The following is a 42,449-nucleotide window of genomic DNA, read 5'->3' as shown; positions in this document are numbered from 1 at the left end:
CAGTTAAAATTAAAGCCCAAAACATTCGTTTTTGGGCTTTTTTCGTTGTTTAGCTTATATCCAATTACCTCTTTTTCCATCTTTTTACATACCATCAGGACACTTTTAGGACATTTTTAGGACACTTTTAGGACATCACTTTCTTTCAACAAATCATTCAATAACTCAACCTCAGAATGTAAGTTCGTTTCCTTATCATTAGCATAATGTTTCTGCGTAGTCACAACTGAAGAATGACCTAGCAATCTTTGTATATGTTCAACCGGTACCTTTTTGATTGTTAACATTGTTGCAAACGTTGATCTAAATTTATGAGGATATGCCCTCGATTTGATTCCACATTCCTTTGCTGTTTTTTTGCAAATTTCCAGTGTTGTTCTTTCATTTATAGTTTTGTTTAGTTTGTTAACAAAAAGATATTCTGATATTGCATTTTTTTTCAGTTGATATAGTACTGTTGAAAGTTCTTCACAAATAGGTAGTATTCTATTCGAACTTTCTGTCTTTAAAGCATGTGTTGATTTATTTTTTACTTCTAAAAAACCTGTTTCCAAATCAATATCATCCCAGGTTAAGTTTGCAGCTTCACCAAATCTTAATCCAGTGTACAATAAAGTTTTAAAAAAGCAATCATATGGATAAGGAATCGAAACTGAGAAAAATTTCTTCAACTCATCTGCAGTGAAAAAATCAGGTTGGATCTTGTTCTTTCTAACCGGTCGTAGATGTAATACAGGACTTCGTGTTAAATGATTCTTATTAACCTCCTCATTAAAGAAAGATTTTAGTGTCTGAACATAAAAATTAATTGTGCAAACACTTAACCTTTTATCTTTCTCTTCTTCATTCATTTGACTATTTGCATTATTGAGTAAAAAATTATAATAATTAGTACCAAGGTCATTTGTGAATTGGTCAATATACAGTACAGAATTAACATGGCAGAATATTTTTATCTGACTTACAACGCCAGCATATTTTTTATAACTTTTTGGTCTTAACATTTTCTTTGATAATAAATACTCATCTAATTGTTTTTCGATTAGATATATCTTTGGTTTAATTCCATGTTTAATTCTTTGTGCTTCAATTTTCTCATTCTTGAATTTTACTTCCACAGCTTCAGCATCTTTTCTTGTATAAAATCGGATACGGACTTTATTACCGTATTGGTCTACTGTATAAAGTAGATATTTTCCGTTTTTAAGTTTGTGAATTGCCATTTTTTACTCCGTTAGTTAACATTCTTGCGATTTCGCTTATATGAATTTTTATCAAACTTCCGTAAGGAATCCAAATAATTAGTCCAGATTTGCAATATCTATTTATCATTTGATAACTAACTCCCAATAGTTTAGCGGCTTCCATTTGACTAAATAGAATTTTATTTGGATAACATTCCCCTATTATTTTTAAGTTTTCTTCATACCTATTTGTCTCGGAACCCAATTTTTGAATTGGGTTCTTTGCTTCAGGTTTATCTACCCTTCTATTCGACCTACATCCGTGGGTATCGATAACCATCTTTGAAAAGTCAGCTTTCCGAGACATTATTCTTATACCTAAGATTTATTAATTGATTTAAAGGTTAGTTTTAATCCGTTTGAAGCAAAATCATAACTTTTGCTTTTATTGCTTTTCAAATAGATATTTAAACAGTTAACAAGGAATGTTTTTAGAGTTTTCCTTATTTGTTTATGTCTGTTTATAGCTGTCGTTATAAATCCAGCTTCATCACTTTTTTGAATAAAATCCATTAAGGGCTTTAACTCTTCTGCATCACCTGCTTCTAACTTTGCACTAAGATCAAGAAGTTGTTTTGAATCTACTACATACTTATTCAATATTGAATTGAGCTTACGCTGCAAAACGTGTGGATTTTTTCGAATGTATTCCATGCTTTCAGCTTTCATTCTTATTCTTTCCTTACGTTTACTATGGACCGCACCTCTTAATCTTGACTTAAATGACTTATTATTTTTGCTTAATTGATCCGTTAGTTCGAATTTCTCCGTTTTTAGATCTTCTAATTCTGCTTTTAAGGCCATCTTTTGAAAGGTTTTAAGTTTAAGCTGATTATTTCTTGCGGTTCGCATTTTAGAATTTTTTGGAGCTAATTGAGATTTAATATCATTCATACGTTTATTAATCTCGTCTAATCGAAGATATTTATCATTGATTTTTTGATGAAGAGTTTGAGACTTTCCAAGGGTAACTCCTGGCACTTGTACTACTACTTGTGTTTTTTTTGTCCCCATTTCTTCAGAATTAAATTCCTTGGAACCATTTGGGTTCGAGTAAGGTTTTGAATTAGTTTCAGTACTAGTTTGTTTTTTGCGCGATCTCATTTGAGACCTCCTAAGTTTGTTTAAGAAATAAATTAATGTCTTATAAAAGACACCGAAATGAAGTCTCTGAGATTCTTAGATATGGAAAGAAAAAATCTTATAAATTGGTTTTTATAAGATTTTTATTGAAGGGTTTTTTACTACTTACTTCGAGTATTTTTTCTGAAGTATTGATATATAATTGTCACTTAATAATTTAACATCGATGTTAAATTTATCCGCATTGATTAAATATTGAATGTTTTTATTATTCTGTTTCAAGTTAGGAGTAAATGTTACTTTGGTTGAACTCATTTTAAAATGATCTTTTACGAAATCTTTTAGCCGACTATCAATATTCTTTACTCCCTCTCCCATAATAGCAGAATGAATGGCAGCATAATCCAGCTTTGGCTCAATTTCGTTATTTATTCTCTCAATTATTTTCTGCTCACTATCTTTTCTTTTAAGATACTCGTTCGCAATTATGAATAAATGTGTGTGATCAATTCCTTTATTAAACAATTGCCAATATTTTAACACAATCATAATAATAAATAATGATTTCTTTACTTCACCTTTTATATAATTTTTACCTAAAGAGATTTGAGCATATTTATCCTTAGTTACATCGTAAATTATTTCAATGGTAATCTTCTCTATTTCGGAGGAATTGCTGGTCTTGCTCTTCGGATTATCAATAAGTTTCAAATGTTTGCGAAAAATAAACCAATCCTCAATTGAAGAATAATTAAATTTATTACCCTGCAATAAAGCATGATTAAGTGAATCAGATATACTTTTTATATTAATCTCTTCTGTTACTTGTATCAAATCCCGGTAATAATTTTCTCGTATTCTTTTTACGGTATTATTTGAAACAGGTGTTTTAGATCTTGGTGGGATTAACTGATGAAAAATCAGCGAAAGCCTTTTCTTAACTACTGAACTATCATAATTCCATACTTTAAAAGAATTGAGATTTATTAATCCGTTCTTAGGGACTTTTGTGTCGATAAATACTGTCTTCTTGACTAGCGTTTTTTTATCTACCACTTTATTCCATAGTTCTCTTTGATTTTTATTCTCAAGTTTATTAAAATTAATGAAAATGTTAAGATCATCATTTAAGTACTCAATTCTTATCCCATCACTCAGATCATGTTCTGTAAATTTTAACTTTTGTTTAAGTTCCTCAATTATCTTCGTACAAATAAATTTATCATCACAAATCAAATATGCATAGTTTTCGGTGGTATTAGAATCAAACAACACATTTAATACTTCACTCAATTTAGGGTCAAGAGCTTCGGTAAAATCTAATTCATATTTTTGTCCTTCCTCAGAGTCAATGTTTATAATATCCTTGATAAGGTAATAATCCTTATCATACTTTATGGATGAGTTCATATCAATTATTCCGCAATTCCCGTTTCTAATAAACTCATCCTCAATATTTTTTGATAGATCATTGACTATAAAACATATTTCTTCTCGATTTATATTTTCATTATATAACAAGTTTGATCTCGATCTTATATCAACTTTAGTTTGACGGATAGTCTCAATATTTTCAATATATATTTCCCCGCCCTTTAGATATTCATTTTGAATTAGATTAAATATTTTAGTTAACTTTATATTTCTATCTTCATCCAGCATATATGTATTGGTCAATTGCTCCATTAATAAATAAAGATTGGAAATCACAAAAAACGAACAATAATTATCCCAAGTGTTAGAAGATGACTCTATCAAATCCTCACTTTCAAATATTTTTTTACACCCATATTTTTCAAGGTAAACTTTCTCTTTTCCTTTCTCGAACTTTTTCACGATATCAATAAATTTATTTGACCAGATTATTTCGACAGATTCAATATTATGTTTCTGTTTATAAATCTTATCTAAGAAGAACATCGTTTTAGTCAATAGAAAGAATCCATGGACAAGACTATTAATTACCTCATCTTTTTTTATTGTTTCCTTTTTGCTCTCGGTGTCAAGTTCTGGAAAAGATTCCCCGTGATTCAATTTGAGAATTGCATTCTGGATAAAGTTCTTTATATTTTCATCTATAAAATCCCGTGAATTAATCAGTCGTTCAAGAGCTTTTTTCTTAAATATATGTTTCGCCTCTTCTGAGTCAAGAATTAGATTCTTTAAATCAATTAAGATTGATCCTATGCTAAAAGTATCATTTATTATTTTCCCCTCACTTACAAATTCCATATTTGCTTTTTGATTACAGTAATTTTTATAAGAATTATTCATCAAAACATATAATTCATCAATATTCAAAATCTGATCTAAGAAAACGACTAATTTCATAAAACCCACCTTTTTAGATTAAGAGGTTACTACTTTTAAAAATTTACGCACAATTAGTGTTCATTTATTCAAATAATTAAGTATTTAGTCATAAGTTTTTTCATTTTTTGTATTTTTACTGGCAACTTTGAACTCATTTTTTTTCATTCCACAATATAATCCGCAAATAGTTCTGCTTGTTTTAATACAGTATCAATAGCTTTTTGTTGTTTATCTGGCGGGTAACCGTATTTAGATAAAGTTCGCTTTACCAGTACCATTATTTTAGCGCGTGAACTTTCTCTGATTGTCCAATCAATTGTGGTGTTCTTGCGTATCTTATCAGCAATCTCTCTAGCAATAATTTTTAATGTATCATCCCCTAATACTTTTACAGCACTATCATTCACTTCAAGGGCTTCATAAAATGCAACTTCATCCTTTGTTAAGCCAAGCTTTTCTGATTCCTTATCAGATTCTCTTATTTGTTTAGCAATGCTGATTAGTTCTTCTATTATTTCGGCTGTCGAAAGAATATTGTTAAGATATTTCTTAATGGTGAGTTCCAGCATTTCGAGAAATTTCTTACTCACTACAAAGCTTGTCCTTGATCGCAATTTCAATTCATCATTGAGCAGTTTTTTAAGTAGCTCAATCGCAAGATTTTTGTGCTTCATTCCTTGGACTTCTAACAGAAATTCATCGGAAAGGATTTCGAGGCTTGAAATTTCCGGTTTATCTAAACCTGCAGCCTCAAATATGTCAATAACTTTATCTGAGCTTATTGCCTGATCTATTATCTGCTTAATTGCAGTGTCAATTTCTACCCTACTTTTACCTCCCCTTTGTGAATCGAATTTTGCCAAACGAGCTTTAACAGCCTGGAAGAAGGCAACTTCTTCTTTTATTTTGACTGCTTCTAGATGCGGCATAGCGAGTGCAAATGTTTGGCTCAAATACGTCACTTCCCTTATGTATCTTGATTTACCATCTTGCAATCCAAGAATATGTTCCTCAGCTTGCAGAATTATCGATAACTTTTCTTTTGCGTCTGCTATAAAAAATCTTGGGTAATTAAATTTATATGTCCCCATATAGTATGCAGCGGGTTCTTCTACAAGTATCGCTTTATGTGTTCTACTTTCCTCATTAAACATTTGTTGAACTACTTCCAGCTTCTCTTGCATAAGCTCAACAGCCTTAGCAATTGTTTCTGTCGGATCACCTTTACCGCCAGAATCTGAATAAAAAGAGAGTGCCTTTTTCAAATCGCTGGCAATTCCAAGATAGTCTACAATCAAACCACCCTTTTTATCTTTGAATACGCGGTTAACCCTTGCAATTGCTTGCATAAGAGTATGTCCACGCATAGGTTTATCAACATAAAGTGTGTGTAAACAAGGAACATCAAAACCAGTTAGCCACATATCACGTACAATAGCAATTTTTAGCGGGTCATTAGGATCTTTTATTCTGTCGGCTAGGTTTCTTCGTTGTTCTTTTGTTGTGTGGTGCCTTGCTAATTCCGGACCATCTGAACTTGAGGAGGTCATCACAACTTTGATAACTCCTTTGGCTAAATCGGAATCGTGCCATTCCGGTCTAATAGCAATTATTTCATTATATAGATCAACAGCAATTCTTCGGCTCATTGCAACAATCATAGCTTTACCATCAAAAACACTCGTGCGCTGTTCAAAATGGTTCACCATATCTTTAGCGAGGTTCTTAATACGGGGTTTATTACCAACTATTGCTTCGAGCCGAGCCCATTTAGCTTTTGCAACTTGCGTCTCTGTAACTTCTTCCTGTTCTAATTCATTATCAAACTCTTCAATTAAGCGTTTACCTTCCTCATCAAGGTTTACTTTTGCAAGTCTGCTTTCGTAATATATCTTTACGGTAGCACCATCTTCAACAGATTTAGCTATGTCATAAATATCTACATAGTTGCCAAACACTTGTGGTGTGTTTACGTCATTACTTTCTATCGGCGTACCTGTAAAACCAATGTAGGTAGCATTAGGTAAAGCATCCCTTAGATACTTTGCTAAACCATAAGCTAAACGTTTACCAATTATTTCTTTTGTTTCTTTATCACGAAGGTCTTTTAGTGATGCTTCAAAACCATATTGAGTGCGGTGAGCTTCATCTGCAATTACAATAATATTTCTTCTATCCGAAAGAAGCTCGTATTCTGCTTTTCCATCTTCTGGAAGAAATTTGTGAATTGTAGTGAAAACAATTCCACCACTGGCAACTTTAAGAAGTTCTTTAAGATTCTGGCGGCTGTCTGCTTGTACTGGTTCTTGTCTTAAAAGTTGTGTAGATGCAGCAAAAGTACCGAAAAGCTGATCATCCAAATCGTTTCGATCAGTAAGTACAACTATAGTAGGGTTCTCAAGTTCCGGTTGTGTTATTAGTAGACCTGAATAGAAAACCATACTTAAACTTTTCCCGGAACCTTGTGTATGCCAAACTACACCACCCTTCCCGGTTTGTGTTATTACAGAGGCCTGGATAGATGAGGTTACAGCTTTTTTAACTGCATAATACTGATGATAGGCAGAAATTATTTTTTCTGTATGAACTTGTGTAATTCCGGTTTTTGAATCTTCTTTTTTTGTTTTTTGAAATAGAATAAAGTTGCGGACAATATCGAGGAAGGTTTTGGGGTTTAGCATACCATGAATTAGAACTTCCAGCTGAGGTGCAAATCTAGAAGCATCTTTTTCTCCATCAGAAGACTTCCAGGCCATGAAGCGGTTGAATCCGGAAGTAATTGTACCAGCTTTACTTTCTAACCCATCAGAAATAACACAAAAAGCATTATACGTAAAAAGGGAGGGTATAATTTCTTTATATGTTTGAATCTGTTGATAAGCATGAAAGAGATCGGCCTCCTCATCAGCAGCATTCTTTAGTTCTAATACGACTAACGGTATTCCATTAACAAATAATATTATATCGGGGCGTTTATTCTGATTCTTCTCAACTACTGTAAATTGGTTAACGACTAAAAATTGATTGTTCTCCGGATGTTCAAAATCAATTAGAGCAACTTCGTGGCTTCTTTCGTAACCATCTTGATGATAGGGTATTTTGACTTTTTCTATTAATTGTGAATGAAACTCTTCATTATTGTGAATTAGCGCTGGTGAAAAGATTCTTTGGATTTTTGAAATTGCTTGTTCTAATGCTGAGTGGGGAATGTTTTTATTGATAATTGTAATAGCTTTTTGCAATCGAGAGGTAAGAATAATTTGCTCAAATGAGGAACGTTCTTGTTCCTCTGCACCAGGAGCTATTGCATATCCATGTATGTAATCCCAACCAAGAGATTTAAGTAGTTCGATTGCAAAGGATTCTATATGATCTTCAGTTATGGGTTTCATTTTTACCAAGTTGATGGTTTAACTAAAACATAACCATCTTTTTTTGTTATATGATCTTCCAACTGATTGTCTTTTAGTGTTTTTCGACCGATTGTAAAAGAACCTTTAGCGACACTAGCTATGCTCATATTGTGTCTTCTCGGCGGGAAAGCAACTACAACGGATTTGTTTGCGAAATTATTATGCACCGCCCTAATAGGACCAATTAAATCACTATCACCCGAGATAAGAATTGCTTTATCATAGTTATTGCTAAAAGCATCAACTAAAAGATGTGTTGCAATATTTACATCCGTCATCTTTTCATTAGGAGAAGGCCAAATGTGCCCGCATTGATAGCATTCTACCGTTAACAACTGATAATGACCATAAATAATTTTCGCACCCTTTTCAATTAGAGCCTCAATGTAAGTTGATTGACGTTTTTGTTTTTGAGGATCGTTGCTAACACGCGAAGTAAAATACTTTACCTCAGATAGCTTTTCGTCTTCTTTAAGAAACTTAGAAGCCATGTTAACAATATTGAGCCAGCGAAAAGTATCAAATCCACTTTCCATCATCCCAAAGTATAAGTTGAACCCATCGACATAAACATTAACTTTGCTCATTTTTCACTTGACATTTATTATGTAGAAAACTTAGATTTGTATTCAAGAACAGCACTTGGGATAGTATCCCAGGTCCGACGCAACGACAACGTTGCGTTTCTTTTTTAAATTGTGGTAACAAATTTCTCCTTTAACAGAAATATGCCTTTCCACTCCACAGTTAATATATTCACCACCGAGGGATTGGAGTTGCTCGATTGCAAACGATTCAATATGATCTTCAGTTATGGGTTTCAATATTATTTGATTCCTCTCAAATAACCAATTAAATGTTGGAACATTTTTCTCCAATGCTTTTGTTATTCAATTACTCTCCCTAAATCCATAGCATATTTTGCCAATCCACCAATTTTCGTTTCTGGACTTAAGGAAGAACAGAACTTGTAATCTCCAAGAATAATCAATGAACTCCTGGCTCTTGAAACTGCAACATTTAGTAAATATGGAGCTCCATTATTAATCCAGTTTATTTTTCCTTGTTTTGTTCCTTTGGACACAACCATACTGAATATTATTATATCTTTCTCATCACCTTGAAACTTATGAACATTATCGATTGCAATTCTATCGTAATACCTATTTGGTATTTTGGTCCTTATTCTTTCTATTTGATTAACGAATGGAGTTGTTATTCCTATCGATGCTTCAGCATACTTCTCATAGAGCTCAATTGCAAGTTCAACGGCCTTATTAATTTCAGCTTCGTTTATGTTAGAGTTGTCCCTAAGCAGGGGGCTACAATGAAACCAATTTAATCCCTTTGGCTCATACTTAAATCCGCTAACATTTGTCATGACTTCCAATGATTGACCTACTGTTGGCAAGTAAAACATTCGGCTTGAATATTCAATTATATCCTTATGGCAGCGATAATGTTTATCAAGAAACACGCTTTCACAATTGGAGTTAACAGCTAAATCAAAGCAATAATCGTATAATGAATTATCTCGGTATTTTAGTTGAATCTCATTAACAACACCAATCTTCTCCGCAATAAAATCTTCCTCATAGTTTTGGACATTTGAAATATGTTTTAATTGATTGGGATCACCTATAACAACTAAGGTTTTTGCCCTAAATATTAAAGGGATTGCTGAAGCAATATCACATTGAGAAGCTTCATCAAATACAAGCATATCGTAAACCTCTTCCTTGAGAGGAATTGAATTTCTTATAGATAAATTAGAGATGGCTGTAATATTAAATAGTCTTAGAAAATCATCAATATAATCAAAAGCCCTTGGAGTTCTTGTATCCAGCGGTAATACACCATTATAGTTATTAACAACTGATGCAGATGTAGTAGCTAATTTGTAAGCTATAATTTCGTTTATATATTTAATAGATTTTTCTGTTAAAATTGATTCGCTTTTTTTAATACATCTTTCAAGTACTTTTTGCCTTTCTTTTAGTTTTGCTCTTTTTTCATTTAATTCTAAAACAAGATTGTGAATCCTATTCCTTTCAAGTAGCTTACTTTCATTTTCTTCTCTTAATTTACCTCCAAGTTCTAATACATTAAAAACTCTTACCAAATATTTTATTAAATCATCTCCTCTATTATAAATTTCATATTCTTCAAGAGGAGTATGTTTTTTTATTATTTGTTTGATAGTTGCACTGAACCCACTAATAGAATTTTGCACTTCAAAGTAGAAGTCCTTTTTATCAAACAAATTAAACTTAACTTTTCCAATTCCGCTGTACTTCAACTTCAGTTTATTTAATAAAAATGTGATGATTGACTTGCACCCAGCAATTTCTTCATCTTCTAACAATAGGAATTTATCTAACTTTTCTTTCTTCTTTATTGAGATCCAACTTTCATAAGTATTATCAATACTTTCCAGAAGGACAATCGTTTTTTCAATCTCTTCTTTCAAAGACGTATCTAATTGTAAATTACTTTCATATTCCTGTTTGTCAGAAAATATATTGTCAATATCTTTTTTTGCAGCGTCAAGTGTGATTTTATTGTTCGAATAACTTTTGTGCTGAAGTTTAGTTACATAAGTACTGAGAATTGGTTTTAGTTTATTTTGTATATCATCTTTACTACCAAACCTAATAAAGAAGTCTTTATCTAATAATATTTCATCCATTCGTTCTTTGACGTTATCTACCGCCTTATTGTTTTTACTTGCGAACAATATCTTTTTATTAAGAATGATTCCGTTGGCTAAAATATTTAATATTATTTGTGTCTTCCCGGTACCTGGAGGCCCAGTAATTACGGTCAAAGGTTGTGTAAATGCAAGCCTTATGGCTTCTTCTTGTCTCTCATTTAGTGCAGTAATTTTTAGTAATTTATTTACTGGTGATGCCGGTCCTTGGAATTTACCTCTCAACAAATATTTATATAGTGTTGAGTTTACTTTTATAGGGTTATTATTTTCAATGTCGAGCAACTCTCTAAGAAGCTGTGCAACGAATAAGCTTTCTTCACTAAACCCAATTATTATTCGATTAGAAAGAGTAATTTCGCCCAATAATTCTTTAAGGGAGTGTAATTTACTTTCGAACGTCAAGTTTGCTGCTACTGATGAAGAAAGTTCCAACAACAATTCATTAGAAAAACCTCGTTTTTCTAATCCTTTTGTATACAAGGTAAAGTCAGAGAAATCAATATTTAATGAAGTAGAATCTTCTAAATCTTTTAAGAAATAGATTTTATGTAATACTGTTATCGGTACACCTTCAAGAATTACATTCACACCAACAAAAATGTTTTGGGGATGAGCTAAAGCTTTATTTCTCACAAACTCCGCATACAATACTGGAGTTTTTTCAATATTAACTTGAAGACCACCAGAATAGAATATCTCTTCTGCTACTTGTATAGAATTTGTGTTAGTTACCCCAGCTTCTTTATATCTTTCCAGATTTATTAGGACATAATAATAATGCAGTATTTTTTTAATTGGATCTGTTATTTGTACTTTAGGTAAGATATTCTTTACGAGTTCTAATCTTTTTCCTCCATCACTTCCACTTATTTTAACTACATTATCATCACTACACGAAATGTCAAATAAGTTGCTATCTGTAATGTTTAGCGCAACAAGTATTTGATTCATTTCCTTTGTGGTCAAGTTTAATTCAGTTGAACCTCTATCATCTATTATCGATATGTAGTTTGTTGGATCAGCAATTGAAAAATATGTCTGTATGTTTTGAGGGATTTCTTTCTCGTTAAGTTCAATCACTTGATGAAATATCACCATACCAGAAATATGTCCCCAATTACATTTTTCATGATTTTTATCGAGTATATTTTCTTTTCGTGCACCAAGATATTGAATCAATGAATGTCTGTACGCATTAACCTGTTGAAATGGATTTCTTATGCTTCCACCCCCAGCTACAAACTTAAAATCACTCTTCTCCCAAATTTTCCAAGGATTATTCTCAGAAAAAGTAAGCTTCCCACCATAATTCTTAAATTCTAAAGTTATAATTTTATTGCGCGATATAAATAATCCATCAAACACATGTCCATTACAACCAACATTACCAATAAGTATATTATTTTCTTTTCCATGAGAGTATTTTGTCTTTAATCCATTTACCAATACCCTAAAAAAGGCGTTCTCATGTGTTGTATCATATTTTTCGACTAAGTAGCATTTGAAAGCCATAAAACAATTCCTAAGTATTTATTGAATTAGAAATTCATGACTATATTAACACATTACATTTTCTCTTTCATAAAATTCAAATATCCATCCAAATTCTCTTTATAATATACTTTTCTTAAACTTGGTTGATGTGGGAAGGGGAAAAAGTTTCTTTCAAGTTTGTTTTGTTCTTTGCTACAATATCTAAAGGCGTAATCTTTCCTTTTTGTTTTAACATTATATCCCCAATAATCTCTTACTTGTTTATCCACACCCGCCAACAACTGAAAGACTGGTAAGCCCAAAGTAATTACTGGAAGCTGTTGATAATTAACTAATTCTTTCTTTAACAACACAAGGTTTGACTCTAAATGTGCGAATAAAACACCCATTGTTTCTTGTGGTGGCTTACTATAAAAGTATTTGAAAACATTTGTTGCATAAACATTTTCAAAACTAATGCCCAACCCGATACAAATAACTGTAATATATTTTTTAAGAGATCCTTCTTTATCAAGATTAAGTGTATACTTTATTCTTTCTCGGCTTTTGACATTTTTTACAGTTGGATCTTGTCCAATTATTATTAATTTAATCTTATCTGTAATCCAAAAAGGTAATACTGGTTTCAATTTATGGTCAATTGGGTTTTCTGAAATATCATGATGAAGTTTTAGACTATTCCTTATTTGTATTGATTCAAAAAATACTTCAGTAAGTTTCATATTTCAACCATCACTTCCCAACTCATCAACTTAGAATTAAGCATATTCACCATTTTTGAAATTTGGAGAGGGATTGCTAAATAGTGAATGTTATCCCAACCAAGAGATTGAAGTTGTTCAATAGCAAACAGTTCTATTTCATTTTCTGTTATTGGTTTCATATTATTGTGTAATATCATCTAAAATGATTCCAAATAATTCAACGATTATACTCGATAATACATTATTCACTGGATTGTTTAATATTTTGTATGAGCAATCGTTGAGATGGAATGCCCAATTTTGCTTCAATTTTTTGTCTCTCTTTATAATCTACATCATGAGTAGAAGTATAATTGACGACTAAAAATCGCATCATTTTTTTTGATATTTGAGAAAAATCGGTGTCTTTAATCCGCATAGAAATATTTTCCAGCTGCATATTCTTATTATATGACATTAATATTCCATGCTTAATAAGAACGGTAGCTGGTGTATTAAGCCGGTCACATACTTCCTGAACTATTTCAATAAGTTTATCAGACCCTAAAGATTTAATTATTTTCTCGATATAACTAAATGCAATTTCAAAATTAATGTTCCAAAATATCAGTCTTGATAGTTTTTCTAATTTTTCTTCATTAGGGGGTTTCTTCATATTTCTAACAATTTTGGATAAACTAGCATTAATCATTTCAACGACCTCATCTTGACCTTCCTTTCTCTGAATTAATTCTATAAACGATGATAAAACTCTAAGATGGACATTCATTGCTTCTTCAAAAATCATTATAAGTCTATCTCGCTCTAATGAACCTGAACGATTTTTAATGATTTGGCCCATCACTTCAACAGTTTTAACACTACGACGAAGGTTGCAAATAAGTTCATTGTAATCATCTTTCTCACTGTCATTTTCATCTGAATCATGTCCGCTTTCTCGAATTTCTTCTTTCATATCTTCCAACTGTAATAATTCGGTTCTTTTCTTTTCCGGTGTTTCGAGATGGGAAGGCAATACTTCTTTAACTATCATATCAATTTGTTCATCAAAAAAAACAAGCTCATCTTTAGATAATTCTGAAGGTTTGTATTTTTCAAATAAGGTAAGGGCATTTAGCAAGACTTCGTCAAGAACGCGTACGTTTTTAGAATGATGACTTATAAATATGGTGATATAAGCATTATCGTCTTTATGAAGATTATTAATCAACTTTTCAATTAGATTTTTTTGTTCCTCGCAATGATCTGCAAGATATTTGGCAACAAAATAGTAGTAGAGATAAGGGTAAAAGAATGAATAGTAACCGAGTCCATTTAGATAAATAATTTGACATTTTTGTAATTTAGCAATTATAATCTCCAACTTAATCGGCACATTAAATTTGCTAGAGTAATATTTTATAAATTTTTGAAAATCTATTGTAGAAAGTTCGTTCTTACTATTTGTATATAAAGTAAATGAAAATTCTGTAAGAAAATTAAAGTAAGTATCTATATCCTCATTTCTTACACCTTGTTTTCTCAGATAAATGTAGATTAGTGCTTGATAACAATGCCCCTGGGAAGTGATTTCTTCATTTAGGGAGATATTAAATGATTCATAAGTGCTAATTACCGAAAGGATAAAAAATGGATGTGCTGGCATTATACCATGCCCGATTATCTTTCCTAATGCATTGTCCACCAATTCAGTTTTTTGGTCAACTTGTTGATAAAACTCATTAAACTGATGGTTCTCCCCATTAACTTTATCTGTGAGATAAACCCATTTTTTTATTAATTCATAACGAAGTGAAGGACTAAACTCTTTGATTTTATATTTGTCAAACGATTTTATTGCAGTATCATTTTTAAGATTCATTCTAAAAATATCATCAACAAAAAGTATTTGATGTTCATATTTTTCTAATTGTTTTAAATACTTTTCTTTGTTCACGACTACATGAAAATCATCTACAATAGGTATTAATTTATATTTTGGAATTTTTTCAATTTCAAGACCTTCATACTGTTCTTCAGCTAATTGTAATATTTTGTTTATGTCGTCCAATGAAGAAATTATTTTTGCATTTAGATATATTGGTACGAATCTTCTTTTTAATAGGTCATAGATCAGCCTCTTACATAACGTCGTCTTACCCGATTGACCTACTCCAGCAATCAAAATTTTAATATTTTTTCCTAAATCGTCACATAATTTTTCCGAACTTTCTTTTTTATCATATTCACCTATATCATCATACTTTATTAATATGGGATAAATAAATATATCATCAATGAAGACACTTTCCTTTTGAGAGTGGGCTTTTGTTAAGAGTTCAGTGCTTTCAAGAAATCTTGAAAAGGATTCTTTGAGTGATAAATTAGAAATCATTATTTCTTGTTCAATCACCTTCTTAATTCCGGCATAAACATCTTGCCAAGCACTATCAGAATTTGAATATTTAGTTATTGGTACTCCATCAGTGGGTAATGCTAATAATGCAGAAATATCTTTATCATCTAACCATCCACAATCTGAAATAATTATTGGAACAATTACAACACCTCTGCTATTATTTAGTTCAATTGATTTTTCTTTTTCATTCATACATGCGGAAGAGTTCAAAAAGTTAGCTGAGATAATCAAACATATAATGTCTGCTTTCTCTATACTATTATCAATCGAGTTTTGAAAATCGTGACCAGCAACTATCTTTCTATCATACCATTCTTTTATAAATCCTTGAGTTTTTAATGGAGCCAAATGCTTTATAAAATCTTTAACATGAGACTCATCCAAATGAGAATAACTAATAAAGATACTTAACGCAGAATTTTTGCCCATAATCACACTCCTATGTTAATCTAACTTCCCCACTCATCAGCTTTGGTAAAAGCGTATCGCGCAGTTGTGTGAGTGTGCGGATTTGATTTGTGTTTGATTGCTTTTTATTAAAATAATTTTCAACAATATTTTCAAACTCTTTAACTTTTTCAACTGTTGTATATTCAACATCTAAATTGAGAACCAATGCTCTATCGGTATGCGGAATCGCAGAACCTGTTGTATTTTCGGTAATAATTTCTGCATTTGCTTTTAAGAAATAGAAAAGGAAATGCGGGAAAATAAAATCTCGAATAGGTCGAAATAATCCAATTGTAGAACCAACAATACCATGTATTCCAATCTCAACTCTACCAGAACTTGCACCATCCATTACCATCAGAATATCTTTTTCATTTGCAATGACCATATCCGTTGGATCAGAATAAAGAGTTTTACCTGTATCAAATGTTTCAATTAAGATTTGAGGAACCAGACCAACTTCAAAATTTTCTACTGCATTATTTGGTTTCCTACCCTTTATAAACTGCACAAGTTTACCAAACTTTTCCCTTTTGACATTTGACTTTTGACTTAACACAAACCACTGCCTAAAAAGTGTTTCTGCAAGTTGTTCTAATGTTTTGTTTTGGCGGTGGAGTAAATCTATTTTGTCATCTAAGCTATTTAAAATATGTGCAATCTTATCTTGAATTTCTTTCGTGGGAACTTTTACGATAAGATCCATTAAATCTTTGCCAGTAATTCCAGAAACTGCTACTTGTCTTAAAATTGTCCCTAATAAGTATTTCCCAAAAGGAGAATTAAATAAATAATAAAGGAAATATGGTGAGGCAAGTTCTTGATTTGGTCTTGCACGAATAATAGAGGATTCAAATGTAGTTTCTTGGTTAATATTGTAAACCAACGAACACTTACCAGCTCCTTCAGCAGTAAGTGATCTTCGAGCAAATATTAAATCTCCATTACGTAATAGACATTTTGTTTTTTCATTCTCATTAATCTCAACTCTCTGCATCTCAACATCTATAAGTCTTGGATAAGAAAATAATTCACCCATGTTCACAATTTTAGTGCCTCGCCCATGAAATTCTTTTCTTTTATAAATTCCATTCCTAACAGGTTCTTCAAGCAAATCTTGAAATTTATATTCTCTCCACTCACTCATGGTTTCTCATCAATATGTATTCTAGCTAGATTTTCAAGAATCTTTTTATTCAATTCATCTTCTTCAGAAAGTTGTTTTTCAAGTTCAGCTTTTAATGAAGTGAAGCGCTCTTCAAAGTTGAAGTCATCCTCATCATCCGGCAAACCTACGTATCTGCCTGGCGTAAGTACGTAATTTAGTTTGCGAACTTCTTCAATCGTAACAGATTTACAGAAACCGGCAATATCCTCATAACCTCCCTCCTTACTTCTCCAGTTATGATATGTACCCGCAACGTTTTGTATATCCTCAGCGGACAAATCTCGATTGCGGCGATTAACTAGAAAACCAAGATTTCGTGCATCTATAAAAAGAATTTCATCCTTTCGGTCTCTGTAACTACCATTTGCTTTATTTCTTGAAAGGAACCATAAACAAGCTGGAATTTGTGTATTGAGAAATAGTTTTGTTGGGAGGTTTACTATACAATCAACCAATCCTTTTTCTATAAGAGCTTTTCTTATTTCACCCTCGGTATTTGTCTGTGTAGTGAGTGAACCTTTTGAAAGAACAAAACCAGCTTGGCCGGTTGGCGCAAGATGATAAAGGAAATGCATAATCCATGCATAGTTTGCGTTACCGGATGGAGGGATTAAATTCTCACCTAAGATTTTCCAGCGGGCATCATTTTTTAATAAATCACCTGACCAGTCGCTATCATTAAAAGGTGGATTGGCTATAACAAAATCGGCTTTCAAATCTTTGTGAGCATTATTTAAGAAGCTGCCTTCATTGTTCCATTTAACATTACTGCTATCAATTCCACGAATGGATAGATTCATTTTAGCTAAGCGCCAAGTTGTTTGATTGCTTTCTTGACCATAGATAGAAATACGGTCGACTGGATTGAAAGATAAACCATTTCCATTCTTCTTTTTGTAATGATCGGTGTGCGCCTTAATAAACTTTTCACTTTGAACAAACATACCACCGCTGCCGCAACAAGGATCAAATACCCTTCCCTCATATGGTTCGAGCATTTCAACTAACAATCTAACAACGCTGGAGGGTGTGTAGAATTGCCCCCCCTTCTTTCCTTCTGCAAGGGCAAACTCTCCAAGGAAGTATTCATATACTTTCCCGAGTATGTCTTTACTCTGAGCTTCCTTAGTGCCAAGAACCGCTGTACCAATAAGATTGATTAATCCACCAACAGTTGCTTTATCAAGTTTTTCTTGTGCGTATACTTTTGGGAGTACACCCTTTAGCGATGGATTATCTTTTTCGATTGCATCCATTGCATCATCAACATCTTTACCAATTGTTGGAAGTGCAGCTCTACCTTGGATGTACTGCCAACGTGCTTTTTGCGGGACGTAAAAAACTTTCTCAGCAGTGTATTCGTTTTTATCTTCAGGATTGGCGCCTTCGCTTTTTTGTTCAACTAGTTTCTGATAAAGTTCTTCGTGCGCATCAGAAATATATTTGAGAAAGATTAAGCCAAGTACAACATGTTTATACTCGGCAGCATCCATGTTTTTGCGGAGTTTATCTGCTGTTTTCCAAAGCTTTTTTTCAAGTGGTTCTTCTTGAACGATTTTTTGTTTTCCCATATACCCTATCGTTGACATGAAAGGAAAGATGATTCAGTAAAATAATTACTATTTATTTTGGAATCACATTATTTTAACTTCAACATAAATATAGGCAGAAATAATGTCAATATTAGAATAAGAATATTATGATAGATCTACTGGAACGGGTTTACTTCAAAATCGTTTAGAACTATTAAGAGTACGATTCATTGAGATATCGACCACCAGCACCAGAAGCATTTATCCCTAATCAGTTGGCCAATGCTTGATAAAGGGAAAAAACTAACTTATTATTGGCACACAAATCGGGGGGCAAATCAGTTGATACAATGAAGAAAAATGTCTTTGTTGAATGGGCTATAGGAGATCTGTACAAGCTAAGTTTAGATTGACAGTCATACGTGTTCTAAGAAAAAATGGTTATCCACCAATTAAAGAAGAAAAAGTAACAAAAACAGTTTTAGAACAAGCAGAACTAATCGCTGCTGAGTGGGCATAATTTAATAAGGGGTGTTCATTATGACAATAACTTCCATTAACAAAATCGTAAAAGAAGTTCAGGCTAATTCTTCATTACCGATAGTATTGATTATGAAGGGATACCCAGCATGGTTTTTAAGTGAAATGGGCCGCACGATTCCTAATGTTTCAAATTTTTATTGGTTAACTGAGCAGCGAAGAATTGACTTAGATTACATATTAAAAAACTTCTGGTCTTTAGGAAGCTATTTAACGCAGCCTCAACATGAGGTTTCTTTTATTCTATACGAAGAATTTCTTCATCTACCTTCCCACACTATTAAACAATTCCCTGTGCAATTTGCTTTAATTACAAACTCTTTATATGATTTCTACCCAAATCAATACAATAAATTATTTGCTGATATCGAAGCTAGTATAGATAACGATATGGTAATTCTTGAAGATGAACTATTTAATAAGTTTTTTGCAGATTGTAAAACAATAAGTGGTTATCAGTGTATACAATATTTAGATTACCCTGAAAAACTATCAGATTATAAGATAAATAGTTATGACTTTTGCGATTATATAGAAAAATTGGAACCAGAAACTATTAATGAAATTAATAATGTAGAATTACCACAAATACAATTTTTAGCAGCTGACTCTACATACGAAAAGCTCAAGTATTCATTATTTCTTAATGAATCAATACGTGATTTCATCCTAATAGTAGATGACAATTTCTTACATATAGAAAAAAATGTTGTCGAATATGATTCGATAACTTATTTATTATCTTTTTATGGATTTAGTTTTAAGATTTTTACCAAAAAAGAAAACTTTACTGACTATTGGCGAGATGAACTAAGTATTTTGCTTGAAAAGCATTGGGGTGAAGGAGCAAAATTTAAGGAATTAAAAATTTACAAAGATCCCGATACCTCATCCGAATTAATAAGATATTCACAAGGTTCAGTTGTAGAACATATTATACATCAGTATGAACTGGCGAATCAAAATTTACTATTTGAAGATATTTTCCTTACGGCACCTACTGGTGCTGGTAAGTCACTCTTGTTTCAATTACCAGCTATCTATTTATCCGAAAATTATGAAAATAAACCCGTTACCATTGTTATATCACCTCTGAAAGCTTTAATGGCAGATCAAGTTATATCACTTATAAATAATCGAAAATATAGAAACGTTGCATTTCTTAATTCTGATCTTTCTCTTATCGAAAGAGAAAAAATAATTGAAGAAATATTAGCAGGTGAAATTAGTATAATATACATGTCACCTGAGTTGTTATTATCATATGATATTAAAACTTTCATTGGTGAACGCGATTTGGGTTTAGTAGTAATCGATGAAGCACATTTAGTAACCACTTGGGGTCGAGATTTTAGAGTAGACTATTGGTTTTTAGGGAACTACATTAGAAAACTACGTCGTGGGAATACTCTCAAAGGTAAAATCAATAATCAGCAAAAAACTTATAGATTCCCGGTTGTTGCTTTAACTGCTACTGCTGTGTACAATGGTAATGATGATATGGTATTTGAAACAATTGGCAGTTTAAATATGCAAAACTGTAGAATTTATATAGGAAACATTATTAGGAACGAAATTCACTTTGAGTACAATAAGTTTCACACACATACTCATGACTTAGATAAAATAAACAAAACAAAGGACCGCATTAAAGAATTTGTGGATAACAATATTAAATCGATTTTGTACTTTCCTTGGATTAGTCAGATAGAAGCGATAGCTCCAACATTAGATAAAAACATAAAACAATTCGTTAAAAAATACCATGCTGAATTAGATTCCGAAGAACGAAAAGAAACACTTTCAAGTTTTAAAGATAAAGATACTAAAGTTGTTCTTGCAACAAAAGCATTTGGGATGGGGGTTGATATTAGTGACATTGAAGTTGTTTATCACCATGCACCATCTGGGGCCCTTTCAGACTACGTTCAAGAAATTGGGCGTGTTGCTAGAACTCCAAATATTATAGGTAAGGCAAAGATTGATTTTACACCAAAAGATCTTAAGTATACTAAAATCTTGTTTGGGCTATCATCATTAAAACAATATCAAGTTAATTTAGTTATAAAGAAGGTTTGGGATCTATATTCGATTAAGAGAAATAGAAACATGTTAGTCTCGATTGAAGACTTTAATTACATTTTCACAAAAGACAATAACTCAGAACAAAAAGTGAAAAGCGCACTACTTGTAATCGAAAAAGATTTACTTGCTAAATTTGGATATAATATAATTATTGTACGTCCTAAAAGTTTATTCTCAGTTGTTTACAGCGCGACTACAGCTGAGTATATGAAAATTTTTATGAGATATTTTGGAGAATTTTGTGAAGTATTGCCAAATCAACAATATGAATTACAAAAAGTACCACTGACGAATGGTGCCGTATTGGTAAGAGGAGATTCAAGTAATAAAAAATATTTAAGAATTCATCTTGATAAAATATGGGAAAAACACTTTGCTGATCTGAGTTTTCCAGAACTTAAACATAAATATTTTCAAAAAGAACTCTTCCCCAATATAAATCCAATGCTAAAGCTTGCATTGCATTTTAAAGTCGAGATAAACGAAGCTCAAATATCTTTTGATAATTACATTACAACTTTAGAAAAATGTTTGTTTTCAGAAAATTTAATAGGTAGGTATTTTACAAAAGATGATTTAATTAAAGAGTTGAAGAAACAGCTGGGTAATGAAGTTACATGTCGTAAATTAGCAGATTTACTCATCGTTTTTTATGGTGATATAAATACATTCGGGAAAAAAGGTATATCTAATGGAAGAACTAGTAACTTTATTCAGTTAAAAAAAATTGGAGAAAGTGTAAAATATAAAATAGTTAATACAGCTTTCACCAGAGTTAAATCTGAAATGAAAACTTCGTTCTCTAGGGAATTTGGTGGAATTGGAAAAGGCAATACTGAATACCAAGGTTTTGTTTCAATTGATAAAGATCACCCAAGTCGGAGTAAAGTAAAACTAGCTTATCTATTAGAAATATTTGATCTGGCTACTTATGAATTAAGTGGAGGTGACTTACCACAATTATTTGTCCGTATAAATGATCCGCTAAAAATTAAAACCTTAAGTGAACGAGCTTATCAAAACAATGTAGTCACAGATGTTGAACGACGACATTCGAGATCAGTAGAAATAATGACGTACTTTTTTCAAGCAGAAATTACTGACGAATTAAGATGGCAATTTATTGAAAATTATTTCCTTGGGCGAGATGATTTGATTGATGATTGTTTAAGGAGTTGATACCCGCATAGATAAATATGTATTTATACATAGCGGTGGTATTCTTGAAGCAAAATAATAATTCTTTGTTATCTATTAAAGTTATCTACTCGATTGCGAATTTATTGACCCAATTTAAATAGATCTTAGAAAATATTTGGTATAAGAATCCTAGTCTAACAACTAGGAGTTCTTATATGTGTACTTTCACCCTCGGCTGCGATCCGGAACTGGTTTGCAGATTAAACGGTCGTTTTGTTAATGCTCATAATTATTTCAAAAGTAATTCTTCATTCGGATTAGATGGATGCGAGTCTGTCGCTGAGCTTCGCCCCGGCTTCTCTGAATCCCCTATCGATCTCACCGCAAAAATTTATCAAATCATCGAGTATGGTCATTCTAAACAACCAGATCTCGAGTTTATATCCGGTCATTTTTCAGATCAGTATGCTATTGGCGGACATATCCATTTCTCAATTCAACCCAAACCTGAAATCATAAACGCTCTTGATACAGTTCTTTACTCGCTCAGCAATTGTATTGACGATAGAGATCAAAGAACTAAAAGAGAAAAATGCGGATATGGAAAAAGAAAGTCATTCAGAAATCAACCTCATGGTTTTGAGTACCGCACTCCAGGCAGCTGGCTCTTATCTCCTTCAACAACTCTTGTTACACTCACAATGGCAAAGCTAGCTATACTTGGAGCAACTGAGTTAAATCTGGATTTCTCTGAGATCAAAGGACGCCAGCATTCACAAACATTTCTAAAGAACTTCAAAAACAATTTCATTGAGATCCCGGAGGATTGTCTGGAAGGATTGAAAGAATTAGACCTTCTTCTAGCCAAACAACTTAATTGGAATTCAAACATACTCCCCAATTGGGGATTTATTTCCCGGGAGGCAGCATGAGCAGGTGCAGTGTATGTCAATGTGAATTAGAGTCACATCAGATAAGAACAGCTCCTAATGACGAGATCTATTGCGAGGAATGTTTTTCGGAAAACTATAATTACTGTAACCGATGTGACGAAGTAATTTCCCGCGATGAAACGCAATGGGATGATGAGGGAGATCCATTATGCAGCAGCTGCTATGAAAATATGCATGATGATGACTCACCGGATAATCCTCATGTATATGATTCTGATAGAAAACTTATTCTCGAGTTATCAAGAAGCTGGTTATCAGACAGATGCAATCATAAATCTCTATTGAAGATCAATAAAAATGATTTTCTTCTTCAGAAGATTAGAGACTGCGTTGGTCTAGTTGATAATCCTCTCTATCTATTTGGACTGATTGACCGTGATGAGTACCAGATATCAGCGAGTCCAAATTTAATGGAAGAAGTAAAAGAGTTTATTCTGCTTCACGGTTTGGAATTAAAAATAATCGAAGGTATCGGCTCAAATCGTCTCGGTATCAGTTATTCACTCCGCAAAGATCACTTACAGACTGTAGTAAAACTTATCAAACGGATCACAGAAGTAAAAGAACTCGCCATAGCATAACCAATTACTAAAAACAATTTGGAGAAAATACCATGTGTGGTATAATGGGATATTATTGCTTTGGCCAAAAACGTCCGAGCAAAGAAAGTATAACTGAAATGTTTTCACTTTTAGAAACCCGAGGTCGTGACGCTTCGGGTTTTGCGTTTATTGAGAATGGACAATTAATTGTTCAGAAGGCTGCGGTAAAGTCATCTGAGTTTGTGAAGATGTCAGAATGGCAAAATGTCAATTTGTCAAAATCGATGATATTACACACACGAGCCGCAACTCAAGGAACTAACAAAAACAATCAAAACAATCATCCTCTCTTCACAAAACAAGGTGTTTGTATTGTTCATAACGGGATCATTTATAATGATAAAGAAATCTTCGGAAAAAATCAGAGAGATGGTGAAGTTGATTCGGAAGCTATACTTGCTGTGCTCTCTTCCCGTGGTAAAGGTGATAAAATAAAACGAGTCTTCGATAAACTTGAAGGCAGTTTTGCTTTTGCCGTTATCAGCAAAGATGAACCGGATAAACTGACACTTGTAAAGAAGGATAACCCAATTGATCTTTATTATGATGAGAAGAATGATATTCTTTATTTCTGCTCTGAACGCAGAATAATGCAAGAAGGAATGAGACTTAAGACTCATTCTCATCGAGGATTTAATCTAGGTGAAGAGGGTTTTCACTTCTATGAAATGAAAAACAATCATTCACTTGTTATAGGAACCGAAGGAGTTGAATCCTACCGAAAATATTCACCCAGACAATTCAGGTTTACTTCACATGATCATTATTTTGGAAGAGAGAAGAACACCGATGAACTGATAATCGAATGCCCCTGGTGTTTAGAGCAAACGAGATATCATCTGGGAAAACTTTTTAATCGTTGTGAACAATGTGGACTTGAGATAAGTGAAGAAGAGCTATTTCAGTATTAAATAAAGGACAAACTATGAAATCAATTAAAGAATTTATTTGTCAGACCGTTGTAGTAATCGGCAAGGCTATTATATGGCTAATTATTAATTACTCGGGTGGGGATAAGAATGAAAGAAGATAACTTTTTGGATGAACTGCTAATTGAAGTTGAGGAGAAAGAGCAAAAGCTGCAGTTAGCTCATGTAGATATGGTTCTTCGTGAAATATCGAATCTATCGGGTGAGATAAGCAAAACAATGCTTCAGGCAGAAGAGGAAAAAAGAATCATTGAAGAATGGGCTCTTTCGAAGAGTTCAAAACTAAATGACAGAGTTGAGTGGCTTACCAAAAAACTCGAAGTCTTTATGAATGAGCAAGAGACTTCAGTCAGAACAATCGATCTAGCTCATGGTCAGCTGCTACGCCGTAAACAGATCGAAAAACTAATTGTGGAGGATCTCGATAGTTTTCTTCTCAATCCAAATCTATCTCAGCTAACTTCTATAACCCCCGAAGTAGTAAAACCTGATCTAGGCAAGATCAAAGCATTTTACAAAATGAGCGGGAAAGTACCGCAAGGATGCGCTCTGATTGAATCAGCAGACAAATTTTCAATAAAACTAAAAGGAGGTGTCAATGGAACGTCCAAAAATGGAACTGGAAGTCAACAAACCAACGAGGATTAAACTTCTGTTTAATGACTGCGTTGAAGGTTCTTCCAAGTATGGGAAGTATTATCTGTATGCAATACAAAACGGTGATGGAGCGAGTGAATACTCACTCTTTGCAGCAGACGAATTACACAAACAATTAAAACTGTTTAAGAAAGATGATGAGTTGATGGTTACAAAACTAGCAGTTAGTCGTGGTAGCAAAATAGTTGTATCGTGGGATGTTCAAAAGTTGGAGAAGCCCATGGAAGATAATCCCCCGACACCAAATGAAGATGTTTTCTATACAGCTATGGAAAAATCATTTGATGAGGCTCTCAGACTTCAGAACCGCTTCAACGGAATGGCAAATGTAAACCAGATTGCAATTACTTTATTTATTCAACGCACAAAGGGTATGCATAATCTTTCCGGAGGATAAATGGCTGATAAAAAAGTAAAGTTCAAAACCTTATTCTGGACTTTCAAAGACACATCAATTAAGTATCCGGAATATTCTGAATTACCCAAAAAGAAAATCACCTCCCCACTAGATGTCTATGATTTATTCAGTCCTATAATGAAAGATGAATCGAGGGAAGTTTTTCTTGTAGCTTGGTTGAGCAGTGCTAACAGAGTTCAAGGATTTGAAATCATCTCAAGCGGAACATTAAACTCTGCTGTTGTTGATCCAAGAGCGGTATTTAGAAGCGCAATAGTTGCCAACTGTGCAAATATAATTATTGCACACAATCATCCATCGGGTAATCTGGATCCATCCAATGAAGATATCGCAATAACAAAAAAGTTGGTTGAAGTTGGTAAAGTTATCGAGATCAACATCTTTGACCATTTAATCTTCGCAGATGATAAGTACATGTCATTTGTGGAGAGAAATCTTATTTAAAAGTATCGGAGGCTTAATGTTGGAAGAAATCTTTGACCACACGGTTGATACACTGGAGTACATTTCAAAGAAAACCGGAATCAGTTATAAAAAGGTGAATGTTCTTGGAATGTTTGGATGGCTGGGGTTAACTGCTTATCTGGTGTACAAATCGTTTTGTAAAAACTGAGTACAGATGAGCCACTCATTGAGTGGCTCTTTATCTGGGAGATTTGAAAATGTTCTTTAACTCAAATACCCGTTTACACAAATTATTTTACAGACTCCATTTTGTTATCTCTTTTTTTGAACAACACTCTCATTATTTGGTGAATTTATTTTTATAACACAAGAAATGTCAAATGGGTTATAAATAATCTTATGTACTTGTGCTGGAGAGAAGTCCTCAAAACAGTTCATTTCGATTAGTCCTAATTTCTTATCCATAATTACTAATTTCTCTCTAGTGTTGTTTAATAGTTACATAACATGTACTAAATAATATTCGGTATTCAATTCTGAGCTAAGTCAATTCGTAAAGTAAAACAGCGCAAAGATATATTACTTGCATAAAAGTCTAAAGCTGATTTTAATTAGTCGATTGTATTATGAAATCCAATATCGCCCAAAGTTTAAAAGTAAATACAATTGGCTCTCATCATTAGTTATGTAAATTTTTGCACTTCTTTTTGCAGGAGGGTCAGATGATTCTTGTGGTTTAATAAATTCCGTTAATTTAGGGTAGAATCTTGAAGGATGAGAATCAATAGTAATCTTCATCAATTCTCCTTCTGATGGCCACCAAATTGGTTTTTGGGCAAACTTCTCTTCCGTTTCAAATATTTTAGAAATTGGTTCTGGATATTTTGCAAGTCTATCACTATTGTTCTGATAATCTAATACCATATAAACGGTATAATAAAAATCAGCTCGTGGAGTATCGGGATAAGCAAAACCTTCAATTGTAATTTCAACTGCATCCGTATCAATTGGCAAATTAAGCCAATACTTGTTTTGCCAATCGAGAAAATCAATTGGAGTAACCTTATTTACAATTAAATGCAAATTATCATGATTAAATACATCAATACCAATCTTTCCATCCAATATGATTTGTGATTTGTACTTCCCATGAGGATCGAGTTCATAAAGAAATGTATTATACTTTGAATTTGGATTAGTAACTGTGTACTGGATGGTCTTGGGTTTAGAATCTGGATAAGTAGCCAATGCTGATTTAACGTAAGTATATTTTTCTCGCTCATCTTTTTCGGGTTTTTTTTTATCCTTGAATATTGAATTTATAATAAAGAAGAGGAGTACTCCAATAACTGATGTTATTAGCAATATGATTTTTGAGATATAACCATAACCCAGAAGCCATAAAATTATTGATACTACAACTACAATTATAATAGTCAACGCTACTATGACTGAACCCATTGCGATCCCTAAACAACCTCCTAAGGTTGCAAGGTCATTTGACCAGTATGAACCAGGAAAATTAAAATGATCGACTTCGTTCACGCTTCCTCCCTCAAATATAGCATGGATAAAATATTACTTCCTTTTAGTCCAAAAGAGGATTGAAATAAATACAAGTGTTTGCACTATTATTTGAAATGTAAACAAATCATTATATGTTTTATTAAGTGTGAAAAATAATACAAATAAATAGCCAATTACTAACCCAGTATTATTAAACAACTTTTTGCCAACAAATTGAACTCCTCCTAAAAATATTTGCCAGCCTAGAACCTTGAATGAGAGAGCTAAAAGAAAAAGTGAATAATTCATAAAATAAACTCTACAGTATTAATTACCAGAAATTCTTACTCAAAACTTTTCTATTAATTCAATAGTGATTGATTCGTTCATTTTTTATTCTACTAGCATATCGAATTTACAAAGGATGTAAAATCAACTTCCATTATAATATGCAGTTTTATTATTAAATCCATAAAAGGATTGCAATCGAACAATTACATATTTAATCAAACCCTAATTACTTGTATTTTTTTGCGAAATAATTTGCTATAGATTCAATATTTGTATCTGGAGGAATATTTTTGGGGGAATCATTGTAATTAAATGAATTTATAACAGAACCCAATAAGTTATAATGTATTATTTCAATATAATTATATGTGTGCATTTTGATATTGAGTTCTATAAGCCAACGAGATTCTTGATAATTTGAATACTCTTCTTTTTCAGGGAAGATTTCACTAATAATTTCTTGTCTACTTTTATTAATTGGAAATATTATTTGTTTTATCCAAACTCTAATTAAGCCATCTGAATGTACTAGCATAGAAGATGGATGAAACAAAAAAACAAATCCTTGCAATGTAGTCAGGTTTTCACCTTCTTCATTTTCAATTATATTCCATTTTGGGTTATTCTTAATAATTAAATTCATTTCATACGCATAATTAATTTTTTCACTTACTTCTTCGGTTTTACTTTTATTGAATTCTGTTAAATAATCCCTAGCAATTTCAATAGTCTTTTTGGCTTTTTCTAAATCGCCTATAGTATAAAGATAATCAGCTAATTCATAATAATTATTTAGAAATGGAGGTTTTTTTAAATGTTTGGGAGTATCAAATGCTAGTTCATAAAAGTTAATAACTTTTGCTTTATTCTCTTCAGACTGAGACAGTTTTTTATAATGCTGAGCAAAGAAATAATAGATTTTGCTCTTATTATAAATAGAATCTTTTGGACATATTTCTAGAGCATTCAATAAATACGCGTAGCCATATTTTTCATAAGAATCACAATTCGCGCTTACCGTTTTCCATTTTTTTAATTCTTCTTTTGTTGGATTGTTTATGTCATTGAAAATCTGTGGTACAAACATCGAGTAAAAGTAGAACAATTGGCCTACTTCGAAGTACAAATCAAATAACGGCTTGTTCTTATTTAAAGAATTAAGTGAACTTTCAAACATTTTTGATAGTTTTTTGACTGAATTTGAATCAGTTGTAAGGTAGGAGTGGTGATATTGTCTAATAATTTCTAATAAAAAAGTGAATTCTGATGGATCTAATTTAAAAGCTTGTTCAAAATAACTTAATGCTAATTCCTTGTTATTATTTTTATTCTCTATCCCTTTTTGAGATAATTGGGCAGCCGTTTGGGCATAGTTATTCATGTAGGTTGAGGTGAATAATAATAAAACTAAGTTAAAAAATATCTTTATTCTATTTAGTTTCATTTTAACACCTCATTCTTTAATAGGTTATTATAGTTAAGAAAAGGCACAACTCTCTTGCATGTTCTTATGTATTTGAAAAGTGCCAGTTTTCGATTAAGAACAACACAGCAGCTGCGCTATTAATTTCGTTTTATTGTTTATTTAATTAATTCTCTTAACCTAACTATCATTATATTAAACATATTTTAATAAGAAATTTTTATCAAGTAAACCGATGTTTCAGATAATCGGCAGCCCAGAACTACAATGCTGCACTGAAAAGCCAACGCCAATAATTATTTAAAATTTAGTTTTGTTCACTACACTCAAAAAGCAACTTACTATTATAACCTACTTAATAAACTATAAAATGCCGCAACGTTTAAAGCAGTCGGTTTTGAGTTGCAGGTTATATGCCTTTTACTAAAATTAACAAATCATTGAAAAATTTATCAGATTGATCAATGACCTCATCAATAAAATCCTTATTGATAATCAACTCTAGATTATTCCTTATACTCAAATTGGTATATTTTTTAACAAGCTCAATTACTTTTTTCGAAATATCAGAGTCGTCAAGTAAGCATCCTCGATGAATAACAAAATTCCTAATTATATAATATTCCTTCATACAAGGCCAACTAATTGACTTGTCAAAACAGTAACTCACGTGAGCGACTTTTGATAAATATTTTTTATAAACGTCAAGTGAGCTACCTTTTAGATCTGCCCAACTCAATTCTAATCCATTTTTATTTTTTATATAATCACAAATCAACCGTAAACCAGTTTCAAGATGCGAAACAACAAACAGAAACAAAGAAGAAACAACTAATTGTTGATAATTGCTCTCAGCAACAACTATTTGAGTTTCTTTCCAATTTACTTTGTGCGAAAGCCTTAATTGTTTACTGAATTCAAGAGCAATTTCAGGTTTTTCTTCTTGTAGTTTTTTAAAATCAAAAGGTGTCCTATATCCACTATCAAAAATACTCTTAACGAAATCTGGTTTATATTCTTTTTTGATTTCTTCTAAAGAAATTTTAGTGTCTGCAATATCATTCTCAATTAGAACTTCCGTTCGTTCCACTAACATGCTTATGAAAATAAGCTTGTGATTAATATACTCTTCGATTTGATTGATGTCATTCATATTTTGTTTGGCATATAACGGTGTGGCTTTTCACCCGGCAGCCCCACACAACTACGACGGTTTGAAATGCACAACTTTATTTATAAATCAGTTTTGTATTGCAATCACACTTTATAATGCAACCAACTATGAAAACTAAACCCAATTACTTTTCACTACGACCGATTCGACAGAAGCTGTCGGGTTGAAGCACTTGTTAGGCAGTTTTTATTTTATTGACCAACCAATTCTAATCGCTGCTGTTAAACTAAAGAAATTACGACTACCGTGACTAAATGGTTTATTATATGGAAATTCGCCTTCGATAAAAGATAATGGATAAGAACTTATTGTTCTACTTGAAATATACCGCCAGCCAATCCCAATTGAAAAATCTGAAACAAAACCAGCAATGGAAATATTTTGATAACCATATTTCAAATGTAATGCACATTCATTTCTATAAACAGAGTATTTTTCAATAAAGCTATATATCTCTTCATCAGCAACTAAATATGCCCAATGATGATTTTTAGCATCTAAATAACGATATAGAAAATCTATGCTGAAGTATTGCCCAGTAATTGGCTTCTTCTTTATCAATATATTTTCTTATTTCAGTTTCAAAAGCAAATCCACTTGAATTATCAAGATTAATAGAAAGAATATCTGGTTTTCTATCAATATGCAACGAGTATCCTAATTCTGAATTTATTGATAAATCTTCTGATAAACCTTTTTCAAGTCCAAGTTGAATTGTTGAACTTTCATATTGAATTCCAGTTAACAAATCGAGTGTGCTAAATTTTAAAATATAATCGTGCGAATATTCTTTCTGTTGCGAATAATTAATATTAACACAAAGTAAAAGGAAAAGTAATATTTTTTTTATCATATTTTTTGTAAATGCCTAACGGCATTGTTTTTAAGCCGCCGCCCATAACAGCAATGCAGCTTTGAAAACAAATGCCGATAATTATTTATTAATTCATTTTGTTAACTACATTCAAAGAGCAACTAACTTTTACATCGCAACTTAATAACCACACAAATGCCACTTCGTTTAAAGCGGTCGGCTTGAAGAACGTGTTAGGCATTATACACTAATCATAGATTATAAACTTGTCGTTATCATATGGATTTCCTTCCATCTTTTTTGCAAACTCAATTTTATAGCCAACTTCTTTAAGTGAATTAGCAATTTCTTCATCTTTCGTATAATATCCATTCAAAAAATCATAATAAATACCACAATTACAACTTGGTTTAAAATATTCTTGATCGGCTACGATTACGCCGCCGGATTGAAATGACTTTTTACAAACAGGGCATTCAAATTGCGATTTATTCAAAGGAGTTTTCAATAATAATGTAGGATTTGCATTAACTTTCATTAGCACATTATTTCCGATGTATTCATTTATTATTGTGTAAATAGACGGGTTGTTTACCTTAGCGTGTTCTAATGCTTTAACAGTCATTGGAGAATTAGCATATATTAAAGCACCCGCAGATAATAATAAATTCATTATCTCAATTTTGCCTAAAAATATCGTTGCTATTAATGCAGTTGTTCCGTCAGGATATTCATAATTTATATCAACACCATTTGCTAATAAATACTTGACTATTTCTATTTTACCCCCTAATGAAGCATACATCAGAGGTGTAGTTTCTTTTCCATTAGAATCTAATTTATATTTCTTATTAATATCGAGTCCACTTTCCACTAAAAACTTAAAAATATCAAAACGACCAAATCCTATAGAAAGTAAAATTACATCTTGACCTTTTCCATCTTTAGTATTTATATCAGCTCCATTATTAATAGCTTCATTTACTTTTCCAATATCATCAAATATTATTCCCTCAACTAACATATTATCATAGTTTATTTGTGAATCAATGCTTGCTTGTTCATTTTCTCCTTTAATGCAACGAACCCTATAACCTCCAAATCTTGTTGCATCAATGGTAATACTAAATTTTTTTGAGATTTCTTCTCCGAATCGGTAAGTATCGTGTTGATTAGTTTTAGGTGAATACCCCCATATTGCAATACCGTCGTATTTTTGAAATTCGCCTTTAGAATTACGATTGTGAGCTTGCTCTATTGTGAAGTTAAATTTATCTGAAAAAAAGTGAAGAGGATTTGTTTCTTTATTTAATTCTTTGAGTAATATATCAATCTCAGCATTTGTTGGTATATGCCATCCTACTGGCGCAACATTTCTTTTATCTTGCAAAGCCCAAATATTATATAAAATATCATTCGATGAATTATTATCGAAATAGCAAAACCCAGGTTTTGCAAATAATACTGCATTAATCCATTCATCCTTATTCTTTAATTCTGTTATTTCTTCTCCATTTCTAAAATGAGTAACATTTAGAGTTTTTGTCATCCATATTTGTTCGCCAATTATAACACTATCAATATTTTGTTCCATTTTTTCTCCATTTTATTATATGCCTAACGGCGTTGCGCTTAGCCCGCCGCCCAATACAACAATGACGGTTTGAAATGCACAACTTTATTTATATAATCAGTTTTTATTGCAATCACACTTTATAGAGCAACTTACTTTGAAAAGCTGAACCCAATAACTTTTCACTACGACCGCATCGAAGAGGCGGTCGCTGTTGAGGCGCTTGTTATAAAGCGTTTTACTTTTTCTCGCTTGAATTATTGGTTGAACTTGTTGTCGTAGTCGTCGTTGTTGTGGTAGTTGTAGTAGTCGAAGACGTTGGTTTGGCAACAGGTTGCAAGTTATTTATTGGCAATCCTTTTTCAAGTGTAGTATTTACTATCTTTTGTAAATTATTTACGGGGACACCATCAGAAAGATTTGTCGTTTTGGATTTGTTTTCGTCACTCATTTTTATTGCTCCTTTTGAAATATTAGAAATTGAAAATGTGGCTAATGATAATATTGCTAAAATGAACGCAATCACAGAAATAAGGGTCAACCATTTTAAGAACTTTGAAATAAATATTACTTTTTTGTTGTCAACATTTTCACTTCTATAATAGATTGCTTCTAATGATTCAAACTGTTTATTAATTCCGCTTTGGCTTACAAGAAAGGAAATGATTGTTGCGATTATTGCAACGATAAAAAATATCCAAGTGAAATAAAGTGTTATCAACCATTGTGCTTTTGATAAATCAATTAGATTTGAGATAAATGAAACAGTAACACCTAAACCAGCACTTGATAGTGAGAGTATAGCTTTGTCAAAATTTACAGAGTTGATACGTTGACCCTCAATCAATTCGTCACGCATTCTTTCATAAACTTTTTGATTATTATTTTTTTCTTCTTCCATTTATCCCAGCTTTATAACGGCGTTGCCGCTAACCGGCAGCCCAGAACAGCAATGCCAATTAACTGCAACAACTTTTATTTATAAAAATATTTCTTAGAACAAACTACATTAAAGAGCAACTTTATTTTGTAAACGAAAACTTTTAATTACACAAATGCCACTCTGAAAAACGCTGTCCGTGTTGAGCGGCGGGTTATACAAAAACTATTTTACATTCATGTCAAAATATGTTCTGTTAATTCCATGTTCTTTGATATAATTAATGCCATCAGGAAATATCAAAATATTGGTCGGATAGCTGATAATATTAAATTCCTTTATAATTTCGTTGGTTATAAATGTATTCGGCCAGCTAATATTTTTTTCTTGAATTAGTCTTTTGGCTTTGGTTAAATCATTTACTTTGAGTGCGCCTAAAAAAACCACTTTACCGTTATTCTTTTCGTAAGCTTGTTTTAATTCTTCAATTTCATTTATGCAAGGTTGGCACCATTCTCCCCATATATTTAAGAAAAGGTATTGACCTTTAAAAGTAGATAAACTTATTTCTTCACCGCTAAGTGAAACCAATTTATTATTCCAAAAATCCTCACGTAGAGTTTCTTTTATTTGACCTTTCGAAGATTCTTCTTGTATCCATTTTAGATAATGAAAAGTTGGCTTGTTCTTAGTTTCTTCTATAATAAAATACTGACCATATTTATCAACTTCGGTTAGCTTATAATTCTTATTGTCTATTGTAAATACATCATCAATAGAAAAAACGTTTGACGGATTATCGAGATTCAATTTTCCAGTTTTGTTAAAATCCATTAGAATTAGATCACGCTTGTCATTAAATCTACCATTATTTGAATAGTCGAATAATCCGACAGAATAAGTTGATGATCCTAGATTAAGTTCTCCTCTTCTTAAGGTAATCCGATAATCAAAGTAGAATGATCTTTTTTTACCTTCAAAATTGAAATCATCGCTATATATTTTTGCGAACTTAAGAAAACTTGAAGATAAATTGCCTTCTGGATCTATAAAAGAAGCTTTCAGTGAGTCGGTCAAATCAGGTTTTCGATATAATGCCAGTTTGAGTTTCTGATTAATATCTTTTGGAGAAATGATATCAATGGTAATTGAATCCTTATTTAGAGGAAATAAAATTGGATCACCGTCATTTGACAGATCATTATCGTTATTCTTGTCTACATATAATAAATCCTCGTTTTTTAGCTGAAATAAAAGGATTGAAATTTTCTCATCATTTTCAGAGTCCCAACTATAGAAGAGATCGAGATACTTCTTTGAAAATAGTGTCTCGTTACTTGCGAATTTGGGAAGGACTAATTGTTCCTTTGCTTGACTAGAAAGCGTAACTAAATGAATACTCTCATCATCCAGTTTTGTCAAAGTATTCAAATATATTTTTACTGGTTGACAGACAATGTTTGATACTACCGCAAGAGAAATAATAAAACACTTCTTGAACATAATACCACCTTAGCTATTTGAGGAATGGTAAAATGTATTATTCATAGAACCTCACTTTTTGTATAACGGCGTTGTTTTTAAGCCGCCGCCCATAACAGCAATGCAGCTTTGAAAACAAATGCCGATAATTATTTATTAATTCATTTTGTTAACTACATTCAAAGAGCAACTAACTTTTACATCGCAACTTAATAACCACACAAATGCCACTTCGTTTAAAGCGGTCGGCCTTGAAGAACTGGTTAGCTGCTATTTTTCTCTATAAGTTTTTGAATTCTTATCTACTAACCATAATTTTAAAATATAGTCCAACTCTTCTTCGCTGATGAGGGACAATCCAGATTCACTTTGAGCCAGTAGTAATTTATCAAGAATTTTTGACCGCGCTACAAGAGTAAACGGGCCTAAACCAATTTGTCCATTCCGCCTATGCTTACAACGATTTCTTGGAATATCACGTATTGATACTAACCAATTTCGAAAATTCAGCAATGGAATTAATTCTGAATAACCAGCATCAATAAGATTCATTACTGCTTTATCTTTGCGAACAACCGTGCAAGTCCAACAACCAAAACGACCACCAATATTATTTTCATTTACACTTTTAACCAAAGTGTAATATTTCTGAAGTTTTTTCCCATCAATACTTTTAGGTAGTGAATCGTTAAGAATTGTTTCCCAAACATTATCTTCATTATAATTGAGAATCGGCGAAAATATTTTTGCTTGACTAAAGTTATTTTGACGAAAATAATACACGTCTTCAAGATAATGCTTGAGAATAATTTTATCTCTCTCAAAGCTTTCCCCTTTTCTGACACCCAACAAAACTATATTTTCTTTTGAATGAGTTTGAAGAAATGTTTGAATTGGAATTACTCGAAGTTTATCCGTGCACCATCTGAATATATTTGTTGGCGGAGGATAACCGCGACCAATAACCTTCACAAAATATCTATCATTTAATTTTGGGACTAGCTTAACACAATTAAATGGGAGTTCTAATTCTTTTGATTCTCTTTTGATTTTTTTAAGAGTTTTATCAACCAATGCAGACATTATCGGGATTTCAACACCAGTATCACAATAAACTACATTAATTGTTTTTGGTTTTTTCTTTGTATTGAGTATTGCTTGAAAAGTCAATTTTAACAAAGCAGATGAGTCTTTACCTCCACTATATCCAAGAGACCACGGCAATGTGCTTTTTTTATATTCTCTTTCAATTAATTCAATTGTTTCGAAATCTAAATTGGTAGGCATTTTATCCTAGCTAAATAGTTTTTGGCATTAGTTCTAAAACCGCATCAATTTTTGCTCTAAGTTCAGTTTGGTAATGTATCTCTATAAATTCTATTTGGTCGTTGGATAGTTTGTAATGCTTAATTATGGTTAAAAAGTGAAAACATACAGCCAATAAAGCAATGCCAGAATACAATACGCCAATAAGCCAAATTGAATCATTATTAAATATCCATAAACCAGTAATTAAAAACGTGACAGAACTAAATACTGATAGGATAAAACAATCTGCGGTAGAAGTCCAAAGCAAACCATTGAAATAAACAAGCTTACTTTTAGCTGAAAGTGACGGATCATTGTCGATGAAATGATAAAAAATCTGTTTTAATTTTCCTTTTTTGAGGTAATTGTATTCGTTTTGATCAAGTTGTTTGTTATAAATTTTGAGCAAAGAAGTAACAATATTTAAGTCGATCTTTCTATGAGAAACAGTAGTTACAGTAAACCTAATGTCATTCATATGATAGATTGCACCAATTACTAAAGCAAGTATTGTTAAAAAACTATATGACAACAAACCTTCTCCAATTTTATAACTCACTTTAAGAAAGTTTAACATCGGTAAAAATTCAAAGAGAAGTATTAATCCAGGGATTAACAATCTCATAAATTTTAGTGTTTTCATTTCCATAATTTATCCCAATAATTTATGCAGCTAACGCCGTTGCAACTAAGCCGCCGCCCAGAGCAGACGGCTAAGTTAGAACGACTAATTAAATAATTATAAAAATATTTCCATAGCAGTAGAAACTTGAATAAGAAACTAAAAACGGAACGACTAACAAGAGAAACTACAAATGCCGAATGCGAAAAAAGCGGTCGGCTTGAGTTGCTTGTTATACCACATTTACCATTAGATAAACTTTCTATTTAGAATTTGATTCTTTAATAATTGATAGTAATTCTTTTATTTTGGATTCAACTTTCAGTTCACTAAAAAGTTTTTCTGATATTTCAATTGAGTATTGAAATGCTGATTTGATATCAATTGCATTTAATTTTGAAGTTGTTCTTTTATATTCAGCATACCAATAATCATTAATATCTTTTTCTAAATTCTTTGTCGGAGTTTCCCAATGATTGGTCTTTGAAGTATGAATACGAATTAACCAAAGTAAATATTTTTGAACACTATTTAAACTTTGATAAGCGTGTGCAAACTCTTGCCTTTTTATTAAGTTACTTGTTGTTAATAAAACATTGATTAGTGATTTACTCAGCCAAGAAATATTTTCAGAGGTAATTCTTTCTGGATTTTTGTATTTGATTTCTTTTAAGGTTTTGGATAAATGTCCTTCTTTGTCAACTAAAATCATTTTATCAAATTCGCTGAATGATGCTAAACCATCCCAAGATTTAATTATATCAATTTTATCTGTTGCTAAAAAATGAAATTCTCCTCTAATCATATTTTCAAAAATGGTTACTTCACTACCATATTCATTTATGAAATACAGTGATATTGGATGAATATTACTTATCCAACTTTCTGATGAAAAATTTTCTTTATTCTTTAGGAAAATATAAAATTCAATGTCGGAATATTGGTCCCCTTCATCTTTTGTAAATGAACCATACATAAAAACAGAAGATACATTTGCATCATTTTCCGCTATATGTTTTGTTTTCTGTATCATCTCTAATTGTATCATAATTTCTGTAACTTAATGTGGTATAACTATTAATTAACCCGCCGGGGTTATTCCTTGCTTTGGAATTATATCCGACCGGTATTGTTTATCTTATTTACAAATTTCCAATCTTTTTGCTCAATATCATGCCTATATTAAATTCACTAGTCAGTGAAGTGCTTTCGTGTGAAGTTTCCTGTAATAGCCCCAAATTGAACCAGCCCATTATTTAGTTTCAACTTAAGTTTAATTGTGTTAAAGTACAAGAATAAAATGGATGTTGTGATCTTTTGCTTATAGGGTCTGTAAAATTTCCCAAAAATAATTTTGAGTTTTCGATTCTGGGGCAGATTTAATAATACCTTGTAGCTTTTTTGGCTTTCCCTGTATTGGAGAGGTCGCAAGCTGGCTCAGATTTGCAGTTGGGGCTATGGAACCAAAACCCTAAGGAGATTTTTTGGCTTTTTTTTGGCTTTTCTCGCTGAAAATATTGCTTCTGTTTCGCGCAAAATTGAGATTGGAGGGGAATCCAATCTCTAATCTGCAATCGATCCTATTTAGGCCACTTCCACTGTGAATATGGAAGTATCTTTACTTTCTTCTGCGGTTTGAGCTTTAACTGTGGGATGGCATTTTTCGTCTTTAATATTTGCTTATACGGTATCCCAAGGATTATAAATGCTGCTATTGCTGCTCCATTTCCAATATACATTCCGTTGCCGATCTTTCTTGAATATACTTCAACCTTGTGTTTAAGGGAATAACTGTCCATCCGTGGATTGTATGTTTTCGTTCTGACCGTATTTGCATTAATCCAATCGATAGTAGCTTGAACTTCATCGGGGACTAATGGGTTTTTAGAGTAATCGGCTTTAGGTTCGAAACCTGCATTTGTAAGAGCCGGTTCTACTATACGGACTAATTTAATTGCCTCAACGACATTGTCGGTTAAGGCTGCTTGTTTTACTGATGATTCCATTGTGTTTACCTCATTTTACGTTTAATATACCCCCAACGCCGGAGGCGTAGGGGGTTAATACTCTTTTAGATACTTTTAGTATCTTTTAGTGACTTTTTGTGTCTCCAACTCATTGCAAATAAAGGGTTTACGAAAAGGGGCAGACCCCAAAAGATTACTTTTAGACCCCAAAAGATTACTTTTCATGCCTTTTTAGACCCCAAAAGATTACTTTCAATTTTTTCGCTTAGTTTTTTCACGTCCTTATCCAGATATATCCTAATTACAGTTTTCTTAATCTCCATTGAGGAAAGCTTTTCTAGCTCTGGAATACTTGGTTCAATTTTGTTAATAAAGTCTAATTCCTTTAATGCTTTGATCAGCCCCCACTTCTGCTTATTTATGTTTTTGGAATTTTTTCTTATTGTTTTGATCAAAACACCACCTGAAAAGGCAATTACTTTTTCCTCTTCTGTATTCAGTTTCGCATTACCATTTTCACATATCAAAAAATTGGTCAACAAATAAGCGGCAGTTGAATAGTCTTTCGCGGCCCTAATTGCCACCATTGGGTACTTTATATACCCTGTTTCAAATTTTCCTTCTAATGGATTATTAAAAAGATCAAAAACACATCCAATGTATTTTTTGTTTACGCTTATTATATATGAATCATGCTCATTTTGGATATTGTAGATAAAAGTACCCCACGATTTTAGCTTGAGCCCATTTCTTTTCTTAAATTCAAAAACCTGATAGTCGAGCCATCTGAGTGAAAATATTACATTATAAATATCCGAGTAGAGATATTTATCTTCACTTGAATACCCTAGGGTTTCGATTAAATCCTTTTTAAAAATTATAACGTCTTCGGTTTTCTTTTGTTTAAATACCTCCGAAAGTATATAGAGAACAACTTTATTCGCTAGTTTACCCGTATTCACTTTCTTTAGAGCATCATTAATAGCTTCAGACTGATTCAGATTTTCATCTGAACCAGCTTTGCTGTCTATAAATACTTTGTAGGAAAATGCATATAGATGAGTGCCAAAGTCTCTGATAATATGAGTCTCAGTTTTATACTCTTTTGCTTCGCTTAAGACCTTTCGGGTTTCGTCATAACTTAATTCGGGTTGGTTGATTTTTAATTTAGCATCCTTAATCAACTGATCCTTGAATGGCAATAAATCAAAATTAGAAAAAACTCCTTTCTCACAAAATTTTGAAATAAATTCTTGGTAAACCATTCTATCGACGTATGTAATTTGACTATTTATCATAAATCCTCCCCTTCAGTATCAAATGAATTCGGATAGGATGGAAGATTTAATGTAGCCTCTTTAATGATACCTTTCTCTCTAATGAAATTAAGATCAATACTGCCTTTAAAGTCGGATAGTTTGTTCTTAGCAAACTCTAATTCAACAATAATCGACTTTTCATTTTTATCCGCATTCTTGAATGAGAGAAGCCAAACTACATTTGCGTTATAGGAGTATTTACCGGTTTCATTTAAATCGTGAAGTGTCGGTTTTTTATCTTTGCTATCATCTTTAGACTTCTTACGAAGCTCTCCTGTAGCTATTAAAGGTAATTTGTTTTTATCAACAATCTCTTTAATGGTTTGTGCTCGTTTAATGTTCTCTACTCTTATTCCCTCAGAGCTCTCAACCTGCAAATTATAAACGCCATCAATAAACACAACCTTTTGAGGATGCTTATTATTTGAGATGATTGATTCTACTTCTTCAATTTTTGTTACATCTCCAAGATCGTAAAACTGAATTCTATCCTTTTGAGCTAGCTCTATTAATTCGGATCTTCCCTGTTCAACAGTTGCAGCAAGGCTTTTATCATCTATTTTCCTTCGGAGAGAGTTTATCGAGCAGTGGGTTTTAATACTTAAGAGGCGATTTATTGTCGAACGTTTACTGTCATCGAGTGAAAAGTAGATTACTTGTATATCAGGATTTGTATCTAGGAGATCTAAACAAAGATTTGTTATAAAGGCTGTTTTTCCTACGTTTGCCTCTGCTGCAACAATGTAAAACCCGGGCTGGATTCCATCTGTATACTCTGCAATCTTTTTGAAAGTAGATAAGGGATGACCAATTAGTGTTCCCGGTAATCTTTTTCTATCTTCATCAAACCACTCCATCATTTGCGCAGATAGTGGTTTTGCATTGATGTCTATAATATTAATTGTCGGATAAACAAAGCCGTGTCTTATGGCTATTTCAAACAAGCTTGCAATTGTTACTTCACCGCGGCTTGATTCAACTAACTCATCAAATTTTTCGTCTACCTCTTCTGGGGTATCATTATAATTAGGATTCTGAGAGAGTCTGTGGAAGTACTGTCTTCCTTCTCCCAGGCTGGTTAATGCAAAACCACATGTTACCCAGTCATTATAATTCTTAATTTTAGTACTTAAAAACTCAACTGCTTTGGGAACGTAGGTTGTATCAACTTCACTTGAGTTACTAGTCTGCTTTATAACTGGTTTAATATTCTCAACAACACTTAATAAAGCTGGAGTTTCATTCACATATATTTTTGGATCATAACTGATGTAGCAAGCTCTAGAACAGTCTGAAGTCATGTCTGGCTCTTGCCCTAAGTCAATATTAAACTTGGATGCGTAGAACTTGTAGACGGATGAATATAGTTGAGGATCGGTAATTGGTTTGTCAAACTTATAGATGATTTTAATTCCATCTCCGCTTGGGGAGCGGAATGCTGCAAAAACACTTTTGTCGGCAACGATCTGTTCCCATTTTGATTTCCATTCAGCAATATGATCCAAATCAAATATTGCAAACTGAGTTTTAATGAGAGCTTTTTTTTGTCTTTCGTTGTTTTTGAATTCGCCAATTGTAAAAAATGGAAGGTTTTTTCGTTTGAAGTCTTGCCGTTTATTTTTGTCTTGAATTGATCTGACTTCTTCAATTTTTGTGCGGAAAATGTTACCAGTTGCAATCTCTTTAATTACTTCGAAAAGATTGTTCTTGTTGAATGGTTTGTATTTTATAGTTATACCAGTTAAGACCGGTATACTCTTAAAAAGCTCCTCTTGTTGTGTTGTAAAATTCATGATTTAGTTGCTCATTTGAAATAGTAAATGGAAGATCCTCTACTCTTTTCGAGTGA

Annotated in this window: 36 protein-coding genes; 9 read left to right on the top strand and 27 right to left on the bottom strand. The window is 32.3% G+C overall.

What is annotated here, in order from left to right:
- Positions 1-116 precede the first annotated feature (116 nt).
- The 12 genes from KF816_17305 to KF816_17250 all read right to left on the bottom strand — a co-directional run bounded on the left by KF816_17305 (position 117) and on the right by KF816_17250 (position 18,551).
- Positions 117-1,223, bottom strand: a complete 1,107-nt coding sequence (locus tag KF816_17305; GenBank protein MBX3009786.1) for a tyrosine-type recombinase/integrase — start codon at positions 1,221-1,223, stop codon at positions 117-119.
- Positions 1,204-1,551 carry a helix-turn-helix domain-containing protein gene (locus KF816_17300; GenBank protein MBX3009785.1) on the bottom strand — a complete coding sequence of 116 codons (348 nt, stop codon included), beginning with the start codon at positions 1,549-1,551 and terminating at the stop codon, positions 1,204-1,206. Before KF816_17300 ends, KF816_17305 begins: the two co-directional genes overlap by 20 nt.
- A gap of 11 nt (positions 1,552-1,562) precedes the next feature.
- On the bottom strand, positions 1,563-2,348 hold the full coding sequence (locus tag KF816_17295; GenBank protein MBX3009784.1) for a hypothetical protein: 786 nt from the start codon (positions 2,346-2,348) through the stop codon (positions 1,563-1,565).
- Positions 2,349-2,492: 144 nt separating this feature from the next.
- Complete coding sequence (locus KF816_17290; protein MBX3009783.1) at positions 2,493-4,658, bottom strand: hypothetical protein; 2,166 nt, start codon at positions 4,656-4,658, stop codon at positions 2,493-2,495.
- A 143-nt stretch (positions 4,659-4,801) separates the two neighbouring features.
- On the bottom strand, positions 4,802-8,032 hold the full coding sequence (locus KF816_17285) for a type I restriction endonuclease subunit R (GenBank protein ID MBX3009782.1): 3,231 nt from the start codon (positions 8,030-8,032) through the stop codon (positions 4,802-4,804).
- A 2-nt stretch (positions 8,033-8,034) separates the two neighbouring features.
- Positions 8,035-8,640, bottom strand: a complete 606-nt coding sequence (locus tag KF816_17280) for an NYN domain-containing protein (protein ID MBX3009781.1) — start codon at positions 8,638-8,640, stop codon at positions 8,035-8,037.
- A gap of 299 nt (positions 8,641-8,939) precedes the next feature.
- Positions 8,940-12,278: an AAA family ATPase gene (locus KF816_17275; protein MBX3009780.1), complete on the bottom strand. Its 3,339-nt coding sequence runs from the start codon at positions 12,276-12,278 to the stop codon at positions 8,940-8,942.
- A 53-nt stretch (positions 12,279-12,331) separates the two neighbouring features.
- Positions 12,332-12,982 carry a hypothetical protein gene (locus KF816_17270; protein ID MBX3009779.1) on the bottom strand — a complete coding sequence of 217 codons (651 nt, stop codon included), beginning with the start codon at positions 12,980-12,982 and terminating at the stop codon, positions 12,332-12,334.
- Positions 12,979-13,143 (bottom strand): hypothetical protein, encoded by a 165-nt coding sequence (locus tag KF816_17265; protein MBX3009778.1) that lies wholly within the window; start codon positions 13,141-13,143, stop codon positions 12,979-12,981. Before KF816_17265 ends, KF816_17270 begins: the two co-directional genes overlap by 4 nt.
- Positions 13,144-13,205: 62 nt before the next feature.
- Complete coding sequence (locus KF816_17260) at positions 13,206-15,791, bottom strand: TIR domain-containing protein (protein ID MBX3009777.1); 2,586 nt, start codon at positions 15,789-15,791, stop codon at positions 13,206-13,208.
- A 10-nt stretch (positions 15,792-15,801) separates the two neighbouring features.
- Positions 15,802-16,959: a restriction endonuclease subunit S gene (locus KF816_17255; GenBank protein ID MBX3009776.1), complete on the bottom strand. Its 1,158-nt coding sequence runs from the start codon at positions 16,957-16,959 to the stop codon at positions 15,802-15,804.
- Positions 16,956-18,551: an SAM-dependent DNA methyltransferase gene (locus KF816_17250; GenBank protein ID MBX3009775.1), complete on the bottom strand. Its 1,596-nt coding sequence runs from the start codon at positions 18,549-18,551 to the stop codon at positions 16,956-16,958. The genes KF816_17255 and KF816_17250 overlap by 4 nt, the downstream gene beginning before the upstream one ends.
- A 370-nt stretch (positions 18,552-18,921) precedes the next feature.
- Between KF816_17250 and KF816_17245 the strand changes: the two genes are divergently transcribed.
- From KF816_17245 to KF816_17205, 9 genes are all read left to right on the top strand, one after another.
- Positions 18,922-19,032 carry a DUF3387 domain-containing protein gene (locus KF816_17245; protein ID MBX3009774.1) on the top strand — a complete coding sequence of 37 codons (111 nt, stop codon included), beginning with the start codon at positions 18,922-18,924 and terminating at the stop codon, positions 19,030-19,032.
- A gap of 20 nt (positions 19,033-19,052) precedes the next feature.
- Entirely contained in the window at positions 19,053-22,316 is a 3,264-nt protein-coding gene (locus tag KF816_17240; GenBank protein MBX3009773.1) for an ATP-dependent DNA helicase RecQ, read from the top strand.
- Positions 22,317-22,492: 176 nt separating this feature from the next.
- Positions 22,493-23,209, top strand: a complete 717-nt coding sequence (locus tag KF816_17235) for a hypothetical protein (GenBank protein MBX3009772.1) — start codon at positions 22,493-22,495, stop codon at positions 23,207-23,209.
- A complete protein-coding gene (locus tag KF816_17230; protein MBX3009771.1) occupies positions 23,206-23,811 on the top strand; it encodes a hypothetical protein in 606 nt (201 codons plus the stop codon). The genes KF816_17235 and KF816_17230 overlap by 4 nt, the downstream gene beginning before the upstream one ends.
- 32 nt (positions 23,812-23,843) lie before the next feature.
- Positions 23,844-24,743: a class II glutamine amidotransferase gene (locus KF816_17225; protein MBX3009770.1), complete on the top strand. Its 900-nt coding sequence runs from the start codon at positions 23,844-23,846 to the stop codon at positions 24,741-24,743.
- Positions 24,744-24,851: 108 nt separating this feature from the next.
- The gene (locus tag KF816_17220) at positions 24,852-25,409 is read left to right on the top strand and encodes a host-nuclease inhibitor Gam family protein (protein ID MBX3009769.1); all 558 of its coding nucleotides are present in this window, start codon (positions 24,852-24,854) and stop codon (positions 25,407-25,409) included.
- A complete protein-coding gene (locus KF816_17215; GenBank protein MBX3009768.1) occupies positions 25,360-25,815 on the top strand; it encodes a hypothetical protein in 456 nt (151 codons plus the stop codon). Before KF816_17220 ends, KF816_17215 begins: the two co-directional genes overlap by 50 nt.
- A complete protein-coding gene (locus tag KF816_17210) occupies positions 25,816-26,280 on the top strand; it encodes a hypothetical protein (GenBank protein MBX3009767.1) in 465 nt (154 codons plus the stop codon). It begins immediately after the preceding gene.
- Positions 26,281-26,296: 16 nt separating this feature from the next.
- On the top strand, positions 26,297-26,449 hold the full coding sequence (locus KF816_17205; protein ID MBX3009766.1) for a hypothetical protein: 153 nt from the start codon (positions 26,297-26,299) through the stop codon (positions 26,447-26,449).
- A gap of 416 nt (positions 26,450-26,865) precedes the next feature.
- Here KF816_17205 and KF816_17200 read toward each other — a convergent pair whose 3' ends face one another.
- From KF816_17200 to KF816_17130, 15 genes are all read right to left on the bottom strand, one after another.
- Positions 26,866-27,786 (bottom strand): hypothetical protein, encoded by a 921-nt coding sequence (locus KF816_17200; protein ID MBX3009765.1) that lies wholly within the window; start codon positions 27,784-27,786, stop codon positions 26,866-26,868.
- 33 nt (positions 27,787-27,819) lie between these two features.
- The gene (locus tag KF816_17195; protein ID MBX3009764.1) at positions 27,820-28,056 is read right to left on the bottom strand and encodes a hypothetical protein; all 237 of its coding nucleotides are present in this window, start codon (positions 28,054-28,056) and stop codon (positions 27,820-27,822) included.
- A 208-nt stretch (positions 28,057-28,264) separates the two neighbouring features.
- The gene (locus KF816_17190; protein ID MBX3009763.1) at positions 28,265-29,482 is read right to left on the bottom strand and encodes a hypothetical protein; all 1,218 of its coding nucleotides are present in this window, start codon (positions 29,480-29,482) and stop codon (positions 28,265-28,267) included.
- A 388-nt stretch (positions 29,483-29,870) separates the two neighbouring features.
- A complete protein-coding gene (locus KF816_17185) occupies positions 29,871-30,614 on the bottom strand; it encodes a hypothetical protein (GenBank protein ID MBX3009762.1) in 744 nt (247 codons plus the stop codon).
- A 207-nt stretch (positions 30,615-30,821) separates the two neighbouring features.
- The gene (locus tag KF816_17180) at positions 30,822-31,196 is read right to left on the bottom strand and encodes a hypothetical protein (protein ID MBX3009761.1); all 375 of its coding nucleotides are present in this window, start codon (positions 31,194-31,196) and stop codon (positions 30,822-30,824) included.
- A complete protein-coding gene (locus KF816_17175) occupies positions 31,126-31,488 on the bottom strand; it encodes a hypothetical protein (GenBank protein MBX3009760.1) in 363 nt (120 codons plus the stop codon). Before KF816_17175 ends, KF816_17180 begins: the two co-directional genes overlap by 71 nt.
- Before the next feature lie 208 nt (positions 31,489-31,696).
- Positions 31,697-33,043 (bottom strand): ankyrin repeat domain-containing protein, encoded by a 1,347-nt coding sequence (locus tag KF816_17170; GenBank protein MBX3009759.1) that lies wholly within the window; start codon positions 33,041-33,043, stop codon positions 31,697-31,699.
- A 217-nt stretch (positions 33,044-33,260) separates the two neighbouring features.
- The gene (locus tag KF816_17165) at positions 33,261-33,923 is read right to left on the bottom strand and encodes a hypothetical protein (protein MBX3009758.1); all 663 of its coding nucleotides are present in this window, start codon (positions 33,921-33,923) and stop codon (positions 33,261-33,263) included.
- 204 nt (positions 33,924-34,127) lie between these two features.
- Positions 34,128-35,405, bottom strand: a complete 1,278-nt coding sequence (locus KF816_17160) for a TlpA family protein disulfide reductase (protein ID MBX3009757.1) — start codon at positions 35,403-35,405, stop codon at positions 34,128-34,130.
- Positions 35,406-35,654: 249 nt separating this feature from the next.
- Positions 35,655-36,671, bottom strand: coding sequence for a phosphoadenosine phosphosulfate reductase family protein (locus tag KF816_17155; protein ID MBX3009756.1), 1,017 nt, complete (start codon positions 36,669-36,671; stop codon positions 35,655-35,657).
- Between the two features lie 10 nt (positions 36,672-36,681).
- A complete protein-coding gene (locus KF816_17150) occupies positions 36,682-37,341 on the bottom strand; it encodes a hypothetical protein (protein ID MBX3009755.1) in 660 nt (219 codons plus the stop codon).
- Positions 37,342-37,576: 235 nt separating this feature from the next.
- Positions 37,577-38,347: a hypothetical protein gene (locus KF816_17145; protein MBX3009754.1), complete on the bottom strand. Its 771-nt coding sequence runs from the start codon at positions 38,345-38,347 to the stop codon at positions 37,577-37,579.
- Between the two features lie 547 nt (positions 38,348-38,894).
- Positions 38,895-39,320 (bottom strand): hypothetical protein, encoded by a 426-nt coding sequence (locus KF816_17140; GenBank protein ID MBX3009753.1) that lies wholly within the window; start codon positions 39,318-39,320, stop codon positions 38,895-38,897.
- 182 nt (positions 39,321-39,502) lie between these two features.
- Positions 39,503-40,579 carry a hypothetical protein gene (locus tag KF816_17135; GenBank protein MBX3009752.1) on the bottom strand — a complete coding sequence of 359 codons (1,077 nt, stop codon included), beginning with the start codon at positions 40,577-40,579 and terminating at the stop codon, positions 39,503-39,505.
- The gene (locus KF816_17130) at positions 40,576-42,393 is read right to left on the bottom strand and encodes a PriCT-2 domain-containing protein (protein ID MBX3009751.1); all 1,818 of its coding nucleotides are present in this window, start codon (positions 42,391-42,393) and stop codon (positions 40,576-40,578) included. The genes KF816_17135 and KF816_17130 overlap by 4 nt, the downstream gene beginning before the upstream one ends.
- Positions 42,394-42,449 lie beyond the last annotated feature (56 nt).

Source organism: Melioribacteraceae bacterium, assembly GCA_019638015.1.
Taxonomy (GTDB): Bacteria; Bacteroidota; Ignavibacteria; order Ignavibacteriales; family Melioribacteraceae; genus JAHBUP01.
This window is presented reverse-complemented; position numbering and strand designations above follow the sequence as displayed.

Coding starts and splice junctions, on each gene's coding strand:
- KF816_17305 (MBX3009786.1), bottom strand. CDS start 1,223: ATGGCAATTCACAAACTTAAAAACGGAAAATATCTACTTTATACAGTA.
- KF816_17300 (MBX3009785.1), bottom strand. CDS start 1,551: ATGTCTCGGAAAGCTGACTTTTCAAAGATGGTTATCGATACCCACGGA.
- KF816_17295 (MBX3009784.1), bottom strand. CDS start 2,348: ATGAGATCGCGCAAAAAACAAACTAGTACTGAAACTAATTCAAAACCT.
- KF816_17290 (MBX3009783.1), bottom strand. CDS start 4,658: ATGAAATTAGTCGTTTTCTTAGATCAGATTTTGAATATTGATGAATTA.
- KF816_17285 (MBX3009782.1), bottom strand. CDS start 8,032: ATGAAACCCATAACTGAAGATCATATAGAATCCTTTGCAATCGAACTA.
- KF816_17280 (MBX3009781.1), bottom strand. CDS start 8,640: ATGAGCAAAGTTAATGTTTATGTCGATGGGTTCAACTTATACTTTGGG.
- KF816_17275 (MBX3009780.1), bottom strand. CDS start 12,278: ATGGCTTTCAAATGCTACTTAGTCGAAAAATATGATACAACACATGAG.
- KF816_17270 (MBX3009779.1), bottom strand. CDS start 12,982: ATGAAACTTACTGAAGTATTTTTTGAATCAATACAAATAAGGAATAGT.
- KF816_17265 (MBX3009778.1), bottom strand. CDS start 13,143: ATGAAACCAATAACAGAAAATGAAATAGAACTGTTTGCTATTGAACAA.
- KF816_17260 (MBX3009777.1), bottom strand. CDS start 15,791: ATGGGCAAAAATTCTGCGTTAAGTATCTTTATTAGTTATTCTCATTTG.
- KF816_17255 (MBX3009776.1), bottom strand. CDS start 16,959: ATGAGTGAGTGGAGAGAATATAAATTTCAAGATTTGCTTGAAGAACCT.
- KF816_17250 (MBX3009775.1), bottom strand. CDS start 18,551: ATGGGAAAACAAAAAATCGTTCAAGAAGAACCACTTGAAAAAAAGCTT.
- KF816_17240 (MBX3009773.1), top strand. CDS start 19,053: ATGACAATAACTTCCATTAACAAAATCGTAAAAGAAGTTCAGGCTAAT.
- KF816_17235 (MBX3009772.1), top strand. CDS start 22,493: ATGTGTACTTTCACCCTCGGCTGCGATCCGGAACTGGTTTGCAGATTA.
- KF816_17230 (MBX3009771.1), top strand. CDS start 23,206: ATGAGCAGGTGCAGTGTATGTCAATGTGAATTAGAGTCACATCAGATA.
- KF816_17225 (MBX3009770.1), top strand. CDS start 23,844: ATGTGTGGTATAATGGGATATTATTGCTTTGGCCAAAAACGTCCGAGC.
- KF816_17220 (MBX3009769.1), top strand. CDS start 24,852: ATGAAAGAAGATAACTTTTTGGATGAACTGCTAATTGAAGTTGAGGAG.
- KF816_17215 (MBX3009768.1), top strand. CDS start 25,360: ATGGAACGTCCAAAAATGGAACTGGAAGTCAACAAACCAACGAGGATT.
- KF816_17210 (MBX3009767.1), top strand. CDS start 25,816: ATGGCTGATAAAAAAGTAAAGTTCAAAACCTTATTCTGGACTTTCAAA.
- KF816_17205 (MBX3009766.1), top strand. CDS start 26,297: ATGTTGGAAGAAATCTTTGACCACACGGTTGATACACTGGAGTACATT.
- KF816_17195 (MBX3009764.1), bottom strand. CDS start 28,056: ATGAATTATTCACTTTTTCTTTTAGCTCTCTCATTCAAGGTTCTAGGC.
- KF816_17190 (MBX3009763.1), bottom strand. CDS start 29,482: ATGAAACTAAATAGAATAAAGATATTTTTTAACTTAGTTTTATTATTA.
- KF816_17185 (MBX3009762.1), bottom strand. CDS start 30,614: ATGAATGACATCAATCAAATCGAAGAGTATATTAATCACAAGCTTATT.
- KF816_17175 (MBX3009760.1), bottom strand. CDS start 31,488: ATGATAAAAAAAATATTACTTTTCCTTTTACTTTGTGTTAATATTAAT.
- KF816_17170 (MBX3009759.1), bottom strand. CDS start 33,043: ATGGAACAAAATATTGATAGTGTTATAATTGGCGAACAAATATGGATG.
- KF816_17165 (MBX3009758.1), bottom strand. CDS start 33,923: ATGGAAGAAGAAAAAAATAATAATCAAAAAGTTTATGAAAGAATGCGT.
- KF816_17160 (MBX3009757.1), bottom strand. CDS start 35,405: ATGTTCAAGAAGTGTTTTATTATTTCTCTTGCGGTAGTATCAAACATT.
- KF816_17155 (MBX3009756.1), bottom strand. CDS start 36,671: ATGCCTACCAATTTAGATTTCGAAACAATTGAATTAATTGAAAGAGAA.
- KF816_17150 (MBX3009755.1), bottom strand. CDS start 37,341: ATGGAAATGAAAACACTAAAATTTATGAGATTGTTAATCCCTGGATTA.
- KF816_17145 (MBX3009754.1), bottom strand. CDS start 38,347: ATGATACAGAAAACAAAACATATAGCGGAAAATGATGCAAATGTATCT.
- KF816_17140 (MBX3009753.1), bottom strand. CDS start 39,320: ATGGAATCATCAGTAAAACAAGCAGCCTTAACCGACAATGTCGTTGAG.
- KF816_17135 (MBX3009752.1), bottom strand. CDS start 40,579: ATGATAAATAGTCAAATTACATACGTCGATAGAATGGTTTACCAAGAA.
- KF816_17130 (MBX3009751.1), bottom strand. CDS start 42,393: ATGAATTTTACAACACAACAAGAGGAGCTTTTTAAGAGTATACCGGTC.